This window comes from Aeromonas sp. SrichE-2G (genome assembly GCF_017939565.1).
GTDB lineage: Bacteria > Pseudomonadota > Gammaproteobacteria > Enterobacterales > Aeromonadaceae > Aeromonas > Aeromonas taiwanensis.
Genome location: NZ_JAGKRG010000002.1, coordinates 1 through 57,671, shown reverse-complemented (window position 1 = coordinate 57,671; position 57,671 = coordinate 1). Strand labels below are relative to the sequence as shown.

Below are 57,671 nucleotides of genomic sequence, written 5' to 3'. Positions count from 1 at the left end.
GGTGCGCATCTCCTCCTGATTCGGGATGCCGAACAGGGTGAAGGAGGCCGGGGCCGGCTCGGTGTTCCATTCGGCCTCGATGGCCGCCAGTTTCACCTTCTGCACTTCCCCTGTCTCGTAACCGGACTCGTCACCCAGCACCAGCACGGAGAGGATGGAGGCCATGCCGAACGCGGCCGCGATGGCGAAGGAGCGACGGGCGAAGGCCACATCACGATTCTTCAGCAGGTAGTAGGAGGAGATACCCAGCACGAACATGGCGCCAGTGGTATAGCCTGCCGCCACGGTGTGGACGAACTTCACCTGGGCAACTGGGTTGAACACCAGATCGGCGAAGCTCACCATCTCCATGCGCATGGATTCGAAGTTGAACTCGGCACCCACCGGGTTCTGCATCCAGCCGTTGGCGACCAGGATCCAGAGGGCGGAAAGGTTGGTCCCGAGGGCCATCAGCCAGGTGGCCGCCAGGTGCTGGCGCTTGCTGAGGCGATCCCAACCGAAGAAGAACATACCGACGAAGGTGGATTCCAGGAAGAAGGCCATCAAGCCTTCGATGGCCAGCGGGGCCCCGAAGATGTCGCCGACATAGTGGGAGTAGTAGGCCCAGTTGGTACCGAACTGAAACTCCATGGTGAGGCCGGTGGTGACCCCGAGGGCAAAGTTGATACCGAACAACTTGCCCCAGAACTTGGTCATGTCCCGGTACACTGTGTTGTTGGTCATCACATAGACAGACTCCATGATCGCCAGGAGGAAGGCCATCCCCAGCGTCAAGGGTACAAACAGGAAGTGATAAAGGGCCGTCGCAGCAAATTGGAACCGCGATAGGTCTACCACATGCTCAGCAATCATGATGTTTCCTCACCGATTATTGGCACGGCTATTTTAAGTTTTAAGGACAAAGCTTCCATTGGAAGTCCCCGAATGGTCGGCCACCCCTCGGCGGACTGACCGGATTCGACTGCCACCACATTAACAACAAGGCAATATACAAGAACAAAAAAAGCTAATGTTTAACATCTGGTAAACAATAACTATGGTTCTATTCCCGCCTATAATGATCGCTGTTTTATATCACCTTTATTTGATTGAAATCAATGTAAAACCACCGCCAATACATGCTTTTTCGGGGCAACTTTCCGGTCCGCTTTCAATAATTATGGGAGCTTCATCACAAAAAACACCAAGTCATAAACAATTGATTTAAATCAATTTTATGACACACCAAAATAGTTTCAATTCTGTTAAACAAATAAAAACCGTCATAAACACCACCCTCATTATTCCACTATTTAAAAATTGACAGCACGCCGCATAAAACCAATTTAAAACCAGCAAAAACACATGTTTATGCGACTTACCCTCACCCAACAAGTCATTACTTTATCTAATCCAAAGCCCATAGATTTTCTTGTTTGTCCCACTCCGAAAGAGCTCCTACAATGCGCCTCGCAGTGAGGGCATACCTCTGGATACAGGCCGGTCATTCCGGGTTCCCGGTACGTATTCGATGAACATTTCGAACCTGTTTGTTGGGATTAATGATGAAAAAGTTTGTTGCCAAGACCATCCGTTACTACAAGCTTTCTTTCGTTCAACTCTATCAAATGAACCGACTCTGAGGCCTCGCGACGGCTCCTTTGTTTTTTCCCGACCGGTCTGCAGACGCACTCACTGTCTGTGAACATCCATCCTGAATTGTCTTTGCCCACCGCATCCGCCGTGGGCTTTTTTTTGCCCGCATAACAAAAAACCGCCTCGAGGGCGGTTTTTTGTTCATCTCACTGCCATTAAGGCTCTGCCGGTCGTTCCAGACCAAAGTGAGCATAGGCACGCTGGGTTGCGATCCGCCCTCTGGGTGTACGTTGCAGATAGCCCTGCTGGATCAGATAAGGCTCCAGCACGTCCTCTATGGTGTCCTTCTCCTCGCCAATGGCGGCGGCCAGGTTGTCGAGGCCCACCGGCCCCCCCATAAACTTGTCGATGACGGCCAACAATAGCTTGCGGTCCATGAAGTCGAAGCCTTCATTATCCACGTCCAGCATGTCCATGGCACGGGCCGCAATGGGTCCATCAATCCGGCCGTCGGATTTCACCTGGGCGAAATCCCGCACCCGTCTTAACAAACGGTTAGCAATTCGCGGTGTCCCCCGGGAGCGGCGCGCCACCTCCAGTGCACCGTCACTCGACATGTCCAGACCGAGGCAGCGGGCACTGCGGGAGACGATATCGGTGAGGTCCTTGACGTTGTAGAACTCGAGACGCTGGACGATACCGAAGCGGTCACGCAGCGGGCTGGTGAGGGAGCCGGCCCTGGTGGTGGCCCCAATCAGGGTGAAGGGGGGCAGGTCGAGCTTGATGGAACGGGCGGCGGGGCCCTCCCCTATCATGATGTCGAGCTGGTAATCCTCCATCGCCGGGTAGAGCACCTCTTCCACCACCGGGCTCAGGCGGTGGATCTCGTCGATGAAGAGCACATCGTTCGGCTCCAGGTTGGTGAGCAGGGCGGCGAGATCGCCGGCCTTCTCCAGCACCGGGCCCGAGGTGGTCTTGATGTTGACCCCCATCTCGTTGGCGACGATGTTCGCCAGCGTGGTCTTGCCGAGCCCGGGTGGCCCGAAGATCAGCAGGTGGTCGAGCGCTTCCCCGCGCTGTCGGGCCGCCTCGATGAAGATCTCCATCTGGTCGCAGACGTGATCCTGCCCGGTGTAATCCGCCAGCTTCCGGGGCCGGATGGCCCTGTCGATGATCTCGTCCTCACGGGCGGCGCCCGCCGAGATGAGGCGATCCGCTTCAATCATGGGTTACCTCACACCAGGCTACGCAGGGATTCACGAATGATATCCTCCACCGACATGCCATCGACCGCCACCTTGCTGACGATCTGGCTGGCCTGCTGTGGCTTGTAGCCCAGCGCCACCAGGGCGCTGGCTGCCTCTTCGCTCGCGTCGGGGGCGCGCAGCGCGCTCTCCTTGGCAGGCAGGGAGATCTCGGCGGGGGAGAAGAGATCGTGGCTGACCCAGCCCTTGAGGCGGTCTTTCATCTCCACGACCAGGCGCTCGGCCGTCTTCTTGCCCACCCCGGGCAACTTGACCAGGGAGCTTATCTCCTCGCGCTCGACACTCATCACGAATTGGGTGGCCGTCATGCCGGAGAGGATCGCCAGCGCCAGCTTGGGGCCGACCCCGTTGGTCTTGATCAGCTCGCGAAACAACGCCCGCTCCTGCTTGTGATTGAAGCCGTACAGCAACTGGGCATCCTCACGCACCACGAAGTGGGTGTGGATCACCGCCTCCTTCCCGAGTTCGGGCAAATCATAGAAGCAGCTCATGGGCATGTGCACCTCGTACCCCAGACCCCCCACCTCGATCAGGACCTCTGGGGGTTGCTTCTCGATGATGACGCCTCTCAAGCGACCGATCATGTTCTCTTCCTCGCCACGCAGACTCTCGCAAATTGGGTCATAGCATAAAGAATAACTGGATAAGTATCCAGCATCGGCCCACGGAGCTCACGAGGATGGCTTGCTCTCCCTGCACGGCCGGCACCATCCCGGGACAGGAGGCAGCCTGCCACTTTATTTTCCATCGGGAATGGCGCATTTGGGCCATTGAACAAACACTAAATTGGTCTTGTTCGGAACCAATCAGGGTCTTGCATCATGAAAATCGTCACCGTATCGAATCTCGGACTCACCATCCTGCTGGGCTGCACCCTGGGGATGGGGACGATTGGCTGGTATGGCAGCCAACGGCTGGCCAACCTGCTCTCCTACGTCCTGGGTGCCGCCTGGCAAACTGCCGACGGTGCCATGGAGGGCTCCATCGAGCTCGGCAACCAGTCCCTCTATATCCAGAAAATGCTCACGGGCACGCCCCTCGACGAGCACGAGCTGCAACGGGCAAGAGAGGCCGCCACCGACGCCTTGCGCCGGGTGGAGGAAGGCAGGCTCATCGATGCTGCGGCAGTCAGCGCGCTGAGCCAGCATGAACAGGCCTATCAGCAACAGCAGGCACAACTGCTGGATCTTTACCACGCCTTCACCGGGATAGATGAGGCAATGCGCGCCAGCTCGGAGCGCATGTCGCGCCTCTCGACCCAGCTGGAGGTGATAGGCGACGGGGCCGTCGAGAGCCTCACCCTGTCACCGGATCAGGCCATCAGCTGGAACGGCGGCCTCGCGACCCGCTGGCAGGCGGCCGATGGCGGCATGGAAGCCAACATCGGCTTCTTGCGTCAGCTCTATGCGCTGGAAAAGATGCAGAGCGAAGGCCCCACCCCCGCCATCCAGGCAGAACTGGCACAGGCCACCCGCTTTTATCAGGAGGCGGTTGACGGCATGCTGGCAACCGGCCTGTTCGATGTGCCCGGTGACGGAGAGTTCGCCGGCCAGTCGCTATCCGCTCAATACCGCGCCCTGCAGACCGACAATGCACGCCTGATCCGCGAGTGGATCTCCGCCCTGGCCGCATACCAGGCACAGTTGGCCCGTTACGAGCGCAGTGCCGACCAGCTCAGGCTGGCACTGGTCGAGATCGAGGCCAAAGGGGACGCCACCGTCGAGGATCAGGTTGGCCAGCTCAATGCCATCATCGGCTACACCAGGGACCTGATCCTGGGGGGCCTGCTGCTGAGCCTGCTGATCGTCACCTGCTGCGGTTTCTGGCTGGTCCGCTCCATTGTTCGTCCGCTGTTGCAGCTCGACCAGCGCATGCGGGACATCGCCGCAGGGGACGGAGACCTCAATGCCCGCCTCCACCTCCAGCGAGACGATGAACTGGGCTCGCTGGCAGGCAGCGTGGATCGCTTCATCGAGAAGCTCCAAAGGATGATCAGTGCCACCATGGACAACAACCAGCATATCAACCAGCACGTGCACACCTCGGTCAACCGGGTCCAGGCCATCAGCCAGAGCAGCCGCCAGACCGCCGAGCATGCCCAGGCGCTGCACCTCGACAGCGAGCGCATGGTGCAGGTTGCCACCACCATCTCGGACAACTGCAGCCTGGCCGCACAACATGCCAACGAGGTGCGGCAACTGACCACGAAGAGCAGCCATTATGTGACCTCCACCAGTGCCGGCATGCAACGGGTAGTGGTGGAAGTGGGCGAGTGCGCCGGCGCCATCAACGCCCTCAAGGAGCAGGCGAGCCAGATTGGCCAGATCATCTCCAGCATCAGCAGCATTTCGGAGCAGACCAACCTGCTGGCCCTCAACGCCGCCATCGAAGCGGCACGGGCCGGTGAGATGGGGCGCGGTTTTGCCGTGGTCGCCGACGAGGTACGCACCCTGGCCAATCGTACCGCCACCTCCAGCGCCGAGATAACCGGCGTGATCAACAGCATCCAGCAGCAGACCGAGCAGGCCTATCTGATGATGCAGCGCAACCTGGCAACCGTGGAGTCTGGCATGGCGGATTCTGACAACACCAGGCAGATCCTGTTCAAGGTAGAAGAGGCCATCGACCAGCTCGCCGACATGGTGCAGCAGGTGGCGGACGCCACCTGCCAGCTCTCCCGGACCCTGGGCCACACCACAGACAAGGTCTCGGACATCAGCCTGCAGGCCCAGACCGGCGAGCAGGAGGCCCAGGAGTGCCTGCAACTGGCCTCCTCCCTCCATCAGGCCAGCCAACAGCAGCAGCGACTGTTGTCGCAATTCCGGGTCTAGCGCGGGCGGGCCCCCCGCATCTCCCGCGGCGCAAATTTAGCCCTTGGGCCAGGGGGCTCGGCCTGTTAAAATTCCGCACTTGAAAATTTTCCAGGGCCAAGCCGCCCGAACTAGCGAAGGTCTACCGCGATGCGCACCAGCCAATATCTGCTTTCCACTCTCAAGGAAACTCCCTCCGACGCAGAGGTCATCAGCCACCAGCTGATGCTGCGCGCCGGCATGATCCGTAAACTCGCCTCCGGCATGTACGCCTGGCTGCCGACCGGTCTGCGGGTACTGAAGAAGATCGAGAACATTGTTCGCGAAGAGATGAACAATGCGGGTGCCATCGAGGTCTCCATGCCGGTGGTGCAACCGGCCGAGCTGTGGCAGGAGTCCGGCCGCTGGGACGACTACGGTCCCGAGCTGTGCCGCCTGACCGACCGTCACAACCGCCCCTTCGTGCTGGGCCCGACCCACGAAGAGGTGATCACCGCCCTGGTCCGTTACGAGGTGAACAGCTACAAGCAGCTGCCGCTCAACCTCTACCAGATCCAGACCAAGTTCCGTGACGAAGTACGCCCCCGTTTCGGCGTGATGCGCGGCCGCGAGTTCCTGATGAAGGATGCCTACTCCTTCCACATCGACAAGGAATCTCTGGTCGATACCTACGAGAAGATGCACGCCGCCTACTGCGCCGCCTTCACCCGCATGGGTCTGAACTTCCGTCCGGTGCAGGCCGATACCGGCTCCATAGGGGGTACCGGATCCCACGAATTCCAGGTGCTGGCCGAGAGCGGTGAAGACTTGATCGCCTTCTCCGACAGCTCAGATTACGCCGCCAACATCGAGATGGCCGAAGCCCTGGCACCGGCTGGCGAGCGCGCAGCTGCTACCGCGGCCCTGACCAAGGTAGCCACCCCGAACGTCCACACCATCGATGAAGTGGCCGCCTTCCTGGCCGTGGCGCCGACCGCCATCGCCAAGACCCTGCTGGTACTGGCAGAGGAAGATGAGCACGGCAAACAGGCCGTCATCGCCCTGGTGCTGCGTGGCGATCACGAGCTGAACGAAATCAAGGCCGAGAAGCTGCCGGGGGTCGCCAACCCGCTGACCTTCGCCAATGACGAGCAGATCAAGGCTGCCGCTGGTTGCGACGCCGGCTCCATCGGCCCGGTCGGCTTTGCCGGTCGCATCATCGTTGATCGCAGCGCCGCCCACCTGGCGGACTTCGTCTGCGGCGCCAACGAGACCGGTTTCCACCTGACCGGTGCGAACTGGGATCGCGACATCGCCTCTTACGAAGTTGCCGACCTGCGCAACGTGGTGGAAGGCGACCCGAGCCCCTGCGGCCAGGGCACCCTGCTGCTCAAGCGCGGCATCGAAGTGGGCCATATCTTCCAGCTGGGTACCAAGTACTCCGAAGCCATGAAGGCGAGCGTGCTGAACGAGGGTGGCAAGTCCGTCACCATGGAGATGGGTTGCTACGGTATCGGTGTTTCCCGTCTGGTGGCTGCGGCCATCGAGCAGAACAACGACCAGTACGGCATCATCTGGCCGGACGCCATCGCCCCGTTCGAAGTGGCTATCGTGCCGATGAACATGCACAAGTCCGAGCGCGTGGCCGAGCAGGCGCAGCAGTTCTACGCCGAGCTGAAAGCCGCCGGTGTGGACGTGCTGTTTGACGATCGCAAGGAGCGTCCGGGCGTGATGTTCGCCGACATGGAGCTGATCGGTGTGCCCCACGCCATCGTCATCGGCGAGCGGGGCCTCGACAACGGCGTGGTGGAGTACAAGTGCCGCCACTCCGGCGAGAAGCAGGAAGTGGCGATCGGTGAGATCGTGGCCCTGCTCAAAGGCAAGCTGGGTCGTTAATCCCCCCGCTTCCCCAGATGAAAAAAGCGCGCCAGATGGCGCGCTTTTTGTTTTCTGCCGCAAGGCGGACGCAGAACGGGTTGTGGCTAGTTGCGACCGATGAAGAGATCGGTCACATGGCAGCTGCTCCTCGCCTCCAGGGCGTCGAGCATGTAGGCCGCCGCGTCCTCCGGGGTCATGAAGTTGCTTGGATCCACGTGATCCGAGTTGTCCCAGAATTCGCTGCGGATCCCGCTCGGATAGAGGTTCACCAGCCGCAGGGGCGAGCCCTTGAGCTCGGCCCGCAGGGACTCAAGAAAGCCGCGCATCCCCCATTTGGAGGCGCAATAGAGGCTCTCGTTCGCCTTCCCCGTCTGGGCCGCCGAGGAGAGCACATTGGCCAGCACACCGCCCTTGTCGCCGATGAGGCGCACGGTCTGCTGAGCCACCAGTATGGTGGAGACGAGGTTGCTCTCCACCACACGGCGGATCTGCTCGGCGGTATACACGCCCACCGGCCCGAACTCGCCGACCCCGGCGCAATGCAGCACAAGATCGGGCAGGCCTCCCCACTCCACCGCCGCCGCGAAGGCGACATCCACCTCTTCGTGATGCGCGAGATCGGCGGCGATGCCCACCACGGCGCTCCCGAGGAGCTGTTCCTGCTCCTGCAGCTTCTGGTAGCGGCGACCCATCATGGAGACGCGATGACCGCGTTCAACCAGTCCGATTGTCAGCGCACGTCCGAGTCCGGACCCCGCGCCAGTCACTATGATGTGGCCCATGTGCGCTCCTCAAACGGGATCAGAAGGTGAATTCACCACCGATGAACCAGCCATCGATGCTCTGATCGACACGGTCGAAGTCCATCTCGGCCTCACGCCAGCCGGCGCGGATCTTGAGCGGCACGGAAGAGAACTTGTAGGAGCCGCCCAGACGGTAGTCATAGTTGTCCGCATCTTCCACGCGCATGTCGCCGAAGGCGGAGAAGCCGGTCCCCGGGATGCGCACTTCAGCGCCGGTGTAGGCCATCAGCACGTCCTTGTCATAGGAGTAGTGCTGGGTGTTGAAATCGCCGTCGTAACGACGACCGGTCAGACCCAGATCGATCTGGAACAGGTCGTTGTTGAACAGGCGATAGTAGAGGCTCAGGTCATAGGCCAGCAGATCGTTGTTGAAGCGGCCGCCGCTGGTGCTGAAGTCGGACATCTCGAACTTGGCGTTGGGCAGCAGCAGAATGCCGTGCTCCAGCTGCAGGTAGCCGCTCCAGTTGTAGTTGTCGTCATAGCCGCCGTCGGCACCGACACCGTTGATCTGGCCGCTACCCTTGGCGTTCCACAGATCGGCGCCAGCGGCAAGCCGCCAGTCATCGGCGGCGGTGGCGGCGTGGCTGAACAGGGCCAGTACACAACCGGCAATCAAGGTCTTCTTCATCATAAGGCTCCATCATGGACTGGAAAGGCCATCATTTTACCCAGTCGGCAAGGAATACCTAGAGCAAAAAGCTGAACAAGCGTCCATTCATGTCAGTGTTGCATGCCTTTTGCCGGCTCTACCGGCTTCACCGGCAGGCTCAGGGTCAGGGTTTGACCATCATCCAGGGTCAGGATCAGCGGGAACGGGGTCCCCCGGGAGAGATCCCGCACCTCGAACAGCATGACGTGCAGGCTGCCGGGTTTGAGGACGGCTTCCCCCCGGGCCGGGATCTCGATGCTCTCCACCTGGCGCATCTTCATCACCCCGTTCTCGTGCAGGTGGGTGTGCAGCTCGGCACGGCCCGCCTCGGGAGAGGCCACCGTCACCAGCTTCACCGGTTTGTCCGCGTCGTTTTTGAGCACCATGAAGGCCGCCGTGTTGGGTGAGCCCGGGGGCAACAGGCGCACATAGCCGTCGACGGCCTCGACCTTGGCCAGGGCCGGTGCGGCCAGCAGCAGGGCCAGGCTGGAGTAAAACGCACGTTTGAACATGGTTGAAATCCTTTTATGATGTGGTGAACCGAAGCGAGCTTACCCCTGTGGCGAGCCGTTGGCAGCCCCCCATGACAAGGATTCAGACATGGCCCTCACAATTCTGGCCGAACAGCAGGATGGCTTGCTCATCCTGACCCTCAACCGGCCGGACAAGCGCAATGCCCTCAACACCGAGATGTACCAGGCCCTCGCCGACACCCTGCGTCAGGCGGCCCAGGACGAAAACATCCATGTCCTGCTGCTGCAGGGGCAGCCGGACTGCTTCACCGCCGGCAACGATCTCGCCGATTTCATGGGAAAAGAGACCCTGGAGGCCGACGACCCCATCTTGCAGTTCCTCCACACCCTGGCCGACTTCCCCAAGCCCGTGGTCGCCGCCGTGGGCGGGGCTGCGGTGGGCATAGGCACCACCCTGCTGCTGCACTGCGATCTCGTCTACCTGGGGGAGAATGCCCGGTTGCAACTGCCCTTCGTCGAGCTGGGGCTGGTGCCGGAGTTTGCCTCCAGCCTGCTGCTGCCACGCACCGTGGGCCACCTGAAGGCGTCCGAGCTGCTGTTGCTGGCCGACCCCATGGATGCACACGAGGCGCAGCGCCTCGGGCTCGCCAACCGGGTGCTGGCGGTGGACGCCCTGCTCCCCTTTGCCCGGGAGCAGGCTCTGAGGCTGGCTGCCAAGCCGCCTAAGGCGCTGCAAAAGAGCAAGGCACTGCTCAAGCAGGAGCTCAGGCAGGCGGTGCACTTCGTCATCGATGTGGAGGCGCGCGCCTTCTCCCTTGCCCTGCAGGGGGAAGAGGCGCAGGGCCGCATTGCCGCCAGGCTCGGGCGCAAGGGCTAGCCGCCCGCCCCCCGGCGGTCAGTTGAGACGAAACCGTCCGATCAGTTCGCAGCCCTGCACCTTGTCCTGCACCTGGATGAGCCTGGCGATCTCGGGGTTGGGGTGACGCTTCAGGAAGGAGAGCAGGGCGGCGCGGCAGCAGCCCAGCTCGCTGATGAGGGATTCGCACGCCCGGTTGGGGCACTGGGGCACCAGGGCGGTGACCAGCTCGGAGGCGAGTTTGAGGTAGCGCAGCTCATAGGCTGGCTCGTCCATGGCGCGCCAGAAGTCGGCCATGCGGTGACAGGTGGCGACCCGCATGCTGGCCAGCTCGTCCAGATCCCCTTTCGTCAGTTCATACACCTCCCCCAGGGCCTGCTGATAGAGGCAGATGGCCGTGCCAAGTGCCCCCATGCCCAGGGCATTCTCTGCCTCCAGCATGTAACGTTGCCAGTGTTGATTCGCCATCTTCCTCTCCTCTGCCGACACGAGTGGAACCTGTATCATGGCCAATCGAGAATAAATATCAACCAGACCCTTTGTGCAGGATCCCTCAATCCGCCGCTCTGGGCTGATTGACGCGACACTGTTTGCCGGGATAACCGGGCAGGTCGCCAGCCAGGGAGCCGCAGGCCAGGCGCTTGGCCTCGGCGAGGCGATCCGGCAGGGTGACGACATTGACCGGCTGCCACCCCATCTGCCGGCCGAGCCAGCTGGCCCAGGCGAACTCGACGAAATAGACCTGCTCCCCCTTGCTGAAGTAGCCCGCGTCCTGCAACAGGCCCGCCAGGGTACGATAGGGGTAGTCCGGCAGATCCCCGATGTGGCGGGGCAGCTGCTCCGGGGTCAGGGGCTGGCCCCGTTCATCCTTGAGCCAGGCCCAGTGGTTGTTCTGCATCTGGCTCCAGAAGTTGGCCCTGTCCTGCAGCCGGGCGATGACCTTGACCCTGGCCTCCTTCACCCCCCGTTGCCACAGCGCCTTGGTCAGATGGTGTCTGTCCACCAGCCAGTAACCGCCATCGGGGGCTATCACGATGGGGATCTCTTTCTTTTTCATCAACTTGTCGAGCTGCTTCTCGCTCTTGTCCGCCAGCTCCTGGGCCGTGGTGTCCACCTGCAGCTGGCCCACGCCGCCCTGGGTCGGATGCAGCTGGTCGATGTTCACCTCGCACCAGCTGCCCACCGGGCTCTCCTTCTCGCACGGGGCCAGTGCCCAGGCTCCCTGGCTCAATACCCAGGCCAACAAAATCCATGCTCTCATCGCTCTCTCCTCTGATCCGCGCTCAGGCGGGCGCACCTTGACCACAGCACCGGATATCATGGGACTCATGCTAGCGGTCAGACCAGCAAAGGGGATATCATGATTTCCCGTCTGTCGGCGATGCATTCTCGCCGAGTTTTCTCCTCGCTTCACACAATTTGAAGGATTCGCCATGAAAGGATGGAGCCCCTTGCTGGCCCTGCTGGGCTGTGCCTGCGTCCAGGCCGCCGATGTCCCGGCCGGCACCCAGCTCGCCGCCGAACAGGCCGTCGTGCGTCACCTCAAGGACGAGCCCGCCAGTCTGAGCCCCCTCAAGCTGGTCGGCCTGCCCGAGCTGCAGGTGCTCAGGGATCTCTACGAGGGGCTGCTGACCCAGGGGCCGGACGGCAAGGTGCTGCCCGGCGTGGCCGAACGTTGGGAGAACAAGGAGAACCGGGAGTTCACGTTCCACCTGCGCCCGGATGCGCGCTGGTCCAACGGCGACCCGGTCAGGGCTGCCGACTTCGTCTACGGCTGGCGCAAGCTGGTCGATCCGAAAGAGGCCGCCACCTTCGCCTGGTTCGCCCAGCTGGCCCACTTCGACAAGGTGGACGAGATAGTCGCGGGCAAGCTGGCCCCCGACGCGCTCGGCGTCGAGGCCGTGGATGACCATACCCTGAAAGTGAGGCTCTCCCAGCCGGTGCCCTACTTCCTGAGCCTGCTGACCCACCCCAGCCTGTCCCCGCTGCACCGTGCCAGCATGGAGCAGTACGGCAGCCAGTGGACCCAGCCCGGCAAGCTGGTAGGCAACGGTGCCTTCGTGCTGAGTCACCGGGTGGTGAACGAGAAGCTGGAGCTGACCCCGAACCCCTACTACTGGGATCGCGCCCATACGGTGCTGACCCGCGTCACCTTCGTGCCCATCAACCAGGAGAGCGCCGCCGCCCACCGCTACCTCGCCGGGGATCTGCACATCACCGAATCCTTCCCCAAGGAGCAGTACGAGAAGCTGATGCAGCAGATCCCGGGTGAGGTCTATACCCCGGAGCAGCTCGGCACCTACTACTACGCCTTCAATACCCGGCGCCCTCCCCTCGACGACGTGCGGGTACGCAAGGCGCTCTCCTACACCATCGATCGAGGCCTCATCGCCGACAAGGTGCTGGGAACCGGCGAAAAGCCGGCCTATCACTTCACCCCTGACGTGACCGCCGGCTTCGAGCCCAAACCCAACCTGCTCTCCACCAGCAGCCAGCAGGCGCTCGACGACAAGGCCAGGGCCCTGCTCAAGGAGGCCGGCTACGGCCCGGACAAGCCCCTCAAGCTGACCCTGCTCTACAACACGGCGGAGATCCACAAGAAGATGGCGCTGGCCATCGCCAACCTGTGGAAACAGAAGCTGGGAGCCAGGGTCGAGCTCACCAACCAGGAGTGGAAGAGCTACCTCGACAGCCGCCAGAGCGGTCAGTTCGAGGTGATCCGCTCCTCCTGGGTGGCCGATTACAACGATCCGTCCGCCTTCCTCGGCCTGTGGGGCTCCGGCCACAGCGGCAACATGGCCCGCTTCGCCAACCCCGGCTACGACGCCCTGCTGACCAGGGCCGCCGCCAGCCAGCACCCCGAAGAGCGGGCCCGCCTGTTCGACGAGGCCGAAGCCATACTGCAGGAAGAGGCGCCCATCGCCCCCATCTACCAGTACACCAATGCCCGGCTGATCAAGCCCTGGCTCAAGGGATACCCCATCAACAATCCGGAAGACGTGGCCTACAGCCGCCAGCTCTACCTCGTGAAGCACTGAGCCTGAGGGGCCGGCCAGGCCGGCCCCCACGGGACTTTTCCAATCCTGCTTACCGACATAAAATGCCGACTCTTTTCCTCCCCAACCCGTTGAATCGTCTTCCTATGCGCGCTCTGCTCCTGATCACCCTCTTTGCCGTCCTCCCCGCCAAGGCCGCCAGTGAAACCGAGTGCCAGCAGGCCTTCCTCGAGTGGATGCTGGATCAGCAGAAGCAGTTCAGCGATCGCAAGGCCAGCAAGATGGAGCGGCGCAACGCCGAGCGGGCCATCGATCAGGCGCGCGAAGCCTTCGCCAAACAGGAGAGTTTCTGCCAGGCCATGGCCTGGGTAGCTGACGAGCAGGGGGAGGATCCCCGCTTCAAACCGAGATCCGGGGAGATCCACGACTTCGTCCCCCGCGGCTGACCCGCCTCTCACAGGCCGCGGCCTACTACTTTTTTCAGTCTTTTCCCCTGCCGATTTCTTGACCCAAGCCAAGGTCGTGTCATCACGCGCATCTACAATTGCCCCGTAACACTCACAACAATAAAAAAACAAATTTATCAGTTACTTGGCTCATTCAGGATGCGCACATGACCACAACCCGGCAAGAAGGGGAGATCCGTTTCCCCGACCACATCTCCTTGATTTCGACCACGGACCCCGCCAGCCACATCACCTACGCCAACCAGCATTTCTGCGACGTTGCCGGTTACAGCGCCGCCGAGATGGAGGGGGAGCCTCACAACCTGGTCCGCCACCCCGACATGCCCAAGGCGGCCTTCGCCGACATGTGGCGCCGCCTGCAACAGGGCAAGAGCTGGATGGGGCTGGTGAAGAACCGCGCCAAGAACGGTCAGTTCTACTGGGTCAATGCCTATGTCACTCCCATCCTCAACGAGCGTCAGCAGATCATCGAATACCAGTCGGTCCGTACCCGGCCGAGCGATCACGACATCGCCTGGGCAGAGCAGCTCTATGCCCGGATCCGAAGCGGCCAGGCGCTGCCCTGGATCAGCCGGTTCAGGCTGGAGCCGGGGCAGCTCACCCTGCTGCTGTGCGCGGCGGCCCTGACCGGTCTGGGGCTCTCCCTGACGACGGGACAACCCCTCTGGGGCGGGCTCACCCTGCTCTGCCTCCTGGCCCAGATGGGGCATGGCTGGCACCAGCAACGGCGGCTGGCACGGTTGCTGGCCCAGGCTGGGGAGGAGCTGGGTACCCCACTGTGCCAGGTGCTCTACGCCAGACGGCAGGACAGTCTGGGGGCCCTTGAGCTGCTGCTGCGCATGAAGAAGGCCGAGCTCAGGGCGGTGGTCGGGCGCAGCGCCGACACCAACCAGCAGATCCTGCAGGCGGCGGAGGACGACAGGGGACACATCCAGACCATAGACACCCATCTGCAGCAGCAGCGGGCCCAAAGCGAGCAGCTGGCGGCGGCCGTCACCCAGATGAGCCAGTCCATCCGCGACGTGGCCAACAACGCCCATCAGGCCAATGCGCTGGTGAGCGAGGTGCAACAGGTGTCAGAGAGCGGCAAGCAGGCGATCGCGACCACCCGGGCCTCGGTCAACCGGTTGCATCAGGAGCTGGATGCCAGCCAGGACGTGCTGGCCCGCCTGACCCAGGACAGCCAGAAGATCAGCGGCATCCTGGAGGTCATCGGGCAGATAGCGGATCAGACCAACCTGCTCTCCCTCAACGCGGCCATCGAGGCGGCCCGCGCCGGCGAGCAGGGGCGCGGCTTCGCGGTGGTGGCCGACGAGATCCGGGCGCTGGCCCAGAAGACCCGCAGCTCCACCGGCGAGATCAGCGAGATGATAGGAGCGCTGCAGCAGAGCACCCGACAGCTGTCCGACGGCATGGCCCAGGGGGCGCAGACCTCGGTGCTCTGCCAGCAACACATGGGGACCACTGCCGAGGTGCTCGATCAGATCAACCAGATGCTGACCCGGGTGACCCACACCAGCGACGAGATCGCCCAGGCGGTCAGCCAGCAGGCGGATGTCACCCTCACCCTGGATCAGGGGATACAGGAGATCCACCAGCTGGCGAGCCACACCGCGGACAACAGCAGGCGGGCGCTGGACGGCATCACCCTGCTGGTGGAGCGGCTGCAGAACCTCTCCCGCCTGATCAAGCAGTTCCACAACTGAACCTTCCGGGGCGCGTCCACCGGCGCGCCCCTCTCCACACTCCCCCTTAGGCGCGGCTCGCGCCGGGGCGGCAAGATACTCGGCCAGTTCCGGCGCGACTTCTTCGCCCATGACACCGCCACACCAACGCAATGAAAAAGGGCCCGTCGGGGCCCTTCGTATTTCCCCGGCCATCAGGCCAGCGGGTAGCTCGCCGCCAACCCGTTCTCGCAATGCCAGTTCGCCCACAGCTTGTCGTCGCTGCCCATCAGCAGGGTGGCGAAGTTGCGAGTGCGCAGGTAAAGGGGGGCGCCAAAGGGCTTGAGCAACTCGGCACGGATCAGCCGGTTCTCGTCGAGGTACTCCGGATCGTCGTTGGTCATGGCGAGGATCCCCATCCACTGGAACTGGGTGGGACAGGGGTGGACGATGCCGGAGGAGACCAGCTGGTGCACATTGACCACCCCCTCCCGCTTGTCCTGGATGACCCCGAGGCACCCCACGTGCACGTCGCCGGAGAGGATCAGGGTCTTGCAGCCAGGCTCCTTCTGGCGCCGCTGCCTGGCGTTGTCCAGCAGCCGCATGATGAGCCGGGCCCGCTCCCCCTGGTGGGCCTTGGCCCGCCAGTGATCCTTGAGATCGTCGGTCAGCTCCTCCTCCCAGGGGGTGGCATCCAGCGCTGCCTCGGTGAAGGAGAAGTCGCGATAGACCACGGGCACCCCCGCCATCACCAGCAGGTGCCCAGAGTCGCAGGCTGCCAGCGCGGCGTTGATCTGATCCCACTGGGACGGGCTCATCACCCGGGTCAGGGTGCGGTTGGCCCGGTTGTCGAGCGCCAGGATCTGGTAACCCCGAAAACCGAGCCGCCAGGAGTGGTGATTCAGCCCCTTGTCCAGCAGCGCTCCGTTGGCCTCGCTGCGCAGCTGGAACAGCCGGAAGTACTTGGTGGCGGCGGCATAGATGGCCTGATAGACCTCGCAGCGCTGCAGATCCTCGGGGTAGCTGCCCCAGCCATCGAAGATGTCGTGATCGTCCCACATCATGGCGCTCGGCACCCGGGCCAGCATGAAGGCGACCTCGGGGCGGCTCCACTGCTTGCAGTAGAGCTCGCAATAGAAGCGGTCGAGCTGCTCCACCATGGTCCGGGTCGCCTTGCGTTTGACTTTCTCCTCCCGGTCCAGCTCGTTCCAGGCCTTGAGGGTCGGCACGCTCGTCCAGAGGGAGTCCGCATAGACCTGATCTCCCCCCATCAGCAGCAGGGAGAAGGGATGGGCCTTGTGCTCCGCGGCCAGCTTGTCCCACATGGCATAGGGGGCCGGGGTGGAGGTGAGCAGCTTGAAGTCGGAGAAGCCGTTGCAGGAGGCATAGCCTATCCGCACCTGCTCCTTCTTGCCCGGCAGATGGAACTGCCACTTGTCGTATCCGGCCTGATCGTGCGCCGGCTTGTTGTCCAGCAGGATCTCGTAGTAGACGGGGGTGCCGGCCTTGCTCTTGGGGCTGGCCTGCCAGATCAGCCGCCAGAAGCCCCCTTTCGGGGTGTCCGCCTGTTTGCTGGCGGCCAGCAGCTCGCCGTTGATCCGCACGCCGGCACTCTGGCAGCCCGGCTCCGTCATAAAGCAGACGCTGTAGGCGGTCTCTGATTCGAGCCCGAGCAAGGGCCCCATTACCAGACGGGTCATTCGTTATCCCTCCATGGTGAAACCAAGGAGCATAGCGAAGCGACCGTGATTTGATAGTGACCAGGTGGGCAAACAGAGAGGGCCGGGCTTGGCCCCGACCCTCTCACTGTGTGGTACTGCGATGAACCGGCCTGTCATGCCGGCCATGGCGGCGGGGCCTTACGCCTTGCTCTTGAACTGCTTGATGCTGCGCTTGCCCTGGGTGCGGCGGTTCGCCTGTTTGTCGCGGGGAGCGCGCTTGCCCTCGCCGCTCGCGGGCTTGTCGGTCACCGGGAAACCGTCGAGCGCTGCCAGCGACAGCTCGCGCCCGGTCAGGGTGCGGATGGCCTCGAGCGCCTCGCCATCCCCATGACAGGTGAGGGAGATGGCAAGCCCGCTGCGCCCGGCCCGGGCGGTACGACCGATGCGGTGCACGTAGACGGGGGCATGGGCGGGCAGGTCCAGGTTGATCACCACGGGCAGGGCCTCCACGTGGATGCCGCGCGCCATCAGATCCGTGGCCACCAGCACCCGCACCCTGCCCGCCTTGAAGTCATTGAGCGCCTGCTCCCGCGCCCCCTGATCCTTCTCCCCGTGCAGGGCCGCCACCGCGATGCCCGCCTTCGCGAGCTTCTTCGCCACCCCGTCTGCATCGTCCCTGGCGCTGATGAACACCAGCACCTGGGGCCAGGCCTGCGCGCTGAGCAAGGCGATAAGCGCCGGCACCTTGCTGCTCTTGTTGACCAGATAAAGCCGCTCCTCGATCTCGCTCACCAGGCTGTTGCGGGGGTCAGCCTCGATGCGGACCGGATCCCGCAGCAGACCCATGGCCAGGCTCTCCAGCTCGGTGGGCAGGGTGGCGGAGAAGAGCAGGTGCTGGCGCGCCTCGGGCATCCCGTGCATCAGCCACTGGATGTCGGGCCAGAACCCCATCTCCAGCAGCCGGTCCGCCTCGTCCAGCACCAGGGTGCGCAGCCCGGCCAGGGTCAGCACTTCCTGGTTCACCAGATCCCGCAGCCTGCCCGGTGTCGCCACCAGGAGCTGTAACCCCTGTGCCAGCTCGGCCACCTGCTGCTCCTGGGCGACTCCGCCACACAGGGTCAGAAGGCGCACCCCCAACCCATCGGCAATCTCCTGCAGGGCGGCGCTCACCTGGCTTGCCAGCTCCCGGGTGGGGACCAGTACCAATCCCTGTACCCGGTCACTGGCTGCGTCCAGCCTCTGCAGCAGCGGCAGGCCGAACGCCAGGGTCTTGCCGCTGCCGGTACGGGCCAGGGCCAGCAGATCCCGGCCTGCGAGGGCACCAGGAATGGCCAGCTGCTGGATGGGAGTGGGGTTTTGCAGGCCCGCAGGCAACAGGGCCAGCAGGGCGGGATCGAGGGCGAGTTCGCTAAAGGTCATGGGGCTACGCAGACAGGATGAGGGAAGAGATGGGGGCGAAGTCTAGCCAGACCCGCCCCAGAAGTAAAAGAGTCGGGCAAACGGCAAAGAAAAACGGCCTGCCCCTTGCATCGGGGCAGGCCGTCGGCCATCAGCGCTGGGCGCGGATTACAGGGCAGCCAGGGCGGCGGCGTAGTTCGGCTCGTCGGCGACTTCGGCCACCAGCTCGCTGTGCAGCACCTTGTCGTGCTCATCCAGCACCACGATGGCGCGGGCGGCCAGACCTACCAGCGGGCCGGAGGAGAAGGCCACGCCGTAGTCCTGCAGGAAGGAGACGCCACGCAGGGTGGACAGGTTCACTACCTTGTCCAGCCCCTCGGCGCCGCAGAAACGGGCCTGGGCGAACGGCAGGTCGGCGGAGATGCACAGCACCACGGCGTTGTTCAGGGCGCTGGCCTGCTCGTTGAACTTGCGCACGGAGGTAGCGCAGGTCGGGGTATCGACGCTCGGGAAGATGTTCAGGATCTTGCGCTGACCGGCGAAGTTCGCCAGGGTCACGTCGGACAGGTCCTTGGCAACCAGGGAGAAGGGCTTGGCCTGCTCACCGGCAACGGGGAAGTGGCCGGAAACGGAGACGGGGTTGCCTTGCAGGGTGACGGTATTGCTCATGTTAGGTCCTTGATTATCGGTGTGGGATCCAGGGTCAACAGTATAGGCCCAGCGGCAGGGGACAAACACCCGCTAACAAGAGGGATTTGTTGCCTGCTCCCGTCCCCCGCGCTTTCCAGCCACAAGACCTGGACCCAATGCCTCCGGACAGGGACCACAAACCGGGCTTGACCTTGGACTAAAGACCAAGGTTTACACTGGGTCCAGACATCGGGGATCCCGCAGGGGCGGGATCCACTCAAGAGGGACTCATCATGAGCAAATCCTGCTGCGGCCATTCCCATGCATCCCCCATCAAGGGCATCGTCAAGGCCGCCCCCCACGAGCACCAGCACGACAGCCACTGCTGCGACAACGCCACCCAGGGCTGCCAGCGTCAGGCCCCCCGGGATCACCAGGAGCACGGCGCAGGCGAATGTACCGGGGATGAGGATCCCCCCGCCGGGGCCAACAGTCCGCCCTCTGCGCATCACGCACTCGTCCCCGACGGCCCCCTGCCTGCACCCACCCGCGACAGCCGCCGCCACAGCTGGCAGGTGCTGGGGATGGACTGCCCCAGCTGCGCCCGCAAGATAGAGACGGCCGTCAGCCGCGTCGAAGGGGTTCAGCAGGCTCGCGTGCTGTTCGCCACCGAGAAGCTGGTGGTGGATCTCGCCCCGGGCCAGGCCCCCGACCCCGTCACCGCCGCCGTGCTGGCCGCCGGCTTCCGGCTCAAGGGGGAGCAGGATGAAAAGCAGGCACAGACCGCCACAGGCGCTGCTCTGGCGACCCCGCTTGGCAACCTGCTCGGCAAGTATTGGCAGCCCCTGTCGCTGGCCGGCCTGATGGGGGTGGCGGCCCTGCTGCCAGAGGCGATCGGCCAGCCCATCTTTACCCTGGCCACCCTCTGGGGCCTGTGGCCCGTCGCCCGCAAGGCCTGGGCATTGACCAGAAGCGGTTCCCCCTTCGCCATCGAGACCCTGATGACGGTCGCCGCCGTGGGGGCCCTCTTCCTCGGCGAGACCGCCGAGGCGGCCATGGTGCTGCTGCTCTTCATGCTGGGGGAACACCTGGAGGCCTACGCCGCCGGTCGCGCCCGGGCCGGGGTCACCGCCCTGATGGCGCTGGTGCCCGACAAGGCGCTGCGCATCCGCAAGACGCCCGACGGGGAGCGGCGTGAAGAGGTGGCCGCCGACCAGTTGCGTCCAGGCGACATCATCGAGATCGCCCCGGGCGCCCGCCTGCCCGCCGACGCCCGTCTGCTCGACGCCCTCGGCGCGTTTGACGAGAGCGCCCTGACCGGCGAATCCATCCCGGTGGAGCGCCGCCGGGGTGACAAGGTGCCCGCCGGCAGTCTGGCGGCGGATCGGGTGCTGCGCCTCGAGGTGGTCTCCGAGCCCGGCAACAACGCCATCGACCGCATTCTGCACCTCATCGAGGAGGCCGAGACCCAGCGCGCCCCCATCGAGCGCTTCATCGACCGCTTCAGCCGCTGGTACACCCCGGCCATGATGCTGGTCGCCCTGCTGGTGATGCTGGTGCCCCCGCTCGCCTTCGGCCAGAGCTGGGACGAGTGGATCTACCGCGCCCTGGCGCTGCTGCTCATCGGCTGCCCCTGCGCCCTGGTGATCTCCACCCCGGCGGCGGTCACTTCCGCCCTGGCGGCAGCCACCCGCCAGGGGGCCCTCATCAAGGGGGGCGCGGCCCTGGAGCGCCTCGCACATATCGATACCCTGGCCTTTGACAAGACAGGCACCCTGACCCTGGGCAAGCCGCAACTGACCGAGCTGGTGAGCCTCGATGGCCAGACCGAGAGCGAGCTGCTGGCCCTGGCCGCCGCCATCGAGCAGGGTTCCCACCACCCTCTGGCCCGCGCCGTGGTAACGGCGGCGAGCGAACGTGGCCTTGCCCTCGCGGCGGCCCGGGAGCTGCGCGCCCTGCCCGGCATGGGGGTGGAGGGGCGCGTCGACGGCGTGCTCTGGCAACTGCTGGCGCCGAGCCGGATCGCCACCCTGGATGCGGCGGTGCAGGCCCGGGTCGCCACTCTGGAGCAACAGGGCAAGACGGTGGTGGTGCTCGGCCAGCCTGACGCCGCCCCGGCGGCCCTGCTGGCCCTGCGCGACCAGATCCGGCCGGAGGCCGCCGCCGCGCTGCGCGAGCTGGGCGAGCTCGGGCTCAATAGCATCATGCTGACCGGTGACAACCCCCGCGCCGCCGAGGCCATCGCCGGCGAGCTCGGCATGGGCTGGCGCGCCGGCCTGCTGCCGGAGGGCAAGGTCGATGAGATCGCCAAGCTCGGTCTGACGCAAAAGGTCGCGATGATTGGCGACGGCATCAACGACGCGCCGGCCATGAAACGGGCCAGCATCGGCATCGCCATGGGGGGCGGCACCGACGTGGCGCTGGAGACCGCGGACGCGGCCCTGACCCACAACCAGCTCGGCGGGGTCGCCGCCATGATCCGGCTGTCGCGGGCGGCGCTCGCCAACATCCACCAGAACATAGCGCTGGCCCTGGGGCTCAAGGCCATCTTCCTGGTCACCAGCCTGCTCGGCATCACGGGCCTGTGGATAGCGGTACTGGCCGATACCGGCGCCACCGCCCTGGTCACCGCCAACGCCCTGCGCCTGCTGCGCAAGCGCTAAGCCAGCCGTGAGCTTCACTGCCAACAGCCGCCCCAATCGGGGCGGCTTTTTATTGCCTCTCCCGCAGCGGTGACAAAGAAAAAGCGCGCCTGCCGGGCGGCAGTCGCGCTTTGCTTACTCTCTCGGTGTTATCCCGCCCTTGGCGAGGCGGAATTCAACCCTGGGCTGCCGAGCCGGCCCCGGGCTCGATGGGGTTGCTTACTTGGCGCTGCACTCCTGGACGATGACGGTGCCCACCTCGCCGGAGGTCTTGGTCGGATCGACCTTGACCAGGAAGCTCCACAGCCCTTGCGCCAGGGTGATGCTGTTGTTGCCCATGCCGCCATCGCCGTGCTGGAGCGGGTAGGATTGCTCCGGCTCCAGTGCGATCAGGGTGCCGCCGGCATCCTTGACGAAGAACTGCTTGCTCCAGTTGCCATCGTCGTTGGCAAACTTGAAGTCGAAGCTGCCCGCGTAGTTGAAGGCGGCCTGGTAGATGGCGAGGTTGCCTTCCATCCCCTTGTAGCTCAGCTGATAGGCCGGCTGTGCCTGCCAGTCACTCAGGCTGCCGCGCACGTAGAGCGGGAAGCCCAGCGGATTACCCGCCACCGTGTCCAGCACCTTGCAGCTCTGCACCGGCTCGGTGTAGCTGACGCTCAAGGTAGGCTTGTCCTTGTTCATGGCGGTGAAGACGAACTTGTAGGTGCCCGCCTTGTCCACGTTGAACGGCAGATCCCCGCCATTGGCGCAGAGCGCACTGACCTGGCCGGTCGCCAGCTGGTCGGTATCGCTGCACTTGCCGTAGTTGATGGGGCCACCCCAGTCGCTGCCGGCGATCTTCACCTGGGTCGTCCCCAGCTGATCCGTCGTCACCTCGGTGGTGAACTCATAGGTGTAGTTGCCACTGAAGCTCATCTTGTTGACCGGATCCCAGGTCCCCAGGAAACCACGGACAAACACCTCGGTATCACCGAAGGGGGGCAAGGTGCTCAGATCCGTCTTCTTGCTCACCGGCAGACCCGCGCCCTGGGCGCCGCTCTGCGGCTTGACGAAGACGGCGGCGGACCAGGCCCCCAGCGTCAGCTCACCGTTCCCCACGGCAGCGCCGCTGGCGATGCTGCCGGTGCCGTGATGAGCCCCGCTCAGCACCATGCCGGCCAGATCGATGGGCTGATCGTCGCCGTCACGGAAGTCGCCGATGCTTTGGGACTGGTTGGTGGCGTTGATCATCACCACCAGGCCGTCGATGGCCGGATCCAGATCCGCGCCGGCCTTGCTGCCATCATCCACCGTCATCACGATGAGACCCGGCACCTGATCCGGCCCGGTATTGCGGAAGTCGACCCGCTTGATCACCTCAGCCCCGCTGCCCAGACGCAGCAGACGGGAGGATTGACGCAACTCGGAGAGCTCCTGGTAGAAGCCCATCATTTGCTGCATCTCGGCCGACCCTGGCTTGGCGTGCAGGCCGAGCACCTGCTCGATCAGCTCGTAGTTGGCCTCGTCCTTGTCCTTGCGCGGCAGCCCCTTGTCGAAGTTGTTGTCGCCCAGGGTGTAGTCGACTCTGTTGTACCAGTCGCCGGAGTCGTAGCTGTCCCGCTCCATGGACTTGGAGCGCAGCAGTTCCACCCCGGCGTGGGTGAAGGGAATACCCTGCCCCAGCATGGCGGTGGCGAGCGATACCCCCTGCATCCGCACCAGATCGGCCCCTTCCGGCGCCTTGTAGACCAGGTTGTCAAACAGGGTCTGGTTGTCGTGCTTGTCGACGTAGTTCTGGATTTCGGTCGGATCCTGGGCATAACCCGCGGCCTGACCGTTGTAGTCGATGTCGGACCCCTTCTTGGGTACGCCGTCCTTGTCGGTCAGCACGAACTCCTTGAGGTTGCCGGCCATGCCGAGGCGCACCAGGTCTGACTGGTGCAGGGCGGTGGCGAGATCGACGCCATCCAGCTCGTTGGCATCCACCAGGGCGCCGTTGCCAAAGCCCTGGGTCTTGCGAATGGCTTCACCGCCGTCGAACGGGCTGCCGCCGCGCACCGCATCCCGCAGCCGGTCGGAGAAGGAGCCGATGCCGGTACCGGCCAGGTGCTTCTGGGTCGCCTGCACGAAGCGCTTGTCATCCTGTACCTCGCCGAAGTTCCACCCCTCGCCGTAGAAGTACATGTCCGGGTTGACCTTCTTCACCTCGGCCAGGGCCTGCACCATCTGATCTTTCGGGTGGTGGCCCATGAGGTCGAAGCGGAAGGCGTCGATCTTGTAGTCCCGCGCCCAGGTCACCAGGGAGTCATCCATCAGCTTGGCGAACATGGCGTGTTCCGGCGCCGTGTTGGAGCAGCAGGTGGAGTTCTCCACCGAGCCGGTCTCCGGATTGAGGCGCTGGTAGTACCAGGGCACTATCTTGTCGAGCACGGACTTCGGACCCAGGCCGGCCTCGTTGGTGTGGTTGTAGACCACGTCCATCACCACGTTCATGCCGATGTTCTGCTTGATGGCCATGACCATCTCGCGGAACTCCTTGATCCGGGTCGTCCCCTCCGCATTGGTGGCGTAGGAGCCTTCCGGCGTGGTGTAGTGGTAAGGGTCATAACCCCAGTTGAAGGAGTCGACCCCGCGCAGATAGCCGTACAGCTCCTGTACGACCGGGTTCTCCTTGCTGTCGCTGGCTTGCAGATCTGCCAGCACGGCCTCGATGGTCTCACCGCCGCCACAGTGGCTGGCGAACCTGGAGTTCTTGACCTCGGCATTGACCTCGCACAGCTTGCTGAAGTCGTCGCCGATGTTGGCCACCTTGGCCGGATCCTCGTTGACGGTGGCGATGTCGAACACCGGCAGCAGGTGCAGGTGGCTGACGCCGCTCTTGGCCAGGGATTGCAGGTGCTTGACCGGCACGCTGTCGGGCTGGGTCAGCCCGAGGAACTTGCCGCGCTTGTCTGCATCGGTCGAGGCATCGTTGCCGGTCAGATCCCGGACATGGGCCTCATAGATGGTGATGTCGGCGGGGTTCTGCTGGCTGTGGGGCGCCTTCAGGCTGTCCCAGCCGTCCGGCTTGAGGGCCGGATCGTCGAGATCCACCACCTGGCTGAACTCGGAGTTCATCGCCAGGCTCAGGGAGTAGGGGTCGGTCACCTGATAGGACTCCAGCTTGCGGCTGACGGGGTGATAGACCTGGATGTCGTAGCGATAGTATTTGCCGACCAGATCGCTGCCCCCCTGCACGCTCCAGCTGCCGCTGGCCTCGTCCAGAGTCATGGCCCGCTCGCCGAGGGCGTTGTGCTGCTCGTCGAACAGCGCCAGCTTGACCGACTTGGCGGTCGGCGCCCAGAGCCGGAAGGTGACATTGCCCCCCTCGACCACGGCGCCGTAGGCCAGCTTGGTGGCCGCCTCGCTGTAAAGGGCGTCGAGGGCGCCGGCGCTCTGCACCAGGGTGGCCCCCTGCAGAATGCCGTCGGCGTCGGTGCCGATGGCCACCAGCTCACCCTTGAGCAGGGGCTTGAGGTCCTGCCCGGCGGGCAGGGCGAAGGCGGCGGCATCCTTGAGGTGCGGGTACTTGGCCTGCTGCTCCTCGCTCAGGCTGGTCGGGGTCAGCTTGAGGTAGGGGAAGTCGAACACGCCGTCGCTGTTGGCGGTGATGGTGCCGGACTCGGTGTAGTAGAGACGCACATAGGGCTTGTCCTTGCCCCCTTGCCAGATCAGGGTGTTGCCGTCGATCAGGTGGGCGCTGGCCCCCGCCACGCCGAAGGCGGCGGTGAAGGCCTCGGCCCGGCTGCCGAAGATCTCGCTCTTGCCCGCCACGATGGCCACGGTGCGATCCGGGTGATCGCTGAAGACCACCTTCATGTCGCTGCCGGTCAGGTTCGCGAGATCGCCGTTGCGGGCGATGAAGTTGATGCAGCCTTCCATCTTGCTGAGCGGCACGACCCAGGCCGGGCCGAAGCTGTCCGCCTCGGACGGCGTCTTGCTCTTGTCATCCCAGCTGCTGTTGAGGCCGCTCTCGGCCGTCGCGTTGCAGGAGTCGTTGTTCCACAGGTGCAGGCTGTGGTTGGCGAAGGGGCCCGTGACCCCGCGCGCCGCGCTGCTCTGGGTATCGACCAGGGCGATCACGGCCTCGTCGGGGCCGGCCGTCAGCAGCTCGGCCGGGGGCTGGACATTGGGAAGACGAGCGGCAGGCTCATCCTGGGGGGTGGGGGTAGAAGAGGAAGAACTGTTGTCGTTACAGCCTGACAAAAGCGCGAGCAGTGAGGCTGTTACCAGCGCCACCTTGGTCTTTTTCATATCCATTTTTTTATAATTCCCGCTGTAGTTGGTCTCGATACTCGAGGTACCCGGTCGTGGCCGAGCGGTGTCATATTAATCAGCAGGGATTGTCGTAAATGTGAGCGGATGGGCAAAAAAAACCAATCCTTTTCAACAAGATAACGTTTTCATAACGAAACTTGGATCGCGCTCACAGACCGCTCGCCTCTTTCGGCTCATACCAGCAGAGAGCGGGACGCATGCCAGAGAAACCGATGTCCAATCAACTGGATAGCAAGGAGCCATGGGGATGAAACGGATCGAGGAGCAGGCGAAACGGCTGGATCAGGAGTATCAGGAGATTGCCCAGCTGTTCGACCAATTCTGCCAGCAGGCCGGTGCGCTCGCCGAGCGCTACCACTTCTTCAGCTGGCCCGACTACGAGGAGAGCCCACCCCTTGCCCGCGCCTTCACCCTGCTGGGGGAGCCGCGAGAACTGAGGCTACGCTGCCAGCCCGGCGAGGGGGGCGCCCTGGCCGGCATCCTCCAGGTGTGCGACGAGGAGGGCACAGTCCACGCCAGGTTGGGCTTTCGCGCCGACGGCCACCTGCTGCTGGAGCCAGGCAGCCTGCTCGACGATCCGCCGGGGCTGCTGCTCAGGCTGATGCTGGGCTCCCTCTGGCAGGAGCCCGGGGACGGCGAGGGGGGGCGCTGACCCGGCCTCAGGCTTCGGCGATTTCGATGGTCAGGTGCACCAGCTCCTCGTGGATGGCGAGCCGATCGCGGATCGCCCGGGCCGGGAGCGGAGTGCCCATCTGCAGCGACAGCACGGCCGCATACTGCGCCTGACCCACTCGCCAGACGTGCAGATCGTGGATCTCGGCGTCAGGCAGCTCGGCAATGACCTCGCGGATCTCGTCCACCAGGGGCGCATCCATCTCCGCATCCAGCAGGACCCGGCCGGTGTCCCGCAGCAGACCGACGGCCCAGACCGCCACCAGGGCGGCCCCCACTATGCCCATCAGGGGATCCAGCCAGTCGGCCCCCCACAGCATGCCCCCCACCAGCGCCAGTATGGCCAGCACCGAGGTGGCCGCGTCCGCCAGCACGTGGAGATAGGCGGCGCGCAGGTTCAGATCCTGGTGGCCGTGATGATGATCATGGTCGTGGTGATGATCATCATGGTGGTCATGATGATGGCCATGGCCGTGCCCGTGATGGTGGCCGTGATCGTCCTTCAGCAGCCAGGCGCAGGCCAGGTTCACCAGCAGCCCCAGCAGGGCGATGCCGATCGCCTGCTGGTAGTGGATGGGGCTGGGATCCAGCAACCGGGCCAGCGACTCGAACAGCATCACCCCCGCCACCCCCACCAGCAGCAGAGCGCTGCTGAAGCCCCCCAGCACCTCTATCTTCCAGGTTCCGAAGCTGAACCTGTGGTCGCGGGCGAAGTGACGGGCGGCGCGATAGGCCAGCACCGAGAGGCCGAGCGCCAGCGCATGGGAGCTCATGTGCCAGCCGTCAGCCAGCAGTGCCATGGAGTTGTAGAACCAGCCGCCGCCGATCTCCGCCACCATCATGACGACGGTGAGCAGCACGGCCCAGCGGGTCTTCTGTTCTGCCAGCGGATTGCCTTCGTGCACGACGGGTTGATGGCAGTGGGACGAGACGGGGGATGACATGGATTTCTCCTGAAGCCGATGATGCAATATACTATACCCCAGTATAGTTTTATTGCGCGAGAGGATCCGCGATGTCACACACCATCCACGACAAGAAGAAGCTGCTGGCCAGAGTACGCCGCATCAAGGGCCAGACCGGGGCGCTGGAGAGCGCCCTTGAGCAGGGGAGCGACTGCGCCGCCATCCTGCAGCAGATCGCCGCCATCCGCGGGGCCGTCAACGGCCTGATGCTGGAGGTGCTGGAGGGGCACATGCGCGAACACCTGGGCGCGCCGGAGGCGACCCCGGCCGAGCGGCTGGAGGATCTGGATCAGGTGGTGCGGGTGCTGCGTTCCTATCTGAAATGAGGGCGCCCGGCGAGCTCGGGCGCCCCTGTCAGTCGAAGTCCGCGTAGGGGGTGAGGGGACGGGGCGGCATGTCGAGATCCCCCTGCCAGGGCTTGAAGGTGTAGCGCAGGAACAGGGTGGCATGGCTGGGGGCGTAGTCGTCCGCCTGCTGGATGTCCACCCGTCCACCGATGCGCCAGTGCTCGGTCAGACGATGCTCCACCACGGCGTTGAGGGTGTAGCCGAAGCCGCTGCTGCTGCCCCCCTCCACCGGTGCACTCCTGTCCGGCAGGCCGGTGGGCAGCAGCTCCGCCAGCGGGTAGCGGCGGCTGTCGTCGGTGCGGGAGCGGGACCAGGAACCCGAACCGCCCAGCTCCCAGGACCAGTCGGGCGTGCGCTGCCGGTAGCTGACCGGCACCGAGAGGGAGAAGTATCCCTGCGGGCTGTAGTAGCCCCCCTGCCCCAGGGTATAGCCGCTCAGATCCTGCTGGTAATGCCACAGCATGGTGTTGAGCCCCACGCTGACCCGGCGGTGGGTCTCGTTGACGAGCTTGTAATAGCCGCCTCCCATGAGCCGGGTGCGCCAGTTGTCCGGCACGTTCTTGCCGGTCAGCAGGTGCTGCTGGGCGCTGCCCCAGAAACCGACTGCGCCCCCCTGATCGTGGCTGAGATCGAGGCGGACCCCGTTCGCCCTCACCCCGCCCCAGCGGATACCCGTCCCCGGATCCACCGTCCCCCCGTAGGAGAGCAGCGAGCTGCTGACGGGCCGCCTGGAGAGGGTCATCCCCCACCCCAGCTCGCGCCAGTCGCCGGTCAGGGTGGCGCCGCCGACCCAGTCCACCACCTCGAACCCCAGAGGCGTGGTGCCGAGATCGAAGGCCCAGGCGCCCCGCTGCCAGCCCGCCGCCAGGGTTGTGCCCCGGCTCTGCTGGTGCTCCTGCCCACGGCAGTCCCGGGCGGCGCAGGTGCCGAACTCCTCCCGGTAGGGGGAGTCCGGCAGCCGGCCCGCGTCCATGTCCACCAGCTCCAGCCGGCCGAAGGCGGTGCCGCCGGCCAGGGGGGTGTCCAGCTGCGCCATCTGGGTCAGGGCGCGCAGATCGGAGAGCCCCCCGGTGCCGCTGGAGCCCCAGTAGTCGCTGTCGAGGGACACCGTGGTCTGGCTCTGCCGGTAATGCTTGTCCAGATCGCTGCGCAAGCCTGACGCCAGCCACCCCTCTCCGTCACGGCTCTGGGCCAGCCGGGTCAGCTCGCCCCCGTCCAGATCCTCGCGGGGGGCGAGGCCCGCAGCCACCAGTCCCTTGCGATCCCGCACCAGGGCCCCCTCGGAGTCCTGGGCCGCGAAGCGCTGGCGCGCGGCATCGCGCCAGAACAGGGCCGTCTGCTGGGACGCCGGTTGTGACGCGACCAGGGGCTCGTAGGCCACGAAGATGGCCTCGGCCGTCTCCTCCTCCCCCAGCCCCTGATAGAGGTTCGCCACCCGGCGGTAGTAGTTGAATTCATCCTCGGGCAGCGGGCTGACAGGCCAGGCCGGCAACCACTGGCGGGCCTGGGTCCTGTCCCCCCTGGCCAGGGCCAGCTCGGCCAGGCCAAGCCGGGCCTCCGGCTGCCGGGGCGTGCGGGCCAGCACCTGGCGGTAATACTCCTCGGCCCGGGCCCACTCTTTCCGCCCGGCGGCCCACTCCGCCAGGGTCAGGGTCACGGCGTCATCGGGCTGCAGCGGCTGGAGCAGCCGCTCCGCCCCCGCATCATCCCCGGCCTCGTGGCGCGCCCTCGCCTGGGCGAGCACTTCGTCACGGGCGAGGCGCTGATCCAGCTCGCGCATCTCTGGGCTCCACCCCGCACGGGGGGCGGCGGCCAGCACGCCTCTCGCCTCTGCACCCTTCTCCTGCCCCGAGAGGTAGAGGGCGGTGGCGTAGCGCAGGGCGGCATCCTGGGGTCGCGCCGCCAGTTGCTCCCGCAAGAGGCGCTCCCCGCTCCCCGCCTCTCCGAGACGAGCCCGGGTGTCGGCGACCCGGTAGGCCAGCCAGGTCTCCTCCGGCGTCAGCGCCAGGGCCTGTTCCCGCAGGCGCAGGGCCTCCTGCAGCTTGCCAGCCCGATCCAGCTGGTCGGCCTCGTCCTGCAGCAGATCGGCCTTGAGCCGCCGCCCTTCGGCCTGCATCCCGGGGGTACCCTGCTGCGCCAGCAGGGCCAGGGCCCGCGACGGGTCCTGCTCCTTGTAGAGATCGAACAGCCGGGCCAGGGCCCGCTCCCTGGCCCCCTTCATGGCGAGTGCCTTGCGATAGGCGGTCTCGGCCTCGGCCTCGTGCTGACGGCCCAGCTCGCTGTCCCCCAGGCCAAGCCAGGCCTCGGGCTCCTGGCCGTCCTGGGCGATGGCGCGCCGATACAGGGTCGCGGCCTCCCCCCACTGTTCGCGCTCGAGGGCGCTGCGCCCCTGGCTCACCAGCAGCCAGTAACGGTTGGTCGCCAACAGGCTGCGCCATTTGTCCTTGTCGGTGACATCGGGGTTTGCCAGCACCCGTTCGAACTGGGCAATGGCCAGCGCCCGCTGATCGTTGCGGGAGTAGGCCTGCCCCAGGGCCCCCATCAGCTCGGGATCGTCCGGGTTCGCGGCCAGGGCCCGCCGCAGCTGGGCGACGGAGGCCTTGCCCCCCTCGTTGCTTGCCAGGGCCTGCTGGCGCGATCGGTAGGCCGGCGACGCCCACATCGCCTCCTGCTCGGCGAGCAGCGCCATGCCCTGCTGCGCCTCCGTGCCCGTGCCGAAGGCCGCGACATAGTGCTGCAACTCGGCCAGGCTCCGGGGCCCGACGGGCAGCTCCTTGATGCTGGTCAGCCAGATGTCGGCGGCGTCGTCGCGTTCGTAGTCACTCCTGGCCATCTGCTGCAGCAGCCTCCTCGCCTCCGGCCAGCGGCCATCGGCGAGGTAGCTGCGGGCCAGTCTGGCCCGCACCCCGGGGTGACCCGGGTAGAGGCGGTTCAACTCCTCCAGCGCCGCCATCCCCCTGGCCCGCTGGCCGGGCAGGCGCAGCTGCAGGGCCGCGTATTCGCTCGCTACTTCCAGGTTGGGGGCCATGCCATCCACGAACAGGGTGCGGTAGAGCTTCTCCCCCTCCTCCAGCCGGCCGGCGCTGACCAGCAGCCGCGCCTGCTGCAGCTGCTGGCGTTGCGCCGCATTGTTCATCGCCAGGTTCGCCATCCCCAGGCGATAGAGGCGCGAGTCCGGCGCCAGCTTGCCGAGCCTCCCGAGCAGCGCCTCGGCCTCCTTGACCTTGCCGCTGCGCAGGGCCTGACGGGCCTGGGCCGCCAGCAGCTCGGGATGATCCGGGTCCACCAGCGAGAGGGAGTAGAGGGCGTTGCTGACCAGGTCCTCCCGGCCGGTCGCCTCCCCGAGGCGCACGCGCTCCAGCAGGGACGAGACGGGTTCGACGGCGGCCTGGGCCAGGTTGCCGCTCACCAGGACGGCGAGCAGGCAACCCAGGGTCAATCGGTTTGACATGATTCACTCCAGCGGGGTTGCAGGGTGCCATCCTCGGCGAAGCGATAGCGGCCCTGATCCCAGCCGGCGCCGAACAGGGTCAGCACGCTGCCATAGTAGGCGTCGCGCCGCACCCCTTGCCGCTTGACCTGCTCGCGCAGCGTCTCCAGAGTCGGCTGTCCCTGCGACAGGGGGAGCAGGGCGGCGGAGAACCCGGACGGCCCTTGCCCCTGGCTCAGCCCCGTCTGGCTGTCGACCCGCTCGGGCACGGCGCCGAGTTCGGCGATCCTGGCCTGCATGGGCGCAAAATGGGCCACCAGCGCCCCCTTGGCGGGGTCCTTGTCGCTCAGCATGCCGAGCCAGAGATAGACGCGAATGGCGTCATAGCTGCCCTGGGGGCCCTTGCCGGCCGTGGTCTGCCACCCTGCTCCCGCTTGCCAGTCCACCCAGTCGGGGGAGAAGCCCCGGGGCGCGCTCTCGCGCAGCAGGCGTGGCAGCAGGGTTCGCATCTCGGCCCAGGGCCCCTTGAGGGAGGCAAAGCGGGCCAGCAGTTGGGGGGGCAGGTAACTCGGGTTCAGGGTCCAGCGCCCCTCCCCCTCATAGCCTTTCGCCCCGGGCAGCAGCACGGGTCCGAGGCCAGGCAGGGTGGCGACCTCTTCCCTGGCGATGCGGCGCAGCAGCAGGGTGCCGATGGCCGAGTAGCTGTGGTTGTCCCACAGGCGCCCCGCCTCGAGCAGGTTGTACGCTATCCAGAGATCCGAGTCTGCGGCGCTGTTCTCGTCCAGCACGCCCCAGCTGCCGTCCTCCCGCTCGCCCCAGAGCCAGGATGGCAGGAAGCCGGTCAGATCCCCGCGGGCGAGCTGGCGCTCGGTCCAGTCCAGCAGGCGGGCGAAGGTCTCCCTGTCGTCGTTGACCAGGGCGAAGAAGAGGCCGTAGCTCTGCCCCTCCGAGGTGGTGATGCGGCGCCCGTCGGCAGGATCGATGACCCTGCCCTCCTCGCTGATGTAGTGCTCGCGGAAATGATCCCACTCCGGCCACTGGCAGGCGGCCAGGGCCGGCAGGGAACACAGGGCCCAGAGCAGCAGGGCCCCACAGACATTCTTCATCTGAGTCATCTCTTAGTCTTCCTTCAGACGGCGACGGCTGGCGCTGGCGAGCAGCACCCTCAGGCCCCAGCCCAGCGCCAGCATGCAGATCAGGGTCAGCACGGCGAGGCGCAGCGGATAGCGGGCGAACAGCTGCCAGAGGCGCTCCCACCACGGCAGATAGCCCACCTCGTAACGATCCCCCACCTCCAGGCTCTTCACCCCGGACTCCCGGATGATGCTCACCGAGCCCGCGACCTTGTCTCGCTGCGCGGGGTTTTGCAGGGTGTCGTTGAGCAGCTTGACCCCAGCCGGCCCGTCCGCCAGCAGGGCCACCAGGCTGCGCTGATCGTGGGTCGGCGATTGCAGGCCGAGGATGACGGCGATGGCCCGGTTGCCCGTCATCCCCACCCGGGCCTGGGGCTCGCGGTCGGCCATGGTGTGGAGCAGATCCCCCTGGTGCTGGCGTGCGGGCTGGTTGACCCAGGAGCGCGTGGCCTGCAGCAGGGCATCCGGCTCCACATCCCGCCGGAACTCCTCGGGCAGGGTGCCGATGAGCAGGGTGTCCAGATCGGCGGTGCGCGCCTGCTCCCAGTCATCCAGGATCCGCAGGGAGAGGGCCGGGTAGCCGGTCTCGGCCCCGATGGCGCCCAGAGTGTCGAGCAAAGTGGTGATCTGCTCAGGGTGGGGTCTGGCGGGCATGACCACCTGGGTGTCGGCGAGATCCGCCATCCGGCTGAACGGGAAGCCCGCATAGGAGAATGCCTTGAGGTTGGGCATCTCGATGAAGTGGCGATAGCCGCTGAAGTCGATGGTGGAGCCGTCGTCGATGCGCACCTGATGGGCGGGCGGCATCACCAGATCGCAGCGACCGTCCGCCGAGCCGCCCATGGCGTACTGGGCATACTCGAAAGCGAAGCTCAGGCTGTTGGCCTGTGTGGTCTTGAGACCTGGCATGCGCAGGGTCGTGGCGTCGTCGTCCGCGGCGAACCAGAGCGGCAGGGTGAGCCACTGCTCACTCTTCACCTCGCCCGGCTCGAGGGGGTAGGACTTCATGAACTGGCCGTTGACCGCCACATCCAGCCGGGAGCCGTCCCGCAGAGTCGGCGAGGAGTAGTGGTACTTGAGGTTGGCCTTGATGCCGCGCTCACCCATCAGATAGAGATCCGGCGGCAGGCGCAGGGTCAGGTTCATGGGCCAGAGGCGACGACCGGTGGCCTGCAGCTGGTTCGGGTAGTCCATCAGCTCGTCGAAGCGCGTCGGCCGATCGAGGCGCACCCAGTTCGGCGCGTCGTATGGCTGGCGGGGCGCCAGGGGCTTCACCTCGTCCACCTGTACGCTCTGGCCGCGCAGCAGCACCTCACCCCGGGCCAGCCCCGTGGCTGCGGTCAGCAGATCCTGCTGATCCCGCCCCAGGATCAGCAGCAGCTTCACATAGGGGTTGTCGGGGGAGCTGATCATGTCGATGGTCGGCCCCTTGACCTCGGGATAGTCCGCCAGGAAATCCGGGCGAGCGTCGTTGGTGGCGAAGATCACCCCGTTTCGCTCGGGCAGCCGGTTGATGAGCACCGGGAAGTGCTGCCCCCGCCACTGCGCCCTGGTGCCGAACCAGGAGGCCAGCACGGCTGCCGCCTGCTGCTGTTCGAGGGGCACGTCGCCGGTGAACACCATGGGCAGGATCAGCTTGCCGTCGTCACGGACGTCGAGGAACGGCATGGGGAAGAAGGAGAGCTCGTTGCGCACCGGCAGGGTCTGCAGCTCAAGGGTCAGCTTGCTGTCCCGGTTCACGTTGAGCCAGAGGGTATCGCTCGCCGGGTTCTCGCACACCTGCTGGTAGTGGCCGACGAAGCTCACCTTGAGCCGGTTGAAGTCCTTGGCGTAGCGCGGATCCAGCTCGATGCGGGCATGGGTGCGCGCCCCCATCTGCTCCCGGGTCAGGGCGGTCACCCCCATCAGCTCGTCATTGAGGTAGACCTTGACCTGGGAGATGAGCGGCAGCAGGGAGGGCGAAGGCGTGAAGTCGAGGTCCAGCGTGGCCCCGGTGACCACCTCGTCGCGCCGCACGGTGAAGTCCGCCTGACCGTCCGGGACATTGCCGCGCAGGGACAGGGTGCCCGGTGACGAGGACATCTGCTCGAAACTCAGAGACAGGTTGCGCACCGGTGCGGACACCGGCGCCAGGGGACCGGTGGCCTCGGCGGCCGCCGCCCCCTGCGCCATCAGCAGGAGAGGGATAAGGTAGCGTTGTGGTTTCATCATCCTTTCACTGTCTGTGTGGTCGGAGCCCCGGACCGGAAATCCGGCGAGACGCGACGAGGAACGAAGGAGAGCAGCCAGCGAGCCAGCTTCTCGAGGAGAATGCAGATGCACCCGAGGGGGGAGGTACGGAGCAGGCGCCAGTAGGCCCCCCACCCCAGCAGCGTGATGTCGAGCAGGCTGTGGAGCGGGCGATCCTTGCCCAGGCGCTGCTGCCACAGAGACCAGGTGTCGGCCCGGGCAAAGGTGCACTGGATGAAGGCGACGTGCTGCCCCTGATCCATGGGGGCCAGCTCCAGCCCCAGCTTGCAGCCGAACGCCCGCTGCACCTTGGCGGCGAACGCCTGCTCCCGCTGGTCATGGCGCAGCAGCAGCCAGACCTGCTCCTTGGGGGCCAGCGGCAGTGGGGTCTCGAGCAGGATGCCGACCCCGCCGTTGGAGTAGTCCTTGACGGTGCAGGGGTAGAGGTGGCCGTTGGCCAGCTTGATGGCCGCCGGCATCACCATCTCCACCCGCGGGTTCGCGCGCACCTGGCGCGACTCGAACGCTACCGCCAGCGCCCCGCCCAGTATGGTCATGTTGTAGAGGGCCCACAGCATGCTGAGGATCAGGGTCGGCACCTCGTCCGCCGGCCCCGTCGCGATGCGCCAGATACCGAACCCCAGCCCGCACAGGTTGAGCAGGATCAGCAGCAGATAGGGGCGGGAGACGGCGAGATCCAGGAACACCTCCTCCGTCATGCCCCCCTTGGCGGTCACGTTGAACTTGCCCTTGTGGGGGGCGAACAGCGCCACCGTGGTCGGCCGAGCGATGTACCAGGCCAGCACCGTCTCGTAGACCTCCCCCCAGAAGGAGTGGCGCACCTTGCCCTGCAGCCGGGAGTTGGTCAGGGCGCTGTGGAAGATGTGCGGCAGCATATAAAGCGCAATGGCCGCCGCCGGCGCGTAGATGATGTAGGCGTGCAGGATGAGGAAGGCGAGCGGCGCGGTCAGGAAGATGAGGCGCGGGATCCCCGACAGGAAGTGCAGCATGGCGTTGAAGTAGCAGAGCCGCTGCCCCAGGTTCAGCCCCTTGCCGAACAGGGGGTTGTCCAGGCGCAGGATCTGCACCATGCCCCGCGCCCAGCGGATGCGCTGGCCGATATGGGCCGACAGGCTCTCGGTGGCGAGCCCCGCCGCCAGCGGGATCCGGATGTAGGCCGAGGTGTAGCCGAGGCGATGCAGCCGCAGGGAGGTGTGGGCATCCTCGGTGACCGTCTCCACCGCGATGCCGCCGATCTCGTCCAGGGCCGAGCGCTTGATGACGGCGCAGGAGCCGCAGAAGAAGCTGGCGTCCCACATGTCGTTGCCATCCTGCACCAGACCGTAGAAGAGCGCCCCCTCGTTCGGCATCTTGCGAAACCGCTGCAGGTTGTGCTCGAACGGATCGGCAGAGAAGAAGTGGTGGGGGGTCTGCACCACCCCCAGCTTGGGATCCCGGTAGAACCAGCCCACCGTCATCTGCAGGAAGGATCGGGTGGGCAGGTGGTCGCAGTCGAAGATGGCGACCAGATCCCCGCTGGCCATCTTGAGGGCGTGGTTGATGTTGCCCGCCTTGGCGTGCTCGTGGGTCGGCCGCGCCACGTAGCGGATCCCCGCCTCCTCGGCGAAGTCGCGAAACGCCGCGCGATCCCCGTCGTCCAGCAGCCAGATGGTGAGCTTGTCGGCGGGCCAGTCGAGCCCCATGGCGGCGTAGACGGTGCCCTTGACGATGGCGAGATCCTCGTTGTAGGTGGGGATCATCAGGTCCACCCTGGGCCACTGGGCCGGATCCGCCGGCAAGGGTGCCGGGGGGCGGTGCAGGGGCCAGGCGGTCTGCCAGTAGCCAAGCAGCAGCACCACCCAGGCATAGGTCTCGGCGGCCAGCAGCAAGAGGCCGCAGGCCAGGCTGACGGGGTCGAACCAGTCCAGGGTGGAGGTGTAGCGCCACCAGATGTAGCGGCAGGAGACGGTGAGGGAGAGCACCATCATCATCAGCATGGGGTAGCGGCCCGGCACGGCGCGAAGGACAAAGGCCATCCCCATCAGCACGATGACGAACATCAGCTGGGCCTCCAGGGTAAACGGCTGGGTGACACAGAGCAGGGAGAGGGCGCCGGCGACCACACAGAGCAGCACGCTCTTCCAGCGCGCCTCCCTGGGAGTGGCCCTGGCCGCCGCCAGTCCCCTCTCCTCCTGCTGGATCAGGAAGGCGCCCAGGGCCTGAGTCCCCCACTGCCAGAGCCGCTGCCAGGAGGCGGGCCAGCGCAGGGGAACCGGCTTGGGACGGCGCACTAGCATCCAGAGACTCTGCAAGAGGATCCGCACGGGATCCCCTGCCCTGGGGCGCGTCAGATGGGGATAAAGGCCGCGGGCATTGCCCAGCACCCATTGCCAGCCAGGGCGCTCCAGGGGGAAGAGGGTCCAGGCCAGCAGCCAGCCCAGGGTCAGCGTGGCTGCCCCCAACCGGGAGCCACCGCGCTGGCGCAACTCGCGATACCGCTGCGAGCACCAGCGACTTGCCGCAGGCGTCAGCATGAGGTCTCGCCCCCTTCGCCCAGGCACCAGCTGGCCAGCGTCATCAGCTCGTGGGCGATCAGGCTGGCGGGGGCATGGCGCCCGACCGGCAGCTTGGCGGCCATGGCTTCGGCCATCGCCTCGTCCCGGTGCAGACGCAGGTTGAGCAGGGGTAGCCCGCCCGCCTGCCAGAGGTCCAGCAGATCCTGCTGCAGGGCCCTGCGGCTGGTGAACTGGGTCACCAGCAGGCGCTCGTCGGCCTCCCAGCGGTGGCGGTAAAGTCGCACATGGCAGTTGGCATCGGCGTTGACCACCAGCAGGCGCCGGCAGGGGAGGCCCGGCAGGCCCGTCGTGGGCACGTCCAGCAGCACCAGGTCATAGCCGGTGATGGCCGCGAGCCAGGGGCCCACCGACACCCCGGCCGCGCCGCCGTGGGGCAGCAGATCCAGCCCCTCTTCATAGCGGTAGAGCGCCGATGCCCACGCACTGGCAGGATCCGCCAGCCGGCTCCAACCCCGGGGATCGTCGTGGGGCAGGCCGAGGGGGATCCCGAGCAGGTTGTCCTGGCAGAGATCCACCGCCAGCACCCGGGCCCCCTGCTCCCTGGCCGCCAGCGCCAGACCGGCGACGATGGAGGTGGTCCCCACCCCACCGCGGATCCCCTGCAACGCGACCAGATTCATGCACACCTCCCCGGGGCCGGTGCATCCGGCCCCTTCACATCCAGCTCCGCCAGCAGCGGGAAACGCGCACGCAAGACGTTCAGGCGCTCACGAAACGCGATGTCCTGGTAGGAGAGGGTGACACCGAAGGCCTGCTGAACCATGGCCACGTCGCTCACCACGCCCCCCTCCACCGGCACGCCGAAGGGATCCTGTATTGCCTGCCGTCGCTCGTTCTGCATCGTCGCCTCCGACCTCATCGCGGATAGGGGACCCAGTCCCCCTGCCCCAGCTTGATCTGGTACTGGTTCTGGTATTCGATCACGACCGAGCCCTGGTTCTCCGACACCGAGGGGGTCGCCGGCAGGCCTCCCAGCAGGGCATCCCAGTCGATGCGCTCGCTGCCGAAGAGATCGCCGCTCACCAGGCGGGAGACCAGCTCGGAGATCGCCAGGAAGCTGCTGGGGGTGTCGATGGTGCGGGTCCCCTCGTGGGGGGCCCTTGTGCCGAGCAGGGCGACACCGACCGGCACCTGGGTAATGCTCGGGCTGGGGATGTCACGCAGACCCGCCATCTGCATCTTGTCACCGGCGAGTGCCGCACCGTGTTCCGGCACCACCACCACGGCCACCTTGCGGCCTGAACTCTCCAGCGCCGTCATGAAGTCATCCAGCTGATCCAGCAGGGCCTTGAGCCTGGCCTTGTAGGGAGCAATCTTGTGGTTGGCCGCATAGCGGTTGCCGTCGTGCAGGGCGATCAGGTTGAAGAAGGTCATGTTGCGCGCCGCCTGGCTCTTCTCCCGCTCGCTCAGCCAGCGCCCGAGCAGGGCGTCTGTGCGATAGATGGGCTCACCGTCGAAGGAGGCGAGGTCATGGGTCAGCCCCGCATTGCTCATGGGGGTGACATCCAGCCCGGCATACTCCTGCAATCCCTTGAGGTAGTTGCCGAAGGCCCCCGAGTGATCCATGGCCACCTGCTTGGCGAAGCCGAGCCGGGCCAGGTTCTCGAACAGCAGGCACTGGTTGGGGGCCGTCACATAGAGGTCCTGATGGCTGGTCTGCCCGCAGCTGGCCCGCAGCAGGCGGATGGAGCTGGGGCCGCTGTAGGAGGTGGCGGAGTTGAAGCGGTTGAAGCGGATGTCGAAATGGTGCCAGACCGGATGACCGGCCAGGCCGCTCGCCTCCACGTCGCTCCAGGCGAGGGAGCAGACATTGATGATGAGCACGTCGAAGGGAGTCGCCTGGGCAGGTAGCGCGCTCGGGAAGTGCACCAGCCTCTCCTGCTCCTCCCGGTAGAAGTCGGCGAGATAGGCGTTGAGGTTCTCGTTGGTCGGGGGCGCGCTCTGATCCAGCTGCTCGTCCATCGACACCACCGGCCGGGCGGGATCGGACTGGGACGCTGGGGCGCTGCTGGATGCCTGCAGATCCCGGGCGGCAGTGGCGTCCCCCATCAGGGGGGAGAGCCAGAGCCAGAGCAGGGTCAGCAGGATCCAGGGGGTGAAACGCAACCACTGGGCGATGAAGAGGTAAAGGGTCAGCATCACGAAGCCGGCGCCGACCATCTCCCAGTTGATGAAGCGCCCGAGCAGCTCCAGCCAGTAGTCCAGGGTGAAGGAGAAGACCTGGCTGCCCTGGGCACGGATGCTCTCCATCCCCGGCAGCCAGGTGTCGTGGTAGAAGATCCCCGCCCCTATGGGCAGCGCCAGCCAGTGCCGCAGGCGCCGCAGAGCCGTCCCCGGCAGGGGGAAGATCAGGAAGGCGGCGAACACCAGGTTGATCAGGGGATGAAAATTGAGGTAGCCCCCCCAGAGCAGGGCAAACTTGGCAAGGAAATAGCTGTTCCAGCCGCCCAGGCCATGCCAGCCCAGCCAGGGAGAAGCGGCGTCAGAGACGTGTCGAGTCATCGGCGATGAGTCACCTGTTGTCGTGGGCCCCTGCCAGGGGACCCGGGCACACTGCAAGCGTGGTCAGAATGGTAATCGGCTTATTATGCAACTAATCGATCGGGCCCGAAGGGCGCACCATGACCCGCAGATAACCGGATGATTGCCATACTCCACCGCCATTTCGCCTCGATATTATCCAAATGACCCCACAATAGGCACCCGGGACCACCAAAATGGGGGGGATCGACCGCCGAGGGGACCGCTTTCCCCTGGGCTCGAAAGACCACCTTGCACGACAACAATTGTCGCTCTCGTCGCCATCGCGAACAGCTTGAGGCCACCTCCGGATTGCGCCATGATAACGGCCCCGGCCCGTGGTCGGCCGAATTGGACAGTCAACTTCAAGGACCCCCCATGTTTGAACACGTCGATGCCTATGCTGGCGACCCCATACTCACGCTAGTCGAAACCTTCCACAAAGATACCCGCGAGCAGAAGGTGAACCTGGGGATCGGCCTCTATTACGACGAGCAGGGCCGCATCCCGCTGCTGGCGTCCGTACAGCAGGCCGAGGCCCAGCGTGCCGCCACCCCGGCCCCGCGCCCCTACCAGCCGATGGAAGGCGCCGCCAACTACCGCACCGCGGTGCAACACCTGCTGTTCGGTGCCGACCACGAGGCGGTCAGGGCCGGTCGCATCGCCACCATCCAGACCATCGGCGGCTCCGGCGCCCTGAAGATCGGCGCCGACCTGCTCAAGCGCTACTTCCCGACCTCCGAGGTCTGGGTCAGCAATCCCACCTGGGACAACCACAAGGCGATGTTCGAGGGCGCCGGCATCAAGGTGCACGACTACCCCTACTACGACGCGGCCACCGGCGGCGTGCAGTTTGACGCCATGATCGACTGCCTGAGCAGCCTGCCGGCGAAAAGCATCGTGCTGCTGCACCCCTGCTGCCACAACCCGACCGGGGTGGATCTCTCCCGCGCCCAGTGGGACCAGGTCATCACCCTGGTGGTGGAGAAGAACCTGATCCCCTTCATGGACATCGCCTATCAGGGCTTCGGTGACGGCCTGGAAGAGGATGCCTACGCCATTCGCGCCATGGTGGCCGCCGGCGTCAGCTTCTTCGTCAGCAACTCCTTCTCCAAGAACCTCTCCTTCTACGGCGAGCGCTGCGGCGGCCTGTCGGTCATCTGTCAGGATGCCGAAGAGGCGGGCCGGGTGCTGGGGCAGATGAAGGCCACCGTGCGCCGCAACTACTCCAGCCCCCCCACCCACGGCGGCCAGATCACCGCAGCGGTGATGAACGACGCCACCCTGCACGCCATGTGGGTCGACGAGGTGACCGAGATGCGCACCCGCATCAAGGCGATGCGCCAGAAGCTGTTCGAGGTGCTGAGCGCCAAGGTGCCGGGCCGCGACTTCAGCTACTTCATCACCCAGCGCGGCATGTTCAGCTACACCGGCTTCACGCCGGAGCAGGTGGACAGACTGCGCGAGGAGTTCGCCGTCTACCTGGTGCGCTCCGGCCGCATGTGCGTGGCGGGCCTCAACAGCCGCAACGTCGACTACGTGGCCGACGCCATGGCCGCCGTGCTCAAGGGCTAAGCCCGCAGCCCCGCTCAGGCGGGGCTTTTTGTTTGTCCCGTTTGCTCGTGGAACCGTTATGGATCTCATTGCCCTCTCCCGCCTCGGCGGCCGCCACCTGGTCACCCTGCACCTGCTGCTGGACAGCCGCAGCGTCACCCGCAGCGCCGAGCGGCTCTGCACCACCCCCTCCACCGTCAGCAAGACCCTCAACCAGTTGCGGGATCTGCTGGGGGATCAGCTGCTCTACCGCCAGGGCAACCAGCTCCTGCTGACCCCGTTTGCCGAGCGGATCGGCCCCAGCCTGCGCCGCCTGCTGGGGGAGCTGAACGGCCTCACCAGTCAGGAGGGGTTCACGCCGGCCAGCTGGCAAGGCGAGCTGACCCTCGCCATGCGCGAAAGCAGCATGATCTGGCCCATGGGGCCCATACTGGGGAAGCTGATGCAGGAGGTGCCGGGGCTGGTGCCCGTCATCCACAACAAGGACGAGCAGGGGCTGGCGGCACTGGCGGCGGGCAAGCTGGACTTCGTCATCCTGCCCCATGATCAGAGCCAGCCGCTCCCGGGTCTGCCCGGCCTGATGTGGGACACCCTGCGGGAGGACGCCCTGGTCTGCCTGCTGCGCTCGGATCACCCGGCCCTGGTCGGGCAATGGGATCTCGATGCCTACCTGAGCTGGCGCCACCTCGCCATCCGCGACGACGAGCTGGCCAATCCCTTCTTCGAGCAGAGTCTGGCCCAGCACCAGGTACAGCGCAGGCTGGGGGCCAGTCTGCCGGATTTTGGCAGCGCCGCCGCCCTGCTGCGCCAGAGCGATCTCGTGCTCACCGCCGTCAAGGGCTGGGCCGAGCACGCGACGCCCCGCGGACTGGTGAGCCGACCGGTGCCCTTCGATTACGGTGCCGTGACCCACAGCCTGGTGTGGTATGGCCCCCTGGGGGAAGATCCCGCCCTGCGCTGGTTCCGCCAGCGGATCCTGCAACTGGCCCGGGAGCTGGACGCCCCCGGCTGACACCCGGCAGCCTGGCCGCCGGGTCTGACGGGCTCAGGGTTTCCTGGTGTAGATGGGGCTGGGGAAAGGGGAGACGTTGTTACCCAGATCCGTGATGCGGGCGGCCCCCTGCTTGCGCACCTGATCGACCCGCAGCACGTGGTGCATGGGGATCATGGTGCGATTGACGTCCGCAAACTCACTCTTCAATTTTTCGTGGCTGGGATCGACGATGAGCGCGGTGTGGTTGTCCCACACGAAGTGGGCGATCTCGATGAAGCCGAACAGCTGACCCTGACTCACTTCCCTGACGTAGACTTCGTAACGCTCGTTGTGACAAATAAACTGCACTCGATATAAGGCGTTGGCTTCACTCATGGGTATCTGTTGATGATGGGCGGTTTTCCCATTCTAGCCGCCCCCTCGGGCACACCAAATAGACGGACGTCACAGATGCGTCATATCGGGTCTCAGGATGAGGTGCCGGATAACGCCTCAGAGCGCCGGCAGCATCACGGGCCCAAACCCCTTGTCCTTCAGTGCCTTGGCCAGGGCCACCAGCTCATCCCCCCCGGCCTCTGACCATGCCAGCGCGGCCCCGCGCACCCCGTGATGGCGAAAACCGTTGAGGCGGATGGGCACCCGCCCCAGCGTTTGCAAGAAGGTCGCCAGCCCCTCCCCCAGCTCTCCGGTGACGTCGAGATAGTCGCTCCGCCCCGGCACCTGCAGCAGGCGCAGCTCGGCGAGTTTGCCGTGGGCAGCCAGTAGATGCAGCGACGCCAGCACCCGATCGCGACCTCGGCCGGTCAGGGCGAGGTGCACAGACTCGCGCCACCCCTTGAGATCGACCATGGCGCCGTCCAGCACCGGCAACAGCCGTTGCCAGCCAGGTTCGGCGAGCGAGCCGTTGCTGTCGAGCAGGCAGGTGAGGTGAGCCAGATCCGGCGCCCCCTTGATGGCCGTGAACAGGGCGATCACGAACGGCAGCCGGGTGGTGGCCTCGCCGCCGGAGACGGTAATGCCGGTGAGCAGCGGGCCGTAGCGGCGCAGCAGAGCCAGCACCTCGGCCACCGACATGTCGCGGGTCTTGGGGCTGGCGCTGCGGGGGCAGGCATCGAGACAGGCATCGCAGTGGGTGCAGCTCGCTTCCTGCCAGCTCACCCGCCCCTCGTGCAGGGTCAGGGCCCCGCTCGGGCAGCCGGGCACGCAGTCGCCGCAGTGATCGCACAACCCTATGGTGTGGGGGTTGTGGCAGCCGGGGCAGCGGAAGTTGCACCCCTGCAGAAACAGCACCAGCCGGTTGCCGGGGCCGTCCACGCAGGAAAAGGGGAGCCAGCGGCTCACCGTCGCCGTGAGTTCGGCCCCCTCCTGCCTGCCGCATTCAGCGCTCACTCAAGAGAGCCTCGATGGCCACCACCCGCGGCGCCCGCTGGCGAATGCCGGTCAGCTCGCTCGCCTCGGCGCCGAGGCAGGTGGTCTGCAGCCGCGAGCCTTCTGCCGCGAAGCGGGCCAGGTCGCGCTTGCGGATCATGTAGCCGGTCACCCGTACCAGGTCGCTGTCGGCCACGTTGGCGGTGAATTCGCGCATGCCGAGGGCAAAGGCCCCCTTGCAGAGCTGCAGCAGCGCCTGCGGGTTCTGGCGGATGGTGGGATCCAGGGTCAGGATCTCGCTGATCCCGGAGTGATAGAAGCCGTGGTGGGGTGCCAGGGCCAGCAGATGGCTGGCGGGATCCGGCTCCTCCCCATAGGGGATGCGCACCCCGGGGGTGACGCCCCTGTCCACGCTGAGCCCCCCCTGGGAGTGGAGCAGGGCGCGGCCGCCCCAGGCATGAAACTGGGGTCGCGCCCTCACCAGCTCGGAGAGGCGGGCCGAGATGCGGTGACCGAGCCGGTTCGCCTCCTCGTCGTGACCGTATCGCCCCGCCAGCCCCGCCTGCTCCATCAGCAGGTTTACCGCCTCCGCCATGCCATAGATGCCAAACATGGGCACGAAGCGCGCCTCCTCGATCAACCCCTCCTGCACCAGGAAGCTGTCGAAGAAGCCGGATGCCTCGTGCAGGAAGGCGGCGCGCGCCTCGATCAGCCGCGAGGCCTGCTCGCAATAGTGAGGCAGCGTTCGGGCCATGAAATCCTCAACCCCTGTGCTCTGCCCGGCCACGCCCTTGAGGGAGAGGCGCACCAGGGTATTGGCCCCGCCCCCCAGAGGCAGGGCGTTGTAGCAGCTGACGATGCCAAAGCCGCGCGCATCGAAGGTGTCCCTGTGCAGCGGGTAGTTGACGATGTGGGGCTTGCTGCAGGCCGCGATGTTCTCGACCCCTTGCAGCAGCAGGCTGTCCGGGGTCTGCGCCGGATCGTGGAACAGGCTGAGGTTCGGGGCCGCCTGCTTGAGCTCGCCATCGATGCGCAGGATCAGGCGGCAGATCCGGTTGTCGTCGGGGCCTATGTTGACGTGCATGAAGGCATCCGGCAGCACCCGATCCAGGTAGATCCAGAAGGCCTTCAGCTTGCGATGGAGGGCCTCGTCATCGAGCGCCCCGACAAAGGGCAGCAGCAGGTGATCGAGCCTGCCCAACCAGACCGGCATGCCGGTGACCGAGGGCACGTGATGGTAGAGGATGCGCAGGGCGTCGAGGGCCTCGTCAAAATCCTGCGGCGGGGCCAGCTCCAGCCAGGCCGAGCCCTGGCGCAAAAAACGTTCGTAGTCTGGCAGCACGTAGCGCGGCTTGTAGGGGGCGTGCCCCTCGAACATGTCGCACAGCACCCCTTGCGACATCGCCTCGGCGACGTCGGCGGGCAGCTCGGGATAGGGCAGCGCATTCTCGGCGGCCAGCGCCAGGGCGTGGCTCTTCTGGGCCGGTGACAGCAGGGGGTCGCGCACGATGCGCTGGCAGGTTTCGGTGAAGGACATGGCTCGCTCCTCGGCGGATGATGCCAAAATCCTCACATTTGAGAGGCCTTTTTTGAAGTGACATTCCCAACATGGCGGATATCCCATAACGACATCCGCCATGCAGGATCACGGGGCTAGCCCCAGCCCGGGAAGAGAATGGCGATGCCCCCCAGCCAGCGCAGCAGGAAGAAGCCCCCCATGCCGACCACCACCACCGCCAGGGTCGGCAGGCGCAGCAGGGTCAGGGCCGTCACCAGCAGGGTGGCGGCCAGGTAGTCCGGATCCCAGTCCAGCCCGATGCCCGGCTCATAGCTGAAGACGATGGGCAGCCAGATGGCGGTCAGCACCGACTGGGCCGAGAAGCTGAGGAAGGCCCCCATCTCGGCACCGGGCTGGTAGCGGGTCAGCCGCGAGAAGAACGCGAAGCGGTTGAAGAAAGTAATCAGGGCCAGCAGCCCTATCATCAGCCAGCCCATGATCACCTCCTCATCCGGTGCAGCACATAGCCCACCACCATGCCGGCCAGGGCCGAGACGATGATGTGGATCTCCGCCAGCAGCGGCTTGGTAAGCAGCGCCGTGCCCCCGCTCACCAGGGTGGCCGCCACCATGGGCAGGTTTTTCATGGCGGGAATGGTCATGGCGATGAAGGTGGCGGCGATGGCGAAGTCCAGTCCCATCTTGTCCAGCCCCTCGATGTACTGGCCGGCGGCGATGCCGAGCAGGGTTGCCAGGTTCCAGAACAGGTAGAAGACGAAGCCCGCAATGAGCGCATAGGCGGGGTTGAAGGTGCCGCTGCGCTCCCTGTCCTTGAGTGCCACCGCGAACATCTCGTCGGTCAGGAAGAAGGCGAGGCTGGCCCGCCAGCGCAGGGAGAGCGGCAGCACGTCGCGACGGAAGGTGAAGCCATAGAGCAGGTGCTGGGAGGTGATCACCATGGTGGACCCCATGATGGGCAACAGCGGGGTGCCCGCCCCGAACAAGGTGGTGGCCGAGAGCTGGGCGGCACCGGCATAGACCAGCAGCGACATCAGCTGGGCCTGCAGCGGGCTCAGACCCGCCTGCAGCGCCAGGGCGCCGCACAGGATCCCCCAGGGGATCACCGAGATGGAGAGGGGCAGAATATCGATGGAGGCACGCCACCAGAGCGCCACCGGGCGCTCGGACGCAGGGAGGCCCGTTTCTGAGATCATGGGATCGTCCTTGAGATAGCCAATGCGAGCCGGAAAAACTAACACGGCGCGGGACGGGCTGTCACGCCATGGCCTGCGGCAAATGAAACGCCCGCGTGGTAGCGGGCGTTGGAAGACGGGATCAGGGCTCGATGATGATGGGGGTGCCGGGTTCGATGGCGTTCCAGATCTCGTCCATCTCGTGGTTCAGCACCGCGATGCAGCCGTTGGTCCAGTTGGAGGGCTGCACCCTGCGATCCCCCAGGCTGTTGCGCTGGCCGTGGATCATGATCATGCCGCCCGGGTTCACACCCAGCTCGTTGGCGCGCTTGATGTCGTCCAGGTTCGGGTAGTTGATGTGAATGGCCTTGTAGAAGCCGGAGTTGCTCTTCTTGTAGTCGAGGGTGTAGCGCCCTTCCGGGGTACGCTGATCCCCTTCACGCTGCTTGTGCCCCATGGGCGCCGGGCCCAGGGCAACCCAGTAGCGTTTGACTTCCTTGCCATCCTTCATCAGGGTCAGGCTGTAACTCGACTTCTTGACCACCACCATATCGGCAGACAGGGTGGCAAAACTCAATGCGGGCCACAGCCCCAGCAAACACAGCAATACGGCTCTCACTTTCCATCCCTCGACGAGCCTTCAGGGCTCTCTTGTTAGCAAATCATCTGAATGTCGCCACTCTCTGGTGACGAGCGAGCGCCATGATATGGGATCGCCATGAATACTCAATATATCGAGAAAAACATATCTAGTGACACGGCGAAGGCAACCCCGTCATCTCGATGAATGCACAGGAAAAACAGCGGGATAGTCCCTTCCCTTGAATATGCCCCCGAAAGAGCCCCGTGCCCCCTCTCGCCAATAGAGAGCCCCGCCAGCTGGCGGGGCTCGGAGCTCAGGGGCAGGCTCAGCCGGCCACTGCGGCCTCGGCCCCGTAATGGCGCCGGATCCAGGCCTCGAAGTCGGCCAGCATGCGGGCCTCCGACTCCTGGTTGTCGGCGATGAGTTCGGCGCCGTGTACCACCCGGATGCGGGCGTCGAGCGGCGTCCCTTCCCCCGCCGGCGGACGCTGCCGTGCCGCATCCATACACTCCTGCGCCTGCTGCCACGCCTCGGCGGCACTCCGGTTGCACGCCTCGGCCAGGGGCACCGCGCTGAAGCCCTCACCGGTGAGACTCTGCAGCGTCTCGTCGTGGGTCATGCCGTTGCCCGGGCCCCAGTAGTGGGCGGCCAGATCCGGCCCGATGCGCGGGTTGTCGGTGAGGTAGCCGTCGCGCTTCAGGAAGTAGGCGCGGGTCTGCTCCACCGCCATCAGGGCCAGCAGGTAGCCGTGATAGGCACAGGCCGACTCCTGGTTCAGGAGGTGCGGAATGGCCAAGAGCGGGCGCGGGCTCTCGACCCCCAGGATCTTGCGTTCCCACTGGCGTGCCAGCGCCAGCACGGCGGCCGGGGTGCGCTCGGCCTCGTCCATGGCGTAGAGATCCCGCTCGAAGTAGGCCACCAGCGCGATCTGGCGCTCGTTGAAGGCGCGAAACGGCTGGCGCGCGGCGATCATCGCCTGGATGAGCGCATCGGGGATCGCCTCCCCCGCATCATTCCTGGCGTAGCGCTTGAGCCAGTCCGCGTCGTCCAGCAGGCTGTCGCAGAACATGGACTGGGTCTCGGCATAGGCCATGGAGGTGGGCGGAAACTCCTGGGAGAAGCAGGGGGCGTTGCCGGTGACATTGGCAAAGTGCGCCGCGTGGCCCCCTTCGTGGAACAGGGTGTTGAGCCCGCTCCAGCCGCTGCCCACCTGAGCCGGGTTGGCCAAGCTGGTGAAATTCACCACCGCCGGTACCCACTCCCCCTCCTGCCAGAAGCTCGGCACCGGGCCGTGGCAGAAGCCGTTCTCGTATTTCCCCTCCCGGGTCAGCAGATCCAGGGTCAGGGTAGCGCCGCGATACTGGATGCCGAGGCGGCGGAAGCTCTCGACCCAATCCTTCAGCGCCCGGGAAAACGGCACATAGGGGTCGAGCTGACGGGTCACGTCACCGCTCACGCTGTAGCGCAGGTTGTGGGGCAGCAGGGCCTCATCCCCCTTGGCCGCCTTCAGCTCGGCCAGGCTCTGGTGCAGCCGCTGCTCGGTGCGGGCGATAAAGTCATCCAGGATGGCGAAGAGCTGCTCCGGGCTCATCTGCTCGTTCTTGTGCACCTTGTAGTCGAAGTAGTCGCGATAGCCCATGGCCCGGGCGAAGCGGTTGCGCAGCGCGACGATGGCCAGATAGCCGTTGTCGACTACCCACTGCTCCAGGGTGTGGAACATGGCGAGCGCACTCTGGCGCACCGCTTCATCGGCGCTGGCGGCCAGCGCCGTGCTGGCGGCGGGCAGACTGCCGGGGACCTGGCGACCCTGCTCGTCCAGCAAGGTCAGCTTCAGCCCCTTGCGCCGGGCAAACAGATCCGCCTCGGCGGCCACCAGCTCGTCCATCAGGGACGCGGCCTGAAGATCCTCGATGACGTTGCACTCGAAGAAGGCAATCCAGCCTGCCAGACCGCGTTTCAGCTCGGTCTCCTCGGCCTGGGCCTGCATCTCCCGCAGCACCGGCAGGCGTGCCGGGTCGGCGCAGAAGGCCTTGTAGGCCTGCTCGGCGGTGGTGAAGCCGGCCTGATCGTCGCTGGTGCCCATGTAAGTGGACCAGAACAGATCCTCCTTGCGCCTGTGTACCTGCAGGTAGTCGGCGTTGAGCTGGTTGAGATAATTCCTGGCAATGGAACTCATAAATTCCCTCTTTATGGGGTCACCCGCACGGGTGCCCACTCCTTTTATTGGTGAGATGCCGCCCCCTTCACAGAGATTGGCAAACAGTGCGCCGGGATGCGCATGAACAAGCTACCAAAAAGCGGGGAGCGCTGTCTGCTGGCGATTGGTCCAGACGTGCATCTGGGGGGCGAGCGGCGGGGGATGTCGGGCGGTCATCCCGCACACACCTGATGATCGGCATCGCCCTGCCCGAGGGGGGAGCAAGAGAAGCATGGGGAGTCGTACTGCTCCGATGAGGTCAAGCCGTCAATATTTACACTTAATTTTTTAACAAAATATAGTCATCATGGGTCTGTCGCCCAGTGCGGCACCATGACCCTTTCTGTAGTCATTTGGCAAACTGGTTGAAAGGCCAGGACGCAAAGCCTCCGGTCTAAAGACATGCTGTCCAGGATAGCGGGGTTGCCACACCCAGGTGTGCACCGGGATTTCCCCTGCCAACTTGACTGCCCACATCACCGAACAGAGGAATGTATGGCAGCAAAACTTCAATTCAATCGCCTCGCGGCGGCACTGACGCTGCTGGCCAGCGGCGGTGCCCTCGCCCACGGCTATATCAGCCAACCCGAGTCGCGCAACTACCTGTGCAAGACGGGTGGCAACATCCAGTGCGGCGCCATCCAGTGGGAGCCCCAGAGCCTGGAGGCCCCCTCCGGCTTCCCCGCTGGTGGCCCCGCCGATGGCCAGATCGCCTCGGCAGGACACCCGCAGTTTGGCGAGCTCAACGCCCAGACCAGCGATCGCTGGACCAAGCGCAATGTGCAGGCAGGTCCCTTTGCCATCAGCTGGACCTTCACCGCCAACCACGCGACCCGCAACTGGCGCTATTACCTCACCCGGCAGGACTGGAACCCGAACCAGCCGCTCACCCGGGACGCCTTCGATCTCGTGCCCTTCTGCGTCATCGACGGGGGCATGGTACAGCCACCCAAGCAGGTGACCCACAACTGCACCCTGCCCGAGCGCACCGGCTATCAGCTGATCCTCGGGGTCTGGGAGGTGGGTGACACCACCAACAGCTTCTACAACCTGATCGACGCCCGGTTCAAGGACGACGGCCAGCCGCCGTTGACCTGGAGTCAGGGAGGCACCATCTATCCCTCCATCGACCTCGCCGTCGGCGACAAGGCCAGAACCCGGGTATTCGACGCCGGTGGCGAACGCACCGATCTGCAGACCGAGCTGACCATCGCCAGCACCGAGCAAGGCCTGAAGAACAACTGGGCTCACGCCCTGGCGAGCAAGATCAATGCCGAGCAGAGCCAGATCCGCGCCGGCCAGCAGGGCACGGACGGCCAGTTCAACCCGGTCTACGGCCAGAACCCCGTCTACCTGAAAGCGGGCAGCAACCTGCAGCGAGTAGAAGTCCAGCTAGAGCAGCAGCAACCCCCGGTCAGCGACAGCATCAGCGTGAGCGGCCTGGCGAGCGAGTATCCGCTCGACAACGGCCAGCTCACCCTGGTCTTCACCGTCGCCGCCCAGGGAGATCTCGCCGTCACCAGCACCCTCTACGACCATGGCGGTGTCGCCAGGGGGCAGACCAGCGCCGACATCAAGGACAGCAGCCTGGGCTTCTCCATGGCCCTGAGCGGCCTGAGCGCCGGCCACCATCAGCTGGTGATCGAGGCCAGGCCGAAGAACGGTGGCGCCACCCTGCAGCAGACCCAGGATCTGATGCTCAAGGATCCGGCCGCCGGCGGTGACTACCAGTACAGCTTCCCGGAGGGGCTCAAATCCTACACTGCGGGGACCCGGGTACTGCAGCCGAAGAACGGCAAGATCTACCAGTGCAAACCCTTCCCCTACAGCGGCTGGTGCAGCCAGTGGGCGAGCACGGCCACCCAGTATGAGCCGGGCGTGGGTTCCCACTGGCAGGAGGCATGGACACAGCTGTGATCCGCCGCACCTGCGCAGTGTAAAGTCGGATAGGGTCAGCCAAAGGGGCCCATCCGTCCGCAATAAAACGGGGAGCCAATGGCTCCCCGTTTTCCATGGCAACCGCTCAGATCTGGTAGTCGAGCAGGGGCTCGTTGCTCATGGCACGGGCCTGGATCTCCGACAACGCCAGCTCGGGGTTACACAGCTGGATGAACTGCCAGGCGAAGTTGTGCTGGAACTGCCCCTGGTTGAGGCCGATCCAGGCGGTGTGCGGCGCAAACAGCCGGCTGCCGTCCAGCTGCACCAATCCCTTGTCCCGCTGGGCGTCGAACGCCATGTCCGCCAGTATGCCCACCCCCATCTCCAGCTCGACATAGGTCTTGATGACGTCCGAATCCTGGGCCGTCAGCAGGATCTGCGGCGCTATGCCCGCCTCGGCAAACGCCTCGTCTACCCGCACCCGCCCGGTGAGGCCGGCCTGATAGGTGACGATGGGCCAGTGGGCCAGGGCAGCCAGGGTCAGCTCCCGCTCGGCGGTGAGGGGGTGCAGCTCCGGCACCACTATGTTGTGATGCCAGCGGTAGTAGGGAAACGCCACCACCCCTTCGCTCCTGTCGAGCTGCTCGCTGCTGATGCCGATGTCCACCTCGCCGGTCTGCACCAGCCGTACTATCTCCTCCGGGCTGCCCTGGCGCAGCTCCAGCTGCACCAGCGGGAACTGCTCGCGAAACGCCTTCACCACCCTGGGCAGGGCGTAGCGGGCCTGGGTGTGGGTGGTCGCGACCAGCAGCCGGCCCGAGTCACGGTTGGCGAAGGTGCTGGCCAGCTTGCGGATGTTGTCGGCATCATTGAGGATACGCTCGGCGATCACCAGCAACTCCTTGCCCGGCTCCGTCATGCCAAGCAGCCGCTTGCCGTAGCGGATGAAGAGCGCGAGCCCCAGCTCCTCTTCCAGCTCGCGAATGTGGCGGCTGACCCCGGACTGGGAAGTAAAGAGGGCATTGGCCACCTCGGTCAGGTTGTAATCCCGCCGTGCCGCTTCCCGAATGATTCGCAACTGCTGAAAGTTCACCATCGCCTCCTGCGCTGGGTGACGGTGGAAGTGCCACCGTCCTCTAGTAATGGGTCGCCGGGCACCAACCCGGCCTGAAGCTGGACCACCAGGGCGGCCAGCCCTCAGATCTGGTAGTCGGGGTAGAGCTGGGCCTGTCTTGCCACCAGGCGTACCCCCTGGCCGGGGGCGAAGGCCCGGGCGGCCTCCTTGCTCAGCTCGGCCTCGTAGTGGGCACTCGCTCTCTCCCCTTCGCCGCGCAGCTCCACCCGGATGCGCGGCCCCATGGGCAGCAGCCGGGTGATGGTAGCGCTGATGCCACCCGGTGCATCAGCCGGCAGTATCTCCAGCTCGTGGGGACGCACATAGGCGATGGCCGCGCTCCCTTCCGCCAGTGGGGAGGCAATGGCCCCCCCCAGCAGCTGCTCGCCGATGCCAAGCCCCTGGCCTGCCACCCGACCACGGAACAGGTTCACACTGCCGAGGAAGCTGTGTACGAAGGCGCTGGCGGGCTGGTCATAGACTTCGGCCGGCGTGCCGATCTGCTCCACCCTGCCGGCATTCATCAGCACCACCCTGTCCGCCACCTCCAGCGCCTCCTCCTGATCGTGGGTGACGAACAGGCTGGTGACATGCAACTCGTCGTGCAGCTCGCGCAGCCAGCGACGCAGCTCCTTGCGCACCTGGGCGTCGAGGGCGCCGAAGGGTTCATCCAGCAGCAGCACCTTGGGCTGCACCGCCAGGGCGCGGGCCAGGGCGACCCGCTGACGCTGGCCGCCGGAGAGCTGGGTCGGATAGCGACCGGCCACGTGGCTGAGTTGCACCAGATCCAGCAGCTCCCTGACCCGGGCACGGATGGCCTCCTCGGCCGGCCGCTCGCTGCGCGGCTTGACCCTCAGGCCGAACGCCACGTTCTCGAACACCGTCATGTGGCGAAACAGGGCGTAGTGCTGGAACACGAAGCCGACGTTGCGCTCGCGCACGTGCAGATCCGAGGCATCCTCCCCGCGGATGATCACCTGGCCCGAGTCGGCCTGCTCCAGCCCGGCGATGATCCGCAGCAAGGTGGTCTTGCCGCAGCCGGAGGGACCGAGCAGGGCCACCAGTTCACCGTCGTGAAAGTCGAGGTTGATGTCGGCCAGGGCGGCGTACTGATTGAAATGCTTGTTGAGTCGTTGAACCTGAATGCTCATGGCGGCCTCTTATGAATCGTTGAATCGACATCAATGGGACTGGGCGGGCTGACTGCGCAGCCGGGCCAGCAGGGTCTCCCCCAGCAGGGTGAAGATCCCGAACAGCGCCAGCAGGCTGGCCACCGCGAAGGCGGCCCCTGTCTGGTACTCGTTGTAGAGGATCTCGATATGCAGCGGCAGGGTGTTGGTCTGGCCGCGAATGTGGCCGGAGACCACGGAGACGGCGCCGAACTCCCCCACGGCCCGGGCGGTACAGAGCAGCAGGCCATACATCAGGCTCCAGCGGATACCGGGCAGGGTGACGCGCCAGAACATCTGCAAGCCGCTTGCCCCCAGCATGATGGCGGCCTCCTCTTCTTCAGGGCCGCGCGCCTCCATCTGGGGCAGCAGTTCGCGTACCACGAAGGGCACCGTGATGAAGGTGGTGGCCAGAATGATCCCCGGGGTGGCGAAGATGATCTTGATGTCGTACTCGCCGAGCCATTCCCCGAACCAGCCGCGACTGCCGAACAGCAGCACGAACATCAGGCCTGCTATGACCGGCGAGACCGAGAACGGCAGATCGATGAGGGTGATGAGCAGCTGCCGCCCAGGAAAGCGGAACCGGGCGATGGCCCAGGCAGCGGCGAGCCCGAACAGCAGATTCAGGGGCACAGAGCAGAGCGTCACCAGGGCGGTCAGCCCAAGGGCGCTCAGGGCATCCGGCTCGCTGATGGCATGCCAGAAGAAGGCCAGCCCGGGAGACAGGGCCTGGATAAAGACGGTGGCCAACGGCAGCAGCAGCAGGGCGGCAAACCAGCCCAGACCGACAGTGATCAGCAGCCATTTGACCCAGGCCGGCTCGTGGATCACCCGGGGTTGGCTCACCCGGGGCGTCGGCACGGCGCCCTGAGCCAGATCGAGACTTGCACTGGATGCGCTCATAGGCGGCTCCCTCCGATACGGGCCCAGCTCCAGGCCTGCAACTTGTTGATGAGCAACAGCAGAATGAATGAAATGAGCAGCATGACAGACGCGATGGCGGAAGCTCCCGCGTAGTCATACTCCTCCAGGTGGCTCATGATCATCAGGGGTGCGATTTCCGACACCATGGGCAGGTTGCCGGCGATGAAGATGACGGAGCCGTACTCCCCCACCCCGCGGGCAAATGCCAGGGCAAAGCCGGTGAGGAGCGCCGGGATCAGGGTCGGCCACAGCACCCTGGCGAACGTCTGCCAGCGGTTGGCACCCAGACTCGCGGCCGCCTCCTCCTGCTCGGTCTCGGCCTCCCGCAGCACCGGCTGCAGGGTGCGCACCACGAAGGGCAGCCCGATGAAGGTCAGGGCAATGACGACCCCGATGGGGTTGTAAGCAAGCTCGAGGCCGAGGGGGGCGACCCACTGGCCTATCCAGCCATTGGGGGCAAAGATGGCGCACAAGGCGATGCCGGAGACGGCGGTTGGCATGGCGAAGGGCAGGTCGATCAGCGCATCCACCAGGCGGCGCCCGGGGAAGGTGTAGCGCACCAGCACCCAGGCCAGGATCAGGCCGAACAGGCTGTTGAGCAGTGCTGCGATGAAGGCTGCGCCGAAACTCAGGCGAAAGGAGGCAAGTACCCGGGGGGATCCGATCACCTGCCAGAATTCGGCGGCACTCAGGTTGTTCACCGCAAACAGCACCAGAGCCGAGAGGGGCAACAGGACCAGTATGCCCAGATAGAGCAGACTGAAGCCCAGCGTTGGCCCCAGGCCGGGCAGGACAGAATAAGAACTTAATCGCATAACACATCCGTTTGTTATAAACACTTTGGATATGGCGATTCTGCTCACTAGAGCCAGGGACAACAAACACCAATAACGCCTTTGCTAAGCACTTTTTTATCTAACCGTGGTGGCACAAGGCTTTGAGAGCGATAAATAGAAAAAAAGGTCTTTTATATAAATAAAAGACCTAAAAAACGGAGCCGTGAAACCATGGAGACAGTCACTTAAGTCAGGTGGGCCAGCCTGCCGGGGTCGCGCCCATATACTCCCTCGGATTGCAATGTGGTGTCATCGAACCGTGAGGGCGGCCCGCCCCTTCCATTGGGCGGGAGCCGGTTCCACCACCATCTCGGCCCTGCGGTGAAGCGTGGTGAGCAGGTCGAGCCCCTGGTGCCAGTCACCATGACCAGACTGGGCATTGATGTGGCCCGCATCACCCGCATCGAACAAGGGCACCTGCCACTGGCGACTCCAGTATTCGGCACGCTCGAAACTCATCCAGGGGTCGTTGCGGCTGGCGACGAGCTGGGCGGAAACCTTGATGGAGCCCGCCAGCGCCTCGTCCGGGATCCCGAAGCGAGCCGGATCGGCGGGCGCGACGATGAGGAGGGACGATACCTTGTCCGGTTGCAACCTGGCGGCGGCAATGGCCGTCAGGGCCCCGAAGGAGTGAGCCACCAGATGAACCCGGCTGCGCCGGCTCCTGAGCTTGCTCGCCAGCTTGGCGCTCCAGACCGTGAGATCCGGCTGATCCCAGGGCAGACCCACCATCCGCTGCCACTGGGGAAACTGCTGGTGCCAGCGGCTCTGCCAGTGATCGGGCCCGCTGTTGTGCAGGCCGGGAACCAGAAGGATCTTGTTCATCTTGGTACTCCTCTCCATTGGCTCGGGGTCAGCCCGGCTCAGCGGCCCGGCTGGTAGATCTGGTCAAAGAGCCCGCCCTGGGCGAAGTGCTTCTTCTGCGCCTTGTTCCAATCCCCTTCCAGATCCTTGACGGTGAACAGATTCAGACTGGGGAACTGGGCCGAGGTCTCCTTCAGGATCGCCGGGTTGCTCGGACGATAGTGATACTTGGCGATGATCCGCTGACCTTCGTCAGAATAGAGGTAGTCGAGGTAACCCTTGGCGACGGCCTCGGTGCCATGCTTCCTGGCGACCTTGTCCACCACGGCGACCGGCGGCTCTGCCAGGATGGAGACCGACGGCACCACCAATTCAAATTTCTCGCTGGTTCCTGGCTGGTTCAGCACCAACAAGGCCTCATTTTCCCAGGCCAGCAGCACATCCCCGAGGCCCCGCTCGATAAAGCTGGTGGTAGCGCCACGGGCCCCGGAGTCCAGCACCTTCACGTTCTTGAACAGGTCGCCAACGAACTGCCTGGCCCCCTCTTCGCTACCGCTCTTCTTCAGGGCATAGCCCCAGGCGGCCAGGTAGTTCCAGCGCGCCCCACCGGACGTCTTGGGGTTCGGTGTGATGATGGCGACATCCTTGCGCACCAGATCGTCCCAGTCCTTTATCTGCTTCGGGTTGCCCTTGCGCACCAGGAACACGATGGTCGAGGTGTAGGGCGAGGCATTGTTGGCCAGCCGCCCTTCCCAGTCGCCAGCGGTGAGGCCCGCCTTGGCCACCGCATCCACGTCATAGGCCAGCGCCAGGGAGACCACGTCGGCCTCCAGTCCGTCCACCACGGCGCGCGCCTGCTTGCCGGAGCCGCCGTGTGACTGGCTCACCACCACATCATCACCGGTCTTGGCCTTCCACTCCTTGGCGAAGGCGGCATTGTATTCCTGGAACAGTTCCCGGGTCGGGTCGTAGGAGACGTTGAGCAGACGTACCTCGGCGGCATTCGCCTGGCCGAGTGCCAGCAGGGAGAAGAGGGTCAAAGCGGTCATTCGCAGTTTCATGGTGATACTCCATATCGTTGGGTTGAGTACAGCATGCCCGCAGTCTCATATTCCATGAAGAAAGAAATAACGCTTTGCTTATCTCTTTAATGCATATTCAACTCCCCCTGAGCGCAAACCCGCCCTTCGTCAGTAGCACCATGCTCGGTGATAGCTTGTGGATCCATGCCAGTGACCAAGAAGCCCGATCGGCTGACATAGCGAGTACCAACGGGTTTCAGGGGGAGAGAATCGGGATGGAACGGCGAAATCTGGTTAACTGATATGGACATAAGGAGATCGTGGAGACGAAAAAAAGCCCAGTCTGTCGACTGGGCTTCTTGTTAGTGGCGGAGCGGACGGGACTCGAACCCGCGACCCCCGGCGTGACAGGCCGGTATTCTAACCGACTGAACTACCGCTCCGCATTCGGTTAGCTTTCGCTAAATCTTTTGCCGCTTCTTCTGAGGTGTCATCCTCGCAGCCAGTAACGTGATTTTGCACATCACTGTTTAATTGGGTGCCTGGCAGTGTCCTACTCTCGCATGGCGAATGCCACACTACCATCGGCGCTACAGCGTTTCACTTCTGAGTTCGGCATGG

Annotated in this window: 45 protein-coding genes, 1 tRNA gene and 1 riboswitch (1 of these 47 running past the window's edge); of the genes, 12 read left to right on the top strand and 34 right to left on the bottom strand. The window is 65.2% G+C overall.

The features are described 5' to 3' along the window. From cydA to ruvA, 3 genes are all read right to left on the bottom strand, one after another. Positions 1-852 carry the 5' portion of a cytochrome ubiquinol oxidase subunit I gene (gene cydA, locus J9885_RS00925; RefSeq protein ID WP_043757925.1) on the bottom strand. It extends 705 nt beyond the left edge of the window, so only the first 852 of its 1,557 coding nucleotides appear in the window; it begins with the start codon at positions 850-852; its stop codon lies off the left edge, out of view. 938 nt (positions 853-1,790) lie between these two features. Continuing rightward, positions 1,791-2,801 carry a Holliday junction branch migration DNA helicase RuvB gene (gene ruvB, locus J9885_RS00920; RefSeq protein ID WP_043757924.1) on the bottom strand — a complete coding sequence of 337 codons (1,011 nt, stop codon included), beginning with the start codon at positions 2,799-2,801 and terminating at the stop codon, positions 1,791-1,793. Positions 2,802-2,809: 8 nt separating this feature from the next. Next, positions 2,810-3,424 (bottom strand): Holliday junction branch migration protein RuvA, encoded by a 615-nt coding sequence (gene ruvA / locus J9885_RS00915; RefSeq protein ID WP_043757922.1) that lies wholly within the window; start codon positions 3,422-3,424, stop codon positions 2,810-2,812. Positions 3,425-3,661: 237 nt separating this feature from the next. Here ruvA and J9885_RS00910 point away from each other — a divergent pair, with 237 nt between their 5' ends. Beyond that, positions 3,662-5,671 carry a methyl-accepting chemotaxis protein gene (locus tag J9885_RS00910; RefSeq protein WP_210547800.1) on the top strand — a complete coding sequence of 670 codons (2,010 nt, stop codon included), beginning with the start codon at positions 3,662-3,664 and terminating at the stop codon, positions 5,669-5,671. A gap of 129 nt (positions 5,672-5,800) precedes the next feature. Then, positions 5,801-7,525 (top strand): proline--tRNA ligase, encoded by a 1,725-nt coding sequence (locus J9885_RS00905; protein WP_210547799.1) that lies wholly within the window; start codon positions 5,801-5,803, stop codon positions 7,523-7,525. A gap of 86 nt (positions 7,526-7,611) precedes the next feature. Here J9885_RS00905 and J9885_RS00900 read toward each other — a convergent pair whose 3' ends face one another. From J9885_RS00900 to J9885_RS00890, 3 genes are all read right to left on the bottom strand, one after another. After that, positions 7,612-8,289, bottom strand: a complete 678-nt coding sequence (locus J9885_RS00900; protein WP_210547798.1) for an SDR family oxidoreductase — start codon at positions 8,287-8,289, stop codon at positions 7,612-7,614. A gap of 19 nt (positions 8,290-8,308) precedes the next feature. Beyond that, positions 8,309-8,938 (bottom strand): TIGR04219 family outer membrane beta-barrel protein, encoded by a 630-nt coding sequence (locus J9885_RS00895; RefSeq protein WP_210547797.1) that lies wholly within the window; start codon positions 8,936-8,938, stop codon positions 8,309-8,311. A 92-nt stretch (positions 8,939-9,030) separates the two neighbouring features. Continuing rightward, positions 9,031-9,471, bottom strand: coding sequence for a copper chaperone PCu(A)C (locus J9885_RS00890; protein ID WP_210547796.1), 441 nt, complete (start codon positions 9,469-9,471; stop codon positions 9,031-9,033). Between the two features lie 88 nt (positions 9,472-9,559). On the opposite strand from J9885_RS00890, the gene J9885_RS00885 reads away from it, so the two are divergent. Beyond that, positions 9,560-10,309, top strand: coding sequence for an enoyl-CoA hydratase-related protein (locus J9885_RS00885; protein ID WP_210547795.1), 750 nt, complete (start codon positions 9,560-9,562; stop codon positions 10,307-10,309). An 18-nt stretch (positions 10,310-10,327) separates the two neighbouring features. On the opposite strand, the gene J9885_RS00880 is transcribed toward J9885_RS00885, so the two are convergent. Together J9885_RS00880 and J9885_RS00875 are read right to left on the bottom strand one after the other, a co-directional pair. After that, positions 10,328-10,756, bottom strand: a complete 429-nt coding sequence (locus tag J9885_RS00880) for a DUF2753 family protein (protein WP_043757906.1) — start codon at positions 10,754-10,756, stop codon at positions 10,328-10,330. An 85-nt stretch (positions 10,757-10,841) separates the two neighbouring features. Next, entirely contained in the window at positions 10,842-11,549 is a 708-nt protein-coding gene (locus J9885_RS00875; protein ID WP_210547794.1) for a ParB-like protein, read from the bottom strand. Between the two features lie 172 nt (positions 11,550-11,721). On the opposite strand from J9885_RS00875, the gene J9885_RS00870 reads away from it, so the two are divergent. The 3 genes from J9885_RS00870 to J9885_RS00860 all read left to right on the top strand — a co-directional run bounded on the left by J9885_RS00870 (position 11,722) and on the right by J9885_RS00860 (position 15,457). Then, entirely contained in the window at positions 11,722-13,326 is a 1,605-nt protein-coding gene (locus J9885_RS00870; protein WP_210547793.1) for an ABC transporter substrate-binding protein, read from the top strand. A 104-nt stretch (positions 13,327-13,430) separates the two neighbouring features. After that, positions 13,431-13,730 carry a hypothetical protein gene (locus J9885_RS00865; protein WP_134697047.1) on the top strand — a complete coding sequence of 100 codons (300 nt, stop codon included), beginning with the start codon at positions 13,431-13,433 and terminating at the stop codon, positions 13,728-13,730. 167 nt (positions 13,731-13,897) lie between these two features. Then, positions 13,898-15,457 (top strand): PAS domain-containing methyl-accepting chemotaxis protein, encoded by a 1,560-nt coding sequence (locus J9885_RS00860; RefSeq protein WP_210547792.1) that lies wholly within the window; start codon positions 13,898-13,900, stop codon positions 15,455-15,457. Between the two features lie 173 nt (positions 15,458-15,630). Here the strand turns inward: J9885_RS00860 and J9885_RS00855 are convergent, their stop codons facing one another. From J9885_RS00855 to tpx, 3 genes are all read right to left on the bottom strand, one after another. Next, positions 15,631-17,115, bottom strand: a complete 1,485-nt coding sequence (locus J9885_RS00855) for an alkaline phosphatase D family protein (protein ID WP_210547791.1) — start codon at positions 17,113-17,115, stop codon at positions 15,631-15,633. Positions 17,116-17,274: 159 nt separating this feature from the next. After that, positions 17,275-18,495 (bottom strand): DEAD/DEAH box helicase, encoded by a 1,221-nt coding sequence (locus J9885_RS00850; RefSeq protein ID WP_210547790.1) that lies wholly within the window; start codon positions 18,493-18,495, stop codon positions 17,275-17,277. Between the two features lie 147 nt (positions 18,496-18,642). Continuing rightward, positions 18,643-19,143, bottom strand: coding sequence for a thiol peroxidase (gene tpx, locus J9885_RS00845; protein WP_042074074.1), 501 nt, complete (start codon positions 19,141-19,143; stop codon positions 18,643-18,645). 254 nt (positions 19,144-19,397) lie between these two features. Here tpx and J9885_RS00840 point away from each other — a divergent pair, with 254 nt between their 5' ends. Continuing rightward, on the top strand, positions 19,398-21,767 hold the full coding sequence (locus J9885_RS00840) for a zinc/cadmium/mercury/lead-transporting ATPase (protein WP_210547789.1): 2,370 nt from the start codon (positions 19,398-19,400) through the stop codon (positions 21,765-21,767). A 198-nt stretch (positions 21,768-21,965) separates the two neighbouring features. Here the strand turns inward: J9885_RS00840 and pulA are convergent, their stop codons facing one another. Then, positions 21,966-26,024, bottom strand: a complete 4,059-nt coding sequence (pulA, locus tag J9885_RS00835; protein ID WP_210547788.1) for a pullulanase-type alpha-1,6-glucosidase — start codon at positions 26,022-26,024, stop codon at positions 21,966-21,968. Between the two features lie 265 nt (positions 26,025-26,289). Here pulA and J9885_RS00830 point away from each other — a divergent pair, with 265 nt between their 5' ends. Next, on the top strand, positions 26,290-26,694 hold the full coding sequence (locus J9885_RS00830; protein ID WP_210547787.1) for a hypothetical protein: 405 nt from the start codon (positions 26,290-26,292) through the stop codon (positions 26,692-26,694). A 7-nt stretch (positions 26,695-26,701) separates the two neighbouring features. Here the strand turns inward: J9885_RS00830 and dmeF are convergent, their stop codons facing one another. Beyond that, positions 26,702-27,658 (bottom strand): CDF family Co(II)/Ni(II) efflux transporter DmeF, encoded by a 957-nt coding sequence (gene dmeF / locus J9885_RS00825; protein ID WP_210547786.1) that lies wholly within the window; start codon positions 27,656-27,658, stop codon positions 26,702-26,704. Between the two features lie 71 nt (positions 27,659-27,729). On the opposite strand from dmeF, the gene J9885_RS00820 reads away from it, so the two are divergent. Then, on the top strand, positions 27,730-28,005 hold the full coding sequence (locus tag J9885_RS00820) for a metal/formaldehyde-sensitive transcriptional repressor (protein ID WP_210547785.1): 276 nt from the start codon (positions 27,730-27,732) through the stop codon (positions 28,003-28,005). Between the two features lie 28 nt (positions 28,006-28,033). Here the strand turns inward: J9885_RS00820 and bcsC are convergent, their stop codons facing one another. From bcsC to bcsG, 7 genes are read right to left on the bottom strand one after another with little or no spacing between them, the layout of a single operon-like run. Then, positions 28,034-31,477 carry a cellulose synthase complex outer membrane protein BcsC gene (bcsC, locus tag J9885_RS00815; RefSeq protein ID WP_210547784.1) on the bottom strand — a complete coding sequence of 1,148 codons (3,444 nt, stop codon included), beginning with the start codon at positions 31,475-31,477 and terminating at the stop codon, positions 28,034-28,036. Next, positions 31,462-32,571 carry a cellulose synthase complex periplasmic endoglucanase BcsZ gene (bcsZ, locus tag J9885_RS00810; RefSeq protein ID WP_246876764.1) on the bottom strand — a complete coding sequence of 370 codons (1,110 nt, stop codon included), beginning with the start codon at positions 32,569-32,571 and terminating at the stop codon, positions 31,462-31,464. Before bcsZ ends, bcsC begins: the two co-directional genes overlap by 16 nt. A 3-nt stretch (positions 32,572-32,574) precedes the next feature. Then, positions 32,575-34,797 (bottom strand): cellulose biosynthesis cyclic di-GMP-binding regulatory protein BcsB, encoded by a 2,223-nt coding sequence (gene bcsB / locus J9885_RS00805; RefSeq protein WP_246876763.1) that lies wholly within the window; start codon positions 34,795-34,797, stop codon positions 32,575-32,577. Continuing rightward, complete coding sequence (bcsA, locus tag J9885_RS00800) at positions 34,797-37,352, bottom strand: UDP-forming cellulose synthase catalytic subunit (RefSeq protein ID WP_210547782.1); 2,556 nt, start codon at positions 37,350-37,352, stop codon at positions 34,797-34,799. Before bcsA ends, bcsB begins: the two co-directional genes overlap by 1 nt. Then, positions 37,346-38,014: a cellulose biosynthesis protein BcsQ gene (gene bcsQ, locus J9885_RS00795; protein WP_210547781.1), complete on the bottom strand. Its 669-nt coding sequence runs from the start codon at positions 38,012-38,014 to the stop codon at positions 37,346-37,348. Before bcsQ ends, bcsA begins: the two co-directional genes overlap by 7 nt. Beyond that, on the bottom strand, positions 38,011-38,235 hold the full coding sequence (gene bcsR / locus J9885_RS00790; protein ID WP_210547780.1) for a cellulose biosynthesis protein BcsR: 225 nt from the start codon (positions 38,233-38,235) through the stop codon (positions 38,011-38,013). The genes bcsQ and bcsR overlap by 4 nt, the downstream gene beginning before the upstream one ends. Before the next feature lie 14 nt (positions 38,236-38,249). Next, positions 38,250-39,896 carry a cellulose biosynthesis protein BcsG gene (gene bcsG, locus J9885_RS00785; RefSeq protein ID WP_134697084.1) on the bottom strand — a complete coding sequence of 549 codons (1,647 nt, stop codon included), beginning with the start codon at positions 39,894-39,896 and terminating at the stop codon, positions 38,250-38,252. A 396-nt stretch (positions 39,897-40,292) separates the two neighbouring features. Here bcsG and J9885_RS00780 point away from each other — a divergent pair, with 396 nt between their 5' ends. Both J9885_RS00780 and J9885_RS00775 read left to right on the top strand, forming a co-directional pair. After that, positions 40,293-41,489: an amino acid aminotransferase gene (locus tag J9885_RS00780; RefSeq protein WP_210547779.1), complete on the top strand. Its 1,197-nt coding sequence runs from the start codon at positions 40,293-40,295 to the stop codon at positions 41,487-41,489. 58 nt (positions 41,490-41,547) lie between these two features. Then, entirely contained in the window at positions 41,548-42,480 is a 933-nt protein-coding gene (locus tag J9885_RS00775; RefSeq protein WP_210547778.1) for a LysR family transcriptional regulator, read from the top strand. Positions 42,481-42,513: 33 nt separating this feature from the next. On the opposite strand, the gene J9885_RS00770 is transcribed toward J9885_RS00775, so the two are convergent. From J9885_RS00770 to J9885_RS00740, 7 genes are all read right to left on the bottom strand, one after another. After that, complete coding sequence (locus J9885_RS00770) at positions 42,514-42,837, bottom strand: DUF1820 family protein (protein WP_043757833.1); 324 nt, start codon at positions 42,835-42,837, stop codon at positions 42,514-42,516. Between the two features lie 117 nt (positions 42,838-42,954). Continuing rightward, complete coding sequence (locus J9885_RS00765) at positions 42,955-43,803, bottom strand: YjjW family glycine radical enzyme activase (protein WP_210547803.1); 849 nt, start codon at positions 43,801-43,803, stop codon at positions 42,955-42,957. 37 nt (positions 43,804-43,840) lie between these two features. Beyond that, positions 43,841-45,367, bottom strand: coding sequence for a YjjI family glycine radical enzyme (locus J9885_RS00760; protein ID WP_210547777.1), 1,527 nt, complete (start codon positions 45,365-45,367; stop codon positions 43,841-43,843). A 116-nt stretch (positions 45,368-45,483) separates the two neighbouring features. Next, positions 45,484-45,825 (bottom strand): AzlD domain-containing protein, encoded by a 342-nt coding sequence (locus tag J9885_RS00755; RefSeq protein ID WP_210547776.1) that lies wholly within the window; start codon positions 45,823-45,825, stop codon positions 45,484-45,486. 2 nt (positions 45,826-45,827) lie between these two features. Then, positions 45,828-46,541 (bottom strand): AzlC family ABC transporter permease, encoded by a 714-nt coding sequence (locus J9885_RS00750; RefSeq protein WP_043757824.1) that lies wholly within the window; start codon positions 46,539-46,541, stop codon positions 45,828-45,830. A gap of 121 nt (positions 46,542-46,662) precedes the next feature. Next, positions 46,663-47,139, bottom strand: coding sequence for a L,D-transpeptidase family protein (locus J9885_RS00745; protein WP_081843603.1), 477 nt, complete (start codon positions 47,137-47,139; stop codon positions 46,663-46,665). A gap of 289 nt (positions 47,140-47,428) precedes the next feature. Further along, complete coding sequence (locus tag J9885_RS00740) at positions 47,429-49,279, bottom strand: M3 family metallopeptidase (protein WP_210547775.1); 1,851 nt, start codon at positions 49,277-49,279, stop codon at positions 47,429-47,431. Positions 49,280-49,645: 366 nt separating this feature from the next. After that, a riboswitch (cyclic di-GMP riboswitch) is annotated at positions 49,646-49,731 on the top strand. A gap of 64 nt (positions 49,732-49,795) precedes the next feature. Here J9885_RS00740 and gbpA point away from each other — a divergent pair. Further along, positions 49,796-51,217, top strand: coding sequence for an N-acetylglucosamine-binding protein GbpA (gbpA, locus tag J9885_RS00735; protein ID WP_210547774.1), 1,422 nt, complete (start codon positions 49,796-49,798; stop codon positions 51,215-51,217). 106 nt (positions 51,218-51,323) lie between these two features. Here gbpA and cbl read toward each other — a convergent pair whose 3' ends face one another. The 7 genes from cbl to J9885_RS00700 all read right to left on the bottom strand — a co-directional run bounded on the left by cbl (position 51,324) and on the right by J9885_RS00700 (position 57,493). Next, a complete protein-coding gene (gene cbl / locus J9885_RS00730; protein ID WP_210547802.1) occupies positions 51,324-52,271 on the bottom strand; it encodes an HTH-type transcriptional regulator Cbl in 948 nt (315 codons plus the stop codon). Positions 52,272-52,375: 104 nt separating this feature from the next. Next, complete coding sequence (locus J9885_RS00725; protein WP_210547773.1) at positions 52,376-53,443, bottom strand: sulfate ABC transporter ATP-binding protein; 1,068 nt, start codon at positions 53,441-53,443, stop codon at positions 52,376-52,378. Positions 53,444-53,473: 30 nt separating this feature from the next. Then, complete coding sequence (cysW, locus tag J9885_RS00720) at positions 53,474-54,367, bottom strand: sulfate ABC transporter permease subunit CysW (protein ID WP_210547772.1); 894 nt, start codon at positions 54,365-54,367, stop codon at positions 53,474-53,476. Then, positions 54,364-55,203: a sulfate ABC transporter permease subunit CysT gene (cysT, locus tag J9885_RS00715; RefSeq protein ID WP_210547771.1), complete on the bottom strand. Its 840-nt coding sequence runs from the start codon at positions 55,201-55,203 to the stop codon at positions 54,364-54,366. The genes cysW and cysT overlap by 4 nt, the downstream gene beginning before the upstream one ends. A 270-nt stretch (positions 55,204-55,473) precedes the next feature. Next, positions 55,474-56,049: an alpha/beta hydrolase gene (locus J9885_RS00710; RefSeq protein ID WP_210547770.1), complete on the bottom strand. Its 576-nt coding sequence runs from the start codon at positions 56,047-56,049 to the stop codon at positions 55,474-55,476. 38 nt (positions 56,050-56,087) lie between these two features. Then, on the bottom strand, positions 56,088-57,089 hold the full coding sequence (locus J9885_RS00705; protein WP_210547769.1) for a sulfate ABC transporter substrate-binding protein: 1,002 nt from the start codon (positions 57,087-57,089) through the stop codon (positions 56,088-56,090). Positions 57,090-57,416: 327 nt separating this feature from the next. Continuing rightward, positions 57,417-57,493, bottom strand: a tRNA-Asp gene (locus J9885_RS00700). Positions 57,494-57,671: the final 178 nt, after the last annotated feature.

What these genes read in the sequence shown, in the direction of transcription:
- J9885_RS00780 (WP_210547779.1), top strand. Translation starts at nt 40,293, where the DNA reads ATGTTTGAACACGTCGATGCCTATGCTGGCGACCCCATACTCACGCTA.
- ruvA (WP_043757922.1), bottom strand. Translation starts at nt 3,424, where the DNA reads ATGATCGGTCGCTTGAGAGGCGTCATCATCGAGAAGCAACCCCCAGAG.
- tpx (WP_042074074.1), bottom strand. Translation starts at nt 19,143, where the DNA reads ATGAGCAATACCGTCACCCTGCAAGGCAACCCCGTCTCCGTTTCCGGC.
- J9885_RS00760 (WP_210547777.1), bottom strand. Translation starts at nt 45,367, where the DNA reads ATGTCCTTCACCGAAACCTGCCAGCGCATCGTGCGCGACCCCCTGCTG.
- J9885_RS00875 (WP_210547794.1), bottom strand. Translation starts at nt 11,549, where the DNA reads ATGAGAGCATGGATTTTGTTGGCCTGGGTATTGAGCCAGGGAGCCTGG.
- J9885_RS00870 (WP_210547793.1), top strand. Translation starts at nt 11,722, where the DNA reads ATGAAAGGATGGAGCCCCTTGCTGGCCCTGCTGGGCTGTGCCTGCGTC.
- dmeF (WP_210547786.1), bottom strand. Translation starts at nt 27,658, where the DNA reads ATGTCATCCCCCGTCTCGTCCCACTGCCATCAACCCGTCGTGCACGAA.
- J9885_RS00865 (WP_134697047.1), top strand. Translation starts at nt 13,431, where the DNA reads ATGCGCGCTCTGCTCCTGATCACCCTCTTTGCCGTCCTCCCCGCCAAG.
- cysT (WP_210547771.1), bottom strand. Translation starts at nt 55,203, where the DNA reads ATGCGATTAAGTTCTTATTCTGTCCTGCCCGGCCTGGGGCCAACGCTG.
- ruvB (WP_043757924.1), bottom strand. Translation starts at nt 2,801, where the DNA reads ATGATTGAAGCGGATCGCCTCATCTCGGCGGGCGCCGCCCGTGAGGAC.
- cysW (WP_210547772.1), bottom strand. Translation starts at nt 54,367, where the DNA reads ATGAGCGCATCCAGTGCAAGTCTCGATCTGGCTCAGGGCGCCGTGCCG.
- J9885_RS00880 (WP_043757906.1), bottom strand. Translation starts at nt 10,756, where the DNA reads ATGGCGAATCAACACTGGCAACGTTACATGCTGGAGGCAGAGAATGCC.
- J9885_RS00855 (WP_210547791.1), bottom strand. Translation starts at nt 17,115, where the DNA reads ATGACCCGTCTGGTAATGGGGCCCTTGCTCGGGCTCGAATCAGAGACC.
- gbpA (WP_210547774.1), top strand. Translation starts at nt 49,796, where the DNA reads ATGGCAGCAAAACTTCAATTCAATCGCCTCGCGGCGGCACTGACGCTG.
- J9885_RS00895 (WP_210547797.1), bottom strand. Translation starts at nt 8,938, where the DNA reads ATGAAGAAGACCTTGATTGCCGGTTGTGTACTGGCCCTGTTCAGCCAC.
- J9885_RS00910 (WP_210547800.1), top strand. Translation starts at nt 3,662, where the DNA reads ATGAAAATCGTCACCGTATCGAATCTCGGACTCACCATCCTGCTGGGC.
- J9885_RS00820 (WP_210547785.1), top strand. Translation starts at nt 27,730, where the DNA reads ATGTCACACACCATCCACGACAAGAAGAAGCTGCTGGCCAGAGTACGC.
- J9885_RS00770 (WP_043757833.1), bottom strand. Translation starts at nt 42,837, where the DNA reads ATGAGTGAAGCCAACGCCTTATATCGAGTGCAGTTTATTTGTCACAAC.
- J9885_RS00705 (WP_210547769.1), bottom strand. Translation starts at nt 57,089, where the DNA reads ATGAAACTGCGAATGACCGCTTTGACCCTCTTCTCCCTGCTGGCACTC.
- J9885_RS00750 (WP_043757824.1), bottom strand. Translation starts at nt 46,541, where the DNA reads ATGATCTCAGAAACGGGCCTCCCTGCGTCCGAGCGCCCGGTGGCGCTC.
- bcsC (WP_210547784.1), bottom strand. Translation starts at nt 31,477, where the DNA reads ATGTCAAACCGATTGACCCTGGGTTGCCTGCTCGCCGTCCTGGTGAGC.
- J9885_RS00725 (WP_210547773.1), bottom strand. Translation starts at nt 53,443, where the DNA reads ATGAGCATTCAGGTTCAACGACTCAACAAGCATTTCAATCAGTACGCC.
- J9885_RS00850 (WP_210547790.1), bottom strand. Translation starts at nt 18,495, where the DNA reads ATGACCTTTAGCGAACTCGCCCTCGATCCCGCCCTGCTGGCCCTGTTG.
- J9885_RS00710 (WP_210547770.1), bottom strand. Translation starts at nt 56,049, where the DNA reads ATGAACAAGATCCTTCTGGTTCCCGGCCTGCACAACAGCGGGCCCGAT.
- J9885_RS00775 (WP_210547778.1), top strand. Translation starts at nt 41,548, where the DNA reads ATGGATCTCATTGCCCTCTCCCGCCTCGGCGGCCGCCACCTGGTCACC.
- bcsA (WP_210547782.1), bottom strand. Translation starts at nt 37,352, where the DNA reads ATGCTGACGCCTGCGGCAAGTCGCTGGTGCTCGCAGCGGTATCGCGAG.
- J9885_RS00905 (WP_210547799.1), top strand. Translation starts at nt 5,801, where the DNA reads ATGCGCACCAGCCAATATCTGCTTTCCACTCTCAAGGAAACTCCCTCC.
- bcsG (WP_134697084.1), bottom strand. Translation starts at nt 39,896, where the DNA reads ATGACTCGACACGTCTCTGACGCCGCTTCTCCCTGGCTGGGCTGGCAT.
- J9885_RS00885 (WP_210547795.1), top strand. Translation starts at nt 9,560, where the DNA reads ATGGCCCTCACAATTCTGGCCGAACAGCAGGATGGCTTGCTCATCCTG.
- J9885_RS00890 (WP_210547796.1), bottom strand. Translation starts at nt 9,471, where the DNA reads ATGTTCAAACGTGCGTTTTACTCCAGCCTGGCCCTGCTGCTGGCCGCA.
- pulA (WP_210547788.1), bottom strand. Translation starts at nt 26,024, where the DNA reads ATGGATATGAAAAAGACCAAGGTGGCGCTGGTAACAGCCTCACTGCTC.
- bcsB (WP_246876763.1), bottom strand. Translation starts at nt 34,797, where the DNA reads ATGAAACCACAACGCTACCTTATCCCTCTCCTGCTGATGGCGCAGGGG.
- J9885_RS00830 (WP_210547787.1), top strand. Translation starts at nt 26,290, where the DNA reads ATGAAACGGATCGAGGAGCAGGCGAAACGGCTGGATCAGGAGTATCAG.
- J9885_RS00860 (WP_210547792.1), top strand. Translation starts at nt 13,898, where the DNA reads ATGACCACAACCCGGCAAGAAGGGGAGATCCGTTTCCCCGACCACATC.
- bcsQ (WP_210547781.1), bottom strand. Translation starts at nt 38,014, where the DNA reads ATGAATCTGGTCGCGTTGCAGGGGATCCGCGGTGGGGTGGGGACCACC.
- J9885_RS00900 (WP_210547798.1), bottom strand. Translation starts at nt 8,289, where the DNA reads ATGGGCCACATCATAGTGACTGGCGCGGGGTCCGGACTCGGACGTGCG.
- J9885_RS00755 (WP_210547776.1), bottom strand. Translation starts at nt 45,825, where the DNA reads ATGGGCTGGCTGATGATAGGGCTGCTGGCCCTGATTACTTTCTTCAAC.
- bcsR (WP_210547780.1), bottom strand. Translation starts at nt 38,235, where the DNA reads ATGCAGAACGAGCGACGGCAGGCAATACAGGATCCCTTCGGCGTGCCG.
- J9885_RS00740 (WP_210547775.1), bottom strand. Translation starts at nt 49,279, where the DNA reads ATGAGTTCCATTGCCAGGAATTATCTCAACCAGCTCAACGCCGACTAC.
- J9885_RS00840 (WP_210547789.1), top strand. Translation starts at nt 19,398, where the DNA reads ATGAGCAAATCCTGCTGCGGCCATTCCCATGCATCCCCCATCAAGGGC.
- bcsZ (WP_246876764.1), bottom strand. Translation starts at nt 32,571, where the DNA reads ATGACTCAGATGAAGAATGTCTGTGGGGCCCTGCTGCTCTGGGCCCTG.